The organism is Aquicoccus sp., assembly GCF_041686535.1.
In the GTDB taxonomy this organism is placed as follows: domain Bacteria; phylum Pseudomonadota; class Alphaproteobacteria; order Rhodobacterales; family Rhodobacteraceae; genus Aquicoccus.
In genome coordinates, this window is the sequence record NZ_JAWLDS010000016.1 from 1 (window position 1) to 56458 (window position 56458).

Here is a 56458-nt window from a genome sequence, read left to right on the forward strand (position 1 = left end):
CTCGGATCACTTGCAACGCTCCTCGGCATCTTCGACGGCAGCCGTGAACCCCGAAAGCGAAAACGTATCCTTTGTGGTGGTGCCACGCGACGACTCGCCCCTCAGGATTGCCGACTTTCCACGCTTCATCGCCTTGAGGATCTCTTCATCGTCGGAAGGCGAGGCGGGCCAGGCCCATTCACCCTCGGTGAAGAGTTCGAATTCATCGCCGTCAATATCAAGATTGACCGTCGATCCGGACGCAAAGGGATAGCCACCGGTAAAAGTGATCTGTCCGGCCACATCCGCATCTGGCCGGTAGAACGCCATCAGCAGGATCGAGCCCCGCCGGACCGCGACCACGCGGCCATCCTTGGTGTTGACGGTCTCCTTGGGCGAGGTGACCGCCCAGCATTCGCGCGGGTTGTCCTCTTCGAAAACCGACCAGTCGGTCTCTGCCGCGACCTGGTTCGTGCTTGTTTCCTGCGCGGCAACGTCAGAAACCGTCAGTGCCATGATGGCCCCGGCAACGCCTAGCGCAAAACGTGATACCATGTGTCCAGCCTCCAGCTGTCCTTTTGCCTCAATTCCAGCCACTGTCGCCGGCCCTTTGCGGGTCATTGTCGCAAACAGGGGCATTTTCCTACTCGACATTCGTACATTAGCCTGAAACCTGCCATGTGCGAAAGGGAAATTGGCGAAAAATTGCCATAGCGAAGACCGCGTTACGCGGCACGTCACGCAAAGGAAAAAAACAGATGACCGCAGCGGTGGAAATGGCGCAGCTCTGGCGCGGGCCGGTCCGCGAATCCGTGCATCTGGGGCACGCGGTTGTGTGCGGCCCGGATGGTGACATCGTCGAAAGCTGGGGCGATCGCGGGTTGGTCGTCCTGCCAAGATCGTCCGCCAAGATGATCCAGGCCCTGCCCATGGTGGAGAGCGGCGCGGCCGCGGCGGCCGGGCTTGGCCCCGAGCAACTGGCGCTGGCCTGTGCGTCGCATAACGGGGCGGCGATCCACGTCGATCGGGTGCGCGCGTGGCTGGCTGATCTGGGGCTTGGCGACGACGATCTGCGCTGTGGCTGGCACATGCCGCGCGACGAGGACGAGGCACGGCGCCTCACCTGCACCGATTGCCCCCATGAGCAGGTCTATAACAACTGTTCCGGCAAACATGCCGGGTTCCTGACCCTAGCGCGGCGCATGGGGGCGGGGCCGGACTATGTCGCGGTCGATCACCCGGTACAACAGGCCGTGAAAACGGCATGGGAAGAGGTTACGGGGGAGGCCACGCAAGGCCACGGGATCGACGGCTGTTCCGCTCCGAATTTCGCGGGCACCCTGCATGGCATGGCGCGCGCCATGGCGTTCTTTGCCGCGGCTTCGGAGGATGGCGATGCCCGGTCGCGCGCGGCCGTGGCGCTCAGGCAGGCAATGGTGACATGGCCCGAACTGGTCGCGGGCGAGGGGCGCGCCTGCACCGAGTTGATGCGCGCGATGGATGGGCGTGTGGCGCTCAAGACCGGGGCAGAGGCGTTTTTCATCGCCATCATCCCCGAGCGCAAGCTGGGCGTGGCGCTCAAGATCATCGATGGTGGCACGCGCGGTGCGGAAAGTGCCATTGCATCGATCCTCGTGCGGCTTGGCGTGCTCGACCCCGAGCATCCTGCCGCCCGGCAGTTCCGCACCCCCGTCCTTCGCAATTGCCGCGGTATCGAGGCGGCACATATCCGCCCCGGCACCGCGTTTTCCTGAGCTTCATCGGCCTGCCGTGGTGCCGGCTTATCGCCCCGGCAGGTCGTCGCGGCACGGGTCCGGATCCCAGTTCTCGATGACGTGAACCGCCTCTTCGGCGGTTTCGACATAGCGAAAGAGCTCGAGATCCTCTTCCGAGATCGTGCCGGCATCGGCCAGCGCCTCCCAGTTTATGATCCTTTCCCAGAACGCCTGGCCAAAGAGCAGGAAAGGCACACGCTCCATGCGCCCGGTCTGGATCAGGGTGAGGCTTTCGAACATCTCGTCCATCGTGCCGAAGCCACCGGGAAAGATGCAGATCGCGCGTGCCCGCATCAGGAAATGCATCTTGCGGATCGCGAAATAGTGGAAGTTGAAGCACAGGTCGGGCGTTACGTACTCGTTCGGCGCCTGCTCATGCGGCAACACGATGTTGAGTCCCATGGACGCCCCGCCGACATCGGCCGCGCCGCGGTTGCCCGCCTCCATCACGCCCGGCCCCCCGCCGGTGCAGATCACGAACTCGCGCCCGTAGGTTTCAAGCGATTTCACGGTCATCAACCGGGAGAACTCGCGCGCCACGTCATAGAAATGCGACAGCTCGGCCAGGGTCCTGGTGCGCGCCTTGTCCTTCTTCTCGGGCTGGGGAATACGGGCGCCGCCGAACAGGACGATGGTCGAGGTAATGCCGCGCTCTTCGAGGATCAGTTGCGGTTTGAGCAGTTCGAGTTGAAGCCGAACCGGGCGCAACTCGTCGCGCAGCAGGAAATCCTCGTCGTCAAAGGCCAGCCGATAGGCCGGCGCGCGCGTCTGGGGCGTGTCGGGAACGTGCTCGGCGGTGGACCGGTCGGTGCCGGCATCACGAAAGGGGCTGCGACGATCGTCTTTCATGGCGTTTTCCTTGGTTGCGCGTTCATGCAAGCTCTATAAGGTTCGCCGGATCAAGGCCAGCCGGGGAGAGATGGGATGAACTGGAAACACGAAATCAAGGCGGCGTGGGCGCGGATCGAAGACCATGTGCGACAAACGCCGGTGCTGACATGCGATGGCCTCGGCCTCGGCTATCCGGTCGAGTTGAAGCTGGAACAGATGCAGCATACCGGCAGTTTCAAGGCGCGCGGCGCATTCAACACGCTGCTGTCGGGGCCGGTGCCACAGGCCGGTCTGGTCGCGGCCAGCGGGGGCAATCACGGTGCGGCGGTGGCCTTTGCCGCGCGGGCACTGGGCCATGCCGCGCACATCTTCGTGCCGGAAATGGCCGGGCCTTCGAAAATCGCGCTGATCCGCGAGACCGGGGCGCAGTTGAGCGTGGTGAGCGGCGAATATGCCAACGCGCTGGCCGCGGCGCGTGAATTTGAGGATGCCTCGGGCGCGATGCAGATCCATGCCTATGATGCCCCAGCGACCGTGGCCGGGCAAGGCACCTGCATGGCCGAATGGGAAGAACAGGGATTGCAGGCCGACACGGTGCTGATCGCGGTGGGCGGTGGCGGGCTGATCGCCGGTGCGCTGGGCTGGCTTCAGGGTGCGCGCAAGGTCGTCGCGGTCGAGCCTCAAACGTCCTGCGCGCTCAACGCCGCGCTGGCGGCGGGACACCCGGTCGATGTGGAGGTGTCGGGCGTGGCCGCCAATGCGTTGGGCGCGCGGCGAATCGGGGAAATTTGCCATGACCTGGCAGTCGAACATGGCGCGCAAAGCGTGCTGGTCAGCGATGACGCGATCCTTGCTGCGCAAAAGGCGCTTTGGCGCGGGCTGCGGCAACTGGTGGAGCCCGCGGGCGCGACCGCGCTGGCCGCGCTTCTGGGTGGGGCCTATACCCCCGAACCTGATGAGCGTGTCGCGGTGCTGGTCTGCGGGGCAAACCTGGCGCCCGACCCGCTTGGCTGAGCCGTTCATCGCTGCGCTGCATTGATTGGCGCTTTCCTTGCCGCTATAGCCGCATGAACGCCAGAATCCGACAGGGGAGACACGACATGTCGAACGCGCAACTCGAAGCGGCCATCGAGGCCGCATGGGACAACCGCGACCAGATCACACCGGCCACCAAGGGCGAGACCCGCGAGGCCATCGAGGCGACACTCGATGCGCTCGACAGTGGCAAGTTGCGCGTGGCCGAACGCGGCGATGACCGCACATGGCATGTGAACCAATGGGCCAAGAAGGCGGTCCTCCTGGGCTTCCGTCTCAAGGACATGGAACATCAATCGGGCGGGCCGCAGGGTGGCGGCTGGTGGGACAAGGTGGACAGCAAGTTCGCGGGTTGGACCGATGCCGACTGGAAGGCCGGCGGCTTTCGCGCGGTGCCCAACTGCATCGTGCGGCGCTCGGCCTATATCGCGCCGGGCGTTGTGCTGATGCCCTCCTTCGTCAACCTCGGCGCCCATGTCGACGAGGGCACGATGGTCGACACATGGGCCACGGTCGGCTCTTGCGCGCAAATCGGCAAGGGGGTGCACCTGTCGGGTGGCGTCGGCATCGGCGGCGTTCTGGAGCCGATGCAGGCGGGCCCCACGATCATCGAGGACAATTGCTTCATCGGTGCGCGCTCCGAGGTGGTCGAAGGCGTGATCGTGCGCGAGGGATCGGTCCTCGGGATGGGCGTCTATATCGGCCAATCGACCAAGATCGTCGACCGCGAAACCGGTGAGGTCATGTATGGCGAAGTGCCGACGGGATCGGTCGTGGTATCAGGCTCGATGCCGTCGAAGAACGGGGTCAACCTCTATTGCGCCGTGATCGTGAAACGGGTCGACGAGAAAACCCGCGCAAAGACCTCGATCAACGAACTCCTGCGGGACTGAATGCTCCCTCTCAGGCCAGCATCAGCCTTGCCTCGAAGCTCTTCAGCGTCATCCGCGCGGTCGGGCCATACCCGATCGCCGGGGGCCTGCAAAGCTCGGGGAACAACCGGCGTATTTCTTCGCCGGTTTCCGCGTCGAAACTGTGCGCGGTCTCGCGCCCGGGATGATAGCTTTCACTCCAGAGCCCGTTGCCGCAGATCAGTTCATGACGGTCGAACAGCAGGTGAATGTATGTAACGGGTTGCCCGTCCCGGCGCCGCCGGATCGTCTCGTCATTGACGAGTTCCCTGGCCTTGACCAGAACCTCATGCGCCCCGAACAGCAATTCAGCCAAGGCCGAGCGTATGAGGATCCGGTGATTGGGCGACAGTTCCAATGCCTCATGCGTCCCCAGGGCGCCCGCCTCGAATGTGACTGGCGCGTCGCGATCCTCGGCGCGCCGCCTTGTCTGTCCGATCCACCGCACCGGCTGTGACCCGTGATCCAGCGTGAGCACCAGGTCGCCCGGTTCAAGCGTCTCGATCCTCACCGGCCCGACCGGCGTCTCGATCAGCGTTCCTGTCGTGAAACAGGGGACAGTGGTCAGGTTGACGAAGGCGACATCCGAATTTCCGGACTCATCCTCGACCGTATAGGAAAAGGTGCGTTCCTCCATGTCATTGTCTGCCGTTGCCAGGTTCAAACCGCCTGATGTCAGAGTGATCGCTTCGCCCGTGGTCAACATCACCGTATCGCCCACCGAGACCGGCTGGCCGTTGATCTCGGTGATCGTCAGGGTGCTGCCGGTGCTGCTCGTGTCATTGGCCAGAACGTCGAACTCGTCGCTATCGCCCGTGCGCAGTTCGACGTTGTCATCCCGGGCCACGAGGGCGGTCTGGATCGAATCTGCGGCAATCAGGAGATTGCTGTCGAAGGCCCCGTCACCGCCATCGGCAATCCCGATCTTGATCGCGTTCACTTCATTCGGATTCACCGGTGCCTTGAGGGTCAATGTCACCGTGAACCCGTCCATTTCGGTGTTGTAGGTCTCTCCGCTGGCGGGGTTGTCGATGTAGAGGTTCTCATTGCTCTGGTTGTTGATGTTGTTGATCGTGATATCGCCCGACCCGACGGCGAGAGCGGCCTGTTCTCCATTGACCCACACACCCACCGCATCATTGAAGCCGGAGTTGACGTATTCGAGGTATTCTTCCGACGAGAACACGACCTGCATGGTCAGTTCGCTGCCCTGTGGGATGAAATCGGCTTCGAAAATGGCCGCGTCATATGTTGTCTGTCCTGAAACGCTGCTCAGATCGCTGTCACCGGACTGCATATGATCGGTGCTGGTGCCGCTGCTGGTATTCGCATCACCGTCGCTGTTGGTGATGTCCGCTGCCTTGCCGGTCGACAGGATCACACCCGTGTCCGACGGTGTCACGCCGGGCGCAACGCTGTCGCCGGCGGTATAGACTCCCGAGGCCGACGCGGCCCCCGTGTAGGTGGCCGAAACCACGTTGATGCCATTGCCGAACATCTCGTCGGCCATGTCCAGGGCGGTCACCGATGTGTCAACCGGAAGTTCCGATGCCAATGCCATGCAATTTCTCCGACCGTTGCTTTGGTCAGTGAGTGTCCGGGAAGCGCCTTGAGATCCGGTTGATTGCCACCCTTGCAAGCGGTCGAAAAACCGAGATCTTGAGACAAATCCATGCCATCCTGTCCGGCCTGGATTGACGCTCGGGTTGCGAGCGGATAGTGCGATGCGCCATGGCAGCGCGCGAAAATCCATCCCGTCAACAGGTCTATACGCTCGTGGTCGAGATCGGCCGCAAGCTCGGAGACGGCTTGCCCGACGGCGCCACCGGCGCGGCGCTCATGGTCTTTGCGAGCGGCGTGGACGAGGCCGAGGCGGTGCGCGAAACGGTGGCGATACTCAAGCAGGCCGATACCGCGCCGCTCGATGTCACTGGATATGGCACGCTCGATGAACGGTTGGCCGAAGGGCATGAGATTTCAAAGGAAGAACATGCGCTGATGCAGCGGGCGCTGGACGAGAACGCGGTGATTGTGGCGCAGGTTACGCCGTTCTTTGAAGATGAAGGAGGAGTGGCGTGATGCCATCCGGCACGTGATGACGAAGATCGCGATCAATGGTTTCGGGCGGATCGGTCGGTCGATCCTGCGGATGTTGCTGACCAGCCGGGCGGACGAGGGGTTCGACCTGATCGCGATCAACGATATCGCACCCCTCGAGAGCTGTGCCTATCTGTTTGCCTATGACAGCGTTTTCGGCCCCTACCCGGGCGATGTGCACCACGACGCCGGCGCGATCATCGTGGACGGGCGGCGCATCCCGTTCCATTCGGTCGCGGATATTCGCGAGATTGACCTCGCCGGCGTCGATGTTCTTCTGGAATGCACCGGCGCCGGGGGCGGCCGAGCCGAGGTGGAACGTGGGCTTGAGGCCGGGGCAGGATCGGTGCTGATCTCGGGGCCGTCGGACGTTGCCGACGCAACCGTGGTGCTGGGCGCGAACGAGGGCGACCTGGGCGCGCATCGGATCGTGTCGAACGCCAGTTGCACGACCAACGCGCTGGCCCCGCTGCTCGCACTACTGGAGGCGCATTGGGGCGTGGAAAGCGGGCATATGACCACGGTGCATTGTTACACCGGCAGCCAGCCAACCGTCGACAAGCCCAAGGCCAACCTTGTGCGGTCACGTGCGGCGGCCCTGTCGATGGTGCCCACGACGACCAGTGCGGCGCGCCTCATCGGGGCGGTTCTGCCGAGGCTGGACGGGCGGATAGAAGCGCGGGCAGTGCGTGTTCCCACGGCGAGCGTCTCCTGCATCGACCTGACGGTTCAGACCCGCAAGCCGGTAAGCGTTGACGCGGTCAACACGGTTCTGGAACAGGCAGCGACCGACAATCCGGTGTTCGGCTGGATCACGCTGCCGCTGGTTTCGACCGACCTGCGCATGCGTCCCGAATCCATCGTGATGAGCGGGCGCGAGACAAGCGTGTCGGTGGGCGGCTTGCTGCGGGTCTTTGGCTGGTATGACAATGAATGGGGCTTTTCGAACCGGATGCTCGATGTGGCGGGCTTGATGGTTGCGCGCTGAACTTGCACGGCCGCGCGCGTGGCGACCTGAGATTTGAGTATTTTCACCAAGAGAGAACCCGATTTTCGAAACTGTTTTGAAAGTGATCCTTGGCAACACGCGCTTGGATTTGAACGCGCATGTCGGCATTCTGTGACAGAATCGGAGGAATGAATGGACGGGTTTCTGACAACGCATGTCCTTGATACCGCGCGGGGCTGTCCGGCGGCGGGGTTGAAGATCGCGCTTTACCGGATCGAGGGCGATGCGCGCGCGCAGGTGCGCACGCTGATCACGAACGAGGACGGGCGCACCGATTCGCCCATCCTGCCTTCCGAGGAATTCGAGCCCGGAGTTTACGAGCTTGTTTTTCACGCAGGGGATTACCTGCGCGCGAGTGGGCAGGCGGGCGATGGGCCGCTGTTTCTCGATCTGGTGCCGATCCGGTTCGGCATGAACGACGACTCGCATTACCACGTGCCACTCTTGCTGTCGCCTTTCGGGTATTCGACCTATCGTGGCAGTTGAAGCGCGGCAGCCATCCGCGTGGCCATGAAATCGAGAAAAAGCCGCATCTTGGGGTCCTGCCGGCGGCGGTGGGGGTAGAGTGCACCCAGCGTAACCGGCAGCGGCGGCGTCTGTTCGAGCACGGGGCAGAGCGCGCCGCTGGCGAGATGCTCTGCGACCTCGAACAGCGGCTTGAGGATGATCCCCTGCCCTTCGAGCGCCCAGTTGGTCAACACGTCGCCGTCATCGGATTCGAACGGGCCGGTGACGGCGAAGCGTTTGACCCCGTCGGGTGTTTCCAGCGGCCATTGAAATTCGGGCGCACCGGGATAGCGCAGGTTCAGGCAGTCATGCGCACCGGTAACAAGATCCTGCGGATTCAGGGGCGCGCCGCGCCGGTCGAGATAGGCGGGCGCGGCGCAGAGCAGGCGCGGGCAATCGGCGATCTTGCGAATCCTGAGGCTGCTGTCTTCGGGCTGGCCCAGGAAGAACACGATGTCGAGCCCTTCGGCGGTGAGGTCGAGCTTGCGATCCGACAGGCGCAGGCGGATGTTGATGAGCGGGTAGTCGCGTTTGAACGCGGGCACGAGCGGGGCGATCAGGCGGCGCCCGATCCCGAGCGGCGCGGCAACATGGATGGTGCCGCGCGGGTCGGCGGTGATCGAGGTGACGGCGGCTTCGGCCTCGGAGACGGCATCGAGAATCCGATGCGCGCCATCATAGAAGATTCGGCCCTGCTCGGTCGGGTTGAGCATGCGTGTCGTGCGCTGGAAAAGCCGCACGTTCAGATGTTCTTCGAGCGAGGAGATGCGGGCCGAGGCGACGGCAGGGGAAATGCGCTGATCCCGCGCCGCGGCGGACATCGAGCCAAGTTCATAGACCCGCACGAAGGTTCGGATATTGTCGAGATAGGACATGAGGCGCAAGTTTTTCCGGTTTTTTTGAAAGTGCTGGGATTATTTGGGTTGTTCAAGGGAAAAGCGGCATCCGCTAGGCTGCGCCGTGCAACGAGACAGGAGGACAGGCGATGTTCGAGATGGCGATCCTTTGGGATTGGGCGGGGTTTGCCGTTCGCTGGCTGCATGTGATCACGGCGATCGCATGGATCGGGTCATCTTTTTACTTCATCGCGCTCGATCTGGGATTGCGGCGCGAGGGGGATTTGCACGGCGCGGATGGCGAGGAATGGCAGGTGCATGGCGGCGGGTTCTATCACATCCGCAAGTACCTCGTCGCGCCCGAGGCGATGCCTGAGCACCTGACATGGTTCAAATGGGAGAGTTATTCGACCTGGCTTTCGGGCGCGGCACTTCTGATGATCGTCTATTGGGCGGGGGGCGAGCTTTACCTCATAGACCAGCACAAGGCGGACCTGACGCTCTGGCAGGGGATCGCGATCTCGGCGGCGTCGCTGGGGATCGGCTGGCTGGTCTATGACCTGCTGTGCAAGAGCGGGCTGGGCAACCGTCCCACGCTTCTCATGCTGCTGTTGTTCGCGCTGCTGGTCGCGATGGGCTGGGGGTTGAACCAGGTGTTCACCGGGCGCGCGATGATGCTGCACCTCGGGGCCTTTACCGCCACGATCATGACCGCCAACGTGTTCCTGATCATCATTCCCAACCAGCGGGTCGTGGTGGCCGATCTCAAGGCCGGGCGCAAGCCGGACCCGAAATACGGCAAGATCGCCAAGCTGCGTTCGACCCACAACAATTACCTGACCCTGCCGGTCATCTTCCTGATGCTGAGCAACCATTACCCGCTGGCATTCGCCGCCGAATACAACTGGGTGATCGCGGCGCTGGTCTTCCTGATGGGGGTGACGATCCGGCACTTCTTCAACTCGATGCATGCGCGCAAGGGGCTGCCGTGGTGGACATGGGCGGCGACCGTGGCGCTTTTCCTCGCGATTGTCTGGCTCTCGACGCTGGGCCAGGACGAGTTTGGCGTGGTGGAAGAGGCCGAAGCGCGTGAAATGACGGCAACGGAAGAACGCTTTGCCAGTGCCGAGGGGTTCGAGGATGTCACCTACATCGTGATGGGGCGCTGTTCGATGTGCCATGCGCGCGAAACGGCCTATGACGGGGTGCCACACGCGCCAAAGGGCGTTTTGCTGGAAACCCCGCAGGAGATCGCGGCGCAGGCGCGCGAGATTTACCTTCACTCCGGGCGGAGCACGGCGATGCCGCCGGCGAATGTCACCTGGATGGAAGACGAGGAGCGGGCGGCGATCGTGCGGTGGTATCGCGCCGCCGTCGGGGACCGGATTGCCCTAGCCGGGGAATAGCTCACGTGCCCGTTCGACGACGAAGTCGATGAACAGCCTGACCTTGGGATCCTGCAACTTGCGGTGGGGATAGAGGCAGGCAAATGTCGAGGGCATGGGCGGGGTATCTGGCAGAACCTCGCAGAGCGCGCCGGTCGCGAGATGGGTTTCGACATCGAAACGCGGCTTGTTGGCAATGCCGTGACCGGCCAGCGCCCAATCCGTCAGCACGTCGCCGTCATCGGCATCAAAACGCCCGGAGACGTCGAGTTTCAATGGCCCTTGTGGCGTTTGCAGGGTCCAGAAATATTCCGGGCTGCGCGGAAAGCGCAGCAACAGGCAATTGTGGTTGTCCAGCAGATCCTGCGGGTCCCGTGGTGTGCCGCGCCTGTCGAGATAGCCGGGCGAGGCGACGAGCGCACGCGGGCATGATGCGATCTTGCGCAGTTTCAGGGTGCTGTCCTGCAATTCGCCAAGGAAAAACGCAAGATCGAGCCGGTCTTCGAGCATGTCGATCTTGCGATCCGACAGGCGTAGCTGCACCTGAACGTCGGGAAAGGTGGTATTGAACTCGGGCACCATCGGCGCGATGACGCGCCGCCCGATACCAAGCGGGGCCGAGACCCGTACTGCGCCGCGGGGTGTTCCGGCAAAGCCCGCGACAACGGCCTCGGCCTCGTCGAGCGCCTCGATCACCCGGCGGGCATGGTCGTAAAACAGCCGCCCGGCTTCGGTCGGGCCGAGCTTGCGGGTCGTGCGATTGAAAAGCCGCACGCCTAGCCGTTTCTCCAACTCCTTGATGCGGTTCGAGGCCACCGCCGGGGTGAGGCGGAGGTCGCGCCCGCCTGCCGTGATCGACCCGAGTTCAACCACGCGCACGAAAACCTTGATACTCTCGACATAAGGCATGGCGCGCCCTCCTGACAGGATGGTAGCATCGACTGACCCTTTCGATTTTATACGTTTTCTTGAAAGTGTCCAAGGAAAGGCGTGGTTTAGAAGCGCAAGTCGGCGGCGTAGAGTCCGGGGCGGTTTGCACGCAAAACGCTAGATGAAGGATTGGACATGGCAATGGTGCGGCAAGAGATCCGGTTTCTTCTGAACGATGACGAGATGCATCTGGGCGGAGTGGGCGCGGGCGATACGCTTCTGGATTTCCTCAGGATCAGGCAAAGGCTGACGGGAACCAAGGAAGGCTGTGCCGAGGGCGATTGCGGCGCCTGCACGGTGCTGGTGGGCCGGCTGACCGGTGGCGGCTTGCGCTATGAGCCGGTGAATGCCTGTATCCGGCTTCTGGCCAGCCTGGACGGCTGTCACGTCGTGACGGTCGAGCATCTGCGCGGCGCGGATGGGGGCCTGCATCCGGTGCAACGCGCGATGGTGGAGCATCACGGCAGCCAATGCGGGTTCTGCACGCCGGGCATCGTGATGGCACTCTATGCGCTGTGGATGGAGACGCCGCGACCGAGCGAGACCGAAGTGGAAATCGCCCTTCAGGGCAACCTGTGCCGCTGCACCGGCTATGCGCCCATTGTCCGCGCGGCGCTGGCGGCGGCGGATCATGGCGGGCCGGATGGTGATATCCTCGTGACCGAGCGTGAGAGGGTCACGGCGGCTTTGACGGGCCTGCGCGATGGTGCACGGGTCGAGGTCGTGCGCGACGGGCAACGCGCGATCCTGCCCGCAGATGTCAATGATTTTGCCACAGCTTACGCGGCCGAGCCCGAGGCGACGGTGGTGGCGGGGGCCACGGATGTGGGGCTTTGGGTCACGAAATTCCTGCGCGACATCGGGCCGGCGATCCTGATCGGGCATTTGGACGGGCTGCAGCAGATCGAAGAATGCGAGGATGCGCTGACCATCGGCGCCGGGGTGAGCTACTCGCAAGCCGAGAAAGTGCTGCTCGACACCTTCCCGCATCTGCGCGAATACTGGCACCGGATCGCGGGCTGGCAGGTGCGCAACATGGGCACGATCGGCGGCAATATCGCCAACGGATCGCCCATAGGCGACCTGCCCCCCGTGCTGATCGCGCTGGGCGCACGGCTGGTGCTGCGGCATGGCGCGGCACGGCGCGACTTGCCGCTCGAGGCGTTCTTTCTCGACTATGGCAAGCAGGATTGCGCGCCGGGCGAGTTCGTCGAAAGCGTGGTGGTGCCGCGCCCGCAGCATGGCGTGTTGCATGGGGCATGGAAAATCTCGAAACGTCGTGACGAGGATATTTCCTCGGTCGCGGCGGGCTTTGCCGTGACGGTGGCGCAGGGCAGGATCACCGATGCGCGCATCGCCTTTGGAGGGATGGCGGGCGTTCCGAAACGCGCCAAGGCGGCCGAGGCGATGCTGATCGGCGCGCCGTTCGAAGGCGAGAGTTTCGTTCGGGCGGCGCAGACCCTGTCACAGGATTTCGCGCCGCTGAGCGATTGGCGGGCCAGCGCGGATTACCGGATGCGCGTGGCGCAGAACCTGTTCCAACGGTTCTGGGCGGTGCATGGTGACAATGGGCAAGCCGAATTGCAGAGGGTCGAAGCATGAGTATCAAGGGCGCAACCCATCAGGATCTGGCCCATGACAGTGCGGCCAAGCATGTCACCGGGCGGGCGGAATATACCGATGACATTCCCGAACCCGGTGGCACGCTCCATGCCTATCTGGGCCTGTCCGAGGTGGCGCATGGGCGGATCGTGGAAATGGACCTCTCCGAGGTTCTGGCCGCGCCGGGAGTGGTGGGGGTTCTGACCGCGGACGACATTCCCGGCGCCAATGACATCAGCCCGACGGGATTGGGCGACGACCCGGTTTTCCCGGAAGACTCGGTCGAGTTCCACGGCCAGCCGCTTTTCGCCGTGGTGGCCGAGAGCCGGGAGGCGGCACGCCGCGCGGCGACGCTGGCGCAGGTCGAGATCGCGCCGCTGGCCCACGTTCTCGACCCGGTTGGCGCCATCGAAGCGGGATACCCGGATGTCACCGCCCCGCTCAAGTTGGAGCGGGGGGATGTGGCGGGTGGGCTGGCGGGCTCGGCGCACCGGATCAAGGGGCGCATGGCGATCGGCGGGCAGGATCACATGTATCTCGAAGGGCATATCGCCTTTGCCATGCCCGGCGAGGACGACGATGTCGTGGTCTATTCCTCGACCCAGCATCCGAGCGAGGCGCAGCACATGGTGGCGCATGTCCTGGGCGTGCCATCGCATTCGGTGGTGGTCAACGTGCGGCGCATGGGCGGAGGTTTCGGCGGCAAGGAAACCCAGATGAACCTCTTTGCCGCGGTGGCGGCGCTTGCTGCGAAGAAGTGGAACCGACCGGTCAAGATCCGCCCCGACCGCGATCAGGACATGATCGCCACCGGCAAGCGGCACGATTTCGTGGCCGATTACGAGGTCGGGTTCGACGGTGAGGGGCGGATCGAAGCGGTCGAGGGTCTTTTCGCCGCGCGCTGCGGGTTTTCCGCCGACCTGTCGGGGCCGGTCACCGACCGGGCGCTGTTCCATGCCGACAACGCCTATTTCTATCCGCATGTGCGGCTCCGCTCGCGACCGATGAAGACCAACACCGTTTCCAATACCGCCTTCCGCGGCTTTGGTGGGCCGCAAGGCGTGATCGTGGCCGAGCGGATGATCGAGGAAATCGCCTATGCGCTGGGGCGCGACCCGCTCGAGATTCGCAAGGCGAATTTCTATCGCCCGGGTGGCGACGTGACGCCCTATCACCAGCAGGTCGAGGACAACATTCTTGAGCGTATCGTCGGTGAGCTGGAGGAGTCATCGCAGTATCAGGCACGGCGGCAGGCGATACGCGACGACAATGCCCGCAATGGCATCATCCGGCGGGGCATCGCCCTTACCCCGGTGAAGTTCGGCATCTCCTTTACCGCGACATGGTACAATCAGGCCGGTGCCCTTGTGCATGTCTACAGTGACGGGTCGATCATGCTCAACCACGGCGGTACCGAAATGGGGCAGGGCCTGAACATCAAGGTAGCGCAGGTGGTGGCCGAGGCGTTTCAGGTCGATATCGAGCGGGTCAAGATCACCCGCACCACGACCGAGAAAGTGCCCAACACGTCCGCCACCGCGGCCTCGTCGGGGTCCGACCTCAACGGCATGGCGGCGCTGGATGCATGCGAACAGATCAAGGCCCGGCTGGTGGATTTCGCCTGTGAGAGCCGGGACATCGTGGCGGATGAGGTGGCATTTCTGCCCGGGCGCGTGAAAATCGGGGCCGAGGAAATCGGCTTCGACGATTTCATCCGGCAGGCCTACATGGCGCGGGTGCAGCTTTCGGCGGCGGGGTTCTACAAGACGCCGAAAATTCACTGGGACCGCGCCAAGGGGCAGGGGCGTCCGTTCTATTACTTCGCCTATGGCGCGGCCTGTTCGGAGGTGTCGGTGGATACGCTCACCGGGGAATACCGGGTCGATCGGGTGGACATCCTGCATGATGTCGGGCGCTCGCTCAATCCGGCGGTCGACCGCGGCCAAGTCGAGGGCGGATTCATCCAGGGGATGGGCTGGCTCACCAGCGAGGAACTGTGGTGGGACGACGATGGCCGCCTGCGCACCCATGCGCCCTCGACCTACAAGATCCCGCTCGCCTCGGACCGGCCGCGCATCTTCAACGTGGCCCTGGCCGAATGGTCGCAGAATGCCGAGCGCACGATCAAACGGTCCAAGGCCGTGGGTGAGCCGCCCTTCATGCTGGGCATCTCGGTATTCGAGGCGATCTCGATGGCGGTGGCCAGCGTCGCGGGGTATCGCGAATGTCCCAGGCTCGAAGCGCCGGCAACGCCGGAGCGGGTGTTGATGGCAATCGAGAGGCTGAAACGGGAAAGATGAGCGATCTGGAAAGGTTTCTGGTAGGCCCTGAAGATGTCGTGCATGTCAAGGTGGCCCGGCTCCAAGGGTCGGGTCCGCGCGAGGCGGGGGCAGGCATGTTCGTGTCGCGCAAGGCGCAGCACGGCACGATTGGTGGCGGTCAACTGGAATACATGGCCATCGACCATGCCCGCCGGATGCTGGCCGACGGACAGGACAAAACCGAGATGCAGGTGACCCTTGGCCCCGAGAGCGGGCAATGCTGCGGCGGGCGGGTGTGGCTGGCGCTTGAGCGGCTCGACCGGGCAAGCCGGGTGCGCGTCATCGAAGCCGATGCGAGAGACCGGCAGGCCGACCCGCAGGTGATGATCTTTGGTGCCGGGCATGTCGGGCGCGCACTGGTGCATGTGCTCGCGGCGCTGCCGGTGCAAACCGTGCTGGTGGACACGCGCCCAGACGAGCTTTCGCGGGTCGATACCGCCTGTGACAAGCGGTTGGTGGCCTTGCCCGAAGCCGAGATCGACGGCTTGCGCCCCGGGGCGGCGGCAGTGATCGTCACGCATGATCATGCGTTGGATTTCCTGATCGCGGCCGAGGCTCTGAAAAGGCCTGGCTTGGCGTATGTCGGCATGATCGGCTCAAAAACGAAACGCGCGTCCTTTTCCGGCTGGCAGCGACGCAATGGGATCAGGGTAGATGAGCAGCGGTTGACCTGCCCGATGGCGGCGGAGCAGAAGGGCGACAAGCGCCCCGAGGTGATCGCGGTGCAGATCGCGGCAGAGGTCATGTCGAGATTGGGTCAATACCAAAGCATACGCGAAAGCATGGAGAGGCAAGAGTGAGCGAGCGGATCCTGCGCGGGCGCATCCTGAGCTTTCACCGCGAACCGGTGGGAGCCGGGGATGAGGATGCATTCACCTATCACGAGGATGGCGGGGTGTGGCTCCGCGACGGCATGATCGTCGGCTGCGGCACCTTCGACGCCGTATCAAAACGCGCCGGAACGCTCGACGTGATCGACCACCGGCCACACCTCATCCTGCCCGGCTTTATCGACCCGCATATCCATTTCCCGCAGGTGCAGGTGGTGGCAAGCTGGGGCGAACAGCTTCTCGACTGGCTGCGCGATTACACCTTTCCCGAAGAGATGCGCTTTGCCGATGCGGGTCACGCGGCACGGATGGCCGGGGCGTTCTTCGACCTGCTCACCGCGCATGGCACCACGACCGCCGTCGCCTATTGTGCGGCGCATCCGAATTCGGCCGAAGCATTCCTTGCCGAGGCGCATCGGCGCAACATGCGCATGGCGGGCGGCAAGGTCATGATGGACCGCAATGCGCCTGATGGCCTGATCGACACGGCGCAATCAGGCTATGACGACAGCAAGGCACTGATCGAGAAATGGCATGGGCGGGGGCGTCTGCACTATGCGATCACGCCGCGTTTCGCGATCACCTCGACACCCTCGCAACTGGCCGCCGCCGGGGCATTGCTGGCCGAACACCCCGATTGCTACATGCAGACCCACCTGTCGGAAAACCACGACGAGATCGCAGAAACCCTGCGCCTCTACCCCGATGCGCGCGATTACCTTGATGTATACGATAGACATGGCCTGCTGGGCGAGAAGGCCCTCCTGGGCCATTGCATCCACCTTGAAGAGCGCGAGATCGCACGGCTGGCCGAGACCGGATCACGCCCGGTGTTCTGCCCGACCTCGAACCTGTTCCTGGGCAGCGGCCTCTTTGACGACGCGGGGCTGCGCGCACGCGGCATCGTGAACGCGATCGCAACCGACATTGGCGGCGGCACCAGTTTCTCGATGTTGCAGACCCTGAACGAAGGCTACAAGGTGCTGCAATTGCAGCGTCAACAGACCCATCCCTACCGTGCCTTTCACTGGATCACGCGCGGCAACGCCGTCGCTCTTGGGCTCGACGACCGGATCGGCACGCTGGACGAGGGCACCGAGGCGGATATGGTGGTGCTCGACGCCCGGGCGACGCCGGAAATGAAACTGCGACACGAGACGGTCGAAACGCTGGCCGAGGAGCTTTTCCTGTTGATGATCCTTGGCGATGACAGGGCGGTGGCGCAGACCTATGTGGCGGGCGAGCCGATGAAAGTGCCCGCCTGACGCCGGGCAAGGAGGACGGATGGACAAGCCGGATCTTGAAACGCTGATCGCCACGGCGCGGGGCGAGTTGCCCGCCGACATGGTGTTTCGGGGCGGTCGGGTGCTTGACGTCGTCACCGGCGAGATGATCGAGGGCGACGTGGCGATTGCCGGGTCGGTGATCGTCGGCGTGGGCGAGAGTTACGAGGCGCAGGAGGTCGTTGACGTGGCAGGGCTGACACTGGTGCCTGGGTTCATCGACACGCATCTGCATATCGAAAGCTCGCTGGTCACGCCCTATGAGTTCGACCGCTGCGTCGGCCCGCGCGGCGTCACCACGGCGATTTGCGACCCGCACGAGATTGCCAATGTGATCGGAATGCCGGGGATCGAGTATTTCCTCGAAGCGTCGCGCCACACCCTGATGGATATTCGCGTCAACCTGAGTTCCTGCGTGCCCTCGACCGAGATGGAGACGGCAGGCGCGCGCATCGGGGCCGGGGAATTGGCTGCGTTCAAGGATCATCCGCGGGTGATCGGACTGGCCGAGTTCATGAATTTCCCGGGCGTGATCCACCGCGACGCGCAAGCGATGGCCAAGCTGCACGCCTTCGAGGGGCGGCATATCGACGGGCATGCGCCGCGCCTGTCTGGACGCGATCTCAGTGCCTATGCCGCCGCGGGCATCCGTACCGAACACGAGGCGACCAGCGCCGAGGAAGCCCGCGAGAAACTGCGCAAGGGCTTGCGCGTCCTGATCCGCGAGGGATCGGTCAGCAAGGACATGCACGCGTTGGCGCCGATCCTCAATGACCTGACATCGGCCTATTGCTGCCTGTGCACCGATGATCGCAACCCGCTCGACATCGCCGAGCATGGGCATCTCGACTACATGATCCGAAGCCTGATCGGCTTGGGCATCTCGCCGCAGGCCGTCTATCGCGCGGCAAGCCTCTCGGCGGCCGAGGCGTTCGGCCTCAAGGATCGCGGCCAGATCGCGCCCGGCAAGCGCGCCGATATCGTGGCCGTCGAAAGCCTTGAGGAGTGCCGGGCCACGCTTGTCGTGTCCGGCGGCGTGATCCTCAGTGACGCGGCCTATTCCGCCCGCGAGGTGATCGCCCCTGTCGGGCGGCGCACGGTTCAGGCCCCGAAGGTCGGCGCCGTCGATTTCCGCACGACCGGCAACCGCGAAGAAACCGACGTGATCGGTATTCTCGAAGGCAAGATCATCACCGAACACCTGCACGAGAACATTGCAATCTTCGATGGTGACAAGCGCCCTGATCCCGTGCGCGATCTTGTCAAGATCGCCGTGATCGAACGCCATGGCCGCAACGGCAACATCGCCACGGGCTTCGTGAAGGGCTTTGGCCTCAAGGCCGGGGCAATTGCCTCGACCGTCTGCCACGATCACCACAATATCGCGGTGGTAGGCGCCGATTACGATGACATGGCGCTGGCCGCGAACCGCCTGGGCGAGATCGAGGGCGGGTTCGTCGTGGTGCGTGACGGGGCGATACTGGCCGAACTGGCCCTGCCGGTGGCCGGGCTGATGAGCCTTGAGCCCTTCGAGGTGGTGCGCGATACCCTGATCCCGCTGCGCGCGGCGGCGGCGGGCCTCGGCGTGGAATTGCAGGAACCCTTCCTGCAACTGGCTTTCCTTGCCCTGCCGGTGATCCCTGCTCTCAAGATCACGGACCGCGGCCTTGTCGATGTCGAACGGTTCGAGATCATTTCCTGACCTCTGGCCTCACCGTAAAAAGAAACGCCCCGGACATGATCCGGGGCGTTGCTCGCTGTCATCGGAATGGTGCGGGACCTATCAGTCCGCGGCTTCCTCTTTCGTGACCTCTTCACCGGTCTCCTGGTCGACGACTTTCATCGACAGGCGCACCTTGCCGCGGTCATCAAAGCCCAGCAGCTTGACCCAGACTTCCTGACCTTCCTTGAGAACATCCGACGGATGGTTCAGGCGGCGGTTCTCGATCTGGCTGACATGGACCAGCCCGTCACGCTTGCCAAAGAAGTTCACGAAGGCGCCGAAATCGACGATCTTTACCACCGTGCCCTTGTAGATGCCGCCCTCTTCGGGCTCGGCCACGATCGAATGGATCATGTCATAGGCTTTCTTGATGGCATCGCCGTTGGGCGACGCGATCTTGATGATGCCTTCGTCATTGATATCGACCTTGGCACCCGAGACCTCGACGATCTCGCGGATCACCTTGCCGCCCGAACCGATCACTTCGCGGATCTTGTCGGTCGGAATCTGCATGGTTTCGATGCGTGGTGCGTGGATGCTGAACTCGCCGACATCCGAAAGCGCCTTGTTCATCTCGCCCAGGATGTGCAACCGCCCATCCTTGGCCTGTGCCAGCGCCTTTTCCATGATCTCGGGCGTGATACCTGCGACCTTGATGTCCATCTGGAGGCTGGTGATGCCGTCTTCGGTCCCGGCCACCTTGAAATCCATGTCGCCGAGGTGATCCTCGTCGCCAAGAATATCGGTCAGGATGGCATAGGAGCCGTCCTCTTCCAGAACCAGACCCATCGCCACACCGGCCACCGGCGCCTTGAGCGGCACACCGGCATCCATCATCGACAGCGACCCGCCACAGACGGTGGCCATCGAGCTTGAGCCGTTCGACTCGGTGATCTCGGACACGAGGCGCAGGGTATAGGGAAAGTCCGTCGGCGCCGGCAGAACAGCCTGAAGCGCACGCCATGCCAGTTTTCCGTGACCGATCTCGCGACGGCCCGGAGGGCCAACGCGCCCCGCTTCACCCACCGAATAGGGCGGGAAGTTGTAATGCAGCAGGAAATTCGAGCGGAAATTCCCGGTCAGCGCATCAATGAACTGCTCGTCATCGCCGGTGCCCAGCGTGGTGACGACCAACCCTTGGGTTTCACCCCGGGTAAAGAGCGCCGAGCCGTGCGTCCGCGGCAGGAAGCCGGTTTCACAGACGATCGGGCGCACCTGGTCCAGCGGGCGGCCGTCGATCCGCTTGCCGTCCTTCACGACATTGCCGCGCAGGACAACGGATTCGAGCTTCTTGAGCGCCGCGCCAAGGTTCGGATCTTCAAGCTGCTCTTCGCTCAGAGCCGCCTTGATCGCTTCCTTGGCGGCCGAAACTGCGGCGGTGCGCTCCTGCTTGTCGAGGATCGCATAGGCGTCGCGCATCTGCGTCTCGCCCGCGGCCTTCACCACCTCGTAAAGCTCCGAGTAATCCGGCGGCTGGAAGTCGAACGGCTCTTTCGCGGCATCCTCGGCCAGGTCGATGATCAAGTCGATCACCGGCTGGATCTGCTCATGCGCGAAATTCACCGCGCCCAACATTTCGGATTCGCTCAGCTCATAGGCTTCGGACTCGACCATCATGACCGCGTCCTTGGTTCCTGCGACCACGAGGTCAAGCCGCTGCTCGGGCTTGTTTCGCAGATCGTGCATGTCCTCGACATCGGGGTTCAACACGTAGTCGCCATCGACATAGCCGACGCGGCAGGCCGCGATCGGGCCCATGAAGGGCACGCCCGAAATGGTCAATGCGGCAGAGGTCGCGATCATCGCCACCATGTCGGGATCGTTGACCAGATCGTGGCTCAGCACGGTGCACATGACCAGCGTTTCATGCTTGAAACCCGGCACGAAGAGCGGCCGGATCGGCCTGTCGATCAGCCGCGCGGTCAGGGTCTCTTTCTCGCTGGGGCGTGCCTCGCGCTTGAAGAACCCGCCCGGCACCTTGCCCGCGGCATAGTATTTTTCCTGGTAGTGAACCGTCAGCGGAAAGAAATCCAATCCGGGTTTGGGCTCCTTGGCAAAGGTCACGTTGGCCATGACGCTGGTTTCGCCCAGCGTTGCAATCACCGAACCATCTGCCTGACGGGCAACCTTGCCCGTTTCCAGTGTAAGCGTCTCATCGCCCCACTGCATGCTTTTCGTCGTAATATTGAACATCATCGTTTCCTGTCTGGAGGCACTCCCGGGCGTATCCCGGGTCCTCCGTTTTCAATGGCGGCCCCATTGCCGCCGACCTCTTCATCATCCCATGCGCCGAGGCCAGAGCGTCACGTCTCAGATGGGGCGCACTTACAGGATCATGGTCGATTTGAAAAGGCGGATGTTGGCACGTTCCCAACTTGCCGCCACAGGTGCGAACGCCGGTGCCTGTCACATTCGGCTTCCGGATGGCGCAATGGCCAAAGGTTAACCTGCACGAAAGCCGCCATCGCAAACGCCGTGTTAACCTGCCGAGATTCCGAGATCCCGGCAGCCGGATGTCAGCCGGGAGTCATACGCGGATCACCCCCCCGATTCGGGCCGCGTTAACCATCGGCGGAATGCCGCGCGTGGTGGCGTCTCAACCGCGCAAGACGCCGCCCGTGGACTTGGAAACCTTTTCGATGATTTTCGCGCCGACCGCCTCGATTTCCTTCTCGGTCAGGGTCTTGGCCTGCGGTTGAATCCGCACGGTGATGGCCAGGGACTTCTTGCCCTCGCCAAGGCTCCCACCGATGAACTCGTCAAAGACGCGCACGTTCTCGATCAGAGCCTTGTCGGCCCCCATCGCCGCGTTGACCAGCGCCTGCGCCTCGACTTCGGTGCCGACGACAAAGGCAAAATCACGCTCGACCGCTTGCAGATCGCTGGCCTCCAATGCGGGGCGCGTGGCATTCCGTTTGCGTGGTGCGGGCACCTCGTCGGGCCAGATGGTAAAGCCCACGGCCGGGCCTCTGACATCCAATTCTTTCAGTACTTTGGGATGAATTTCACCAAATATTCCAAGCACTTTCTTGGGGCCGAGACAGATTTTCCCGTGCCGTCCGGGGTGCCACCATGCCGGGCCGTCGCGCAGGATCTGCACCTTTGCGGGCGCGCCGATCGCGGCCAGCACCGCCTCGGCATCGGCCTTGGCGTCGTAGAGATCGACCATCCGCGACGCGCCATGCACGTCCTTGGGGCCGGTCCGTCCGACCAACAGGCCAGACACCTGCAAACGTTGCTCTTCAGGCTCGCCGCCGTGGAAGGCCGGGCCGACCTCGAAGAGGGCCAGATCATGAAACCCCCGCGCCTGGTTGCGGGCCGCGGCCTGCAACAGGGCGGGCAGCAGGTCGGGCCGCATATGGCTCATTTCCGACGAGATCGGATTGTCGAGCATGGTTGCATCCGTGCCCCCGCCGAACAGCGCCGCAGACGCCCGATCGATGAAGGAATAGGTCACGCATTCGTTGTAGCCTAGCGATGCACAGACCCGCCGCGCCGCCTGTTCGCGCCGCTGATGCAGCGACAATACCGGTTTCGGCACACCGACCTGCGTTCGGCGCATTGGGATTCCCTTAAGCTTCGTTAACGAAGCAATGCGTGCGACCTCCTCCACGAGGTCCGGCTCGCCCATCACGTCGGGCCGCCAACTCGGCACATGCGCCATGTTGCCCTCGAGCCGGAAGCCCAGCTTGGTCAGGGTCTGGCGCTGCTCGCTCTCGGGAATGTCCATGCCCACAAGGCTGATCACCCGCGCCGGGTCGAGCCTGTAAGCCCGGCTCACATCCGGCACCTCGCCCGCGACGACCACCTCCGACGGCGTGCCGCCGCACAGCTCGATGATCATCTGCGTGGCCAGCTCGATCGCGGGCATGTTGAACGCCGGGTCGATACCGCGCTCGTTACGATAGCGCGCATCGGAGTTGATCTTGAGTGCCCGGCCCGTATAGGCCACCTGCACATGATCCCACACCGCTGCTTCAAGGAAAACATCGGTGGTTTCCATGGTGCAGCCCGTTTCCAGTCCGCCCATGATTCCGGCAATGGATTCAACGCCTTGATCGTCGGCGATCACGATTTGCCCGTCGGAAAGCGTGTATTCTTTCTCATCCAGCGCCACCAGCTTTTCACCGTCCTTCGCCCGCCGGATACGCAGGTCGCCCGTCACCTTGGCGGCGTCGAACACATGCAGCGGGCGGTTCTGATCGAAGGTGAAAAAGTTGGTCACATCCACCAGTTTCGAGATCGGCCTGAGCCCGATCGCGCGCAGCCGGTCCTGCAACCATTGCGGGCTCGGCCCGTTCTCGACCCCCCGGATCAGGCGCCCGGCGAAGACGTGACAGCCATCGCGCGTGTCCTCGTCGATGGTCACGTTGATCGGGCTGGAGAATTCCCCCGCGATTTCAATCTCTTTCGCGGGTTTCAGCGTGCCCAGCCCCCGCGCCGCGAGGTCGCGCGCGATCCCCCGCACGCCCAGCGCGTCGGGCCGGTTCGGCGTGATCGCGATCTCGATGACCGGGTCGACCTTGGCCGGGTCATTCGCCGCCAGCCAGTCGATGAAGCGCTCGCCCACCTCGCCGCTGGGCAGTTCGATGATGCCGTCATGCTCTTCGGAAAGCTCCATCTCGCGCTCGGAGCACATCATCCCGTGGCTTTCCACGCCCCGGATCTTGCCCACGCTCAGCGTGGTGTCGATGCCGGGCACGTAATCGCCCGGCTTGGCGATCACCGCAATGATCCCTTCGCGCGCATTGGGGGCACCGCACACGATTTGCTTTACGCCCTCGTCGGTCTCCACCTGGCACAGGCGCAGCCGGTCCGCATCGGGGTGCTGCTCGGCCGATATGACCTTGCCCAGCGTGAAATTCCCGAGCTTGTCCAGCGGGTTGCTGATCTCTTCGACCTCAAGCCCGAGATCGGTCAGCGCCTCGGCGATTTCTTCGACCGACGCGGTGGTGTCGAGATGGTCCTTGAGCCAGGAGAGAGTGAATTTCATGTCCGGGTCTCCTCGAGGAGAGAAAGTTCAACGGTCGTGTAATGCGCAAGCATTGCGCCCGGCCCGAGGGTGTGGGCGATGGCGAACATCATGTCTGACATCACCTGCTCAACCCTCCGTGCAGGGTCGGCACGTCGAGGCTTGCAAAGCCGTAATGGCGCAGCCAGCGCAGGTCGGAATCAAAGAACGCCCGCAGGTCGGGGATGCCGTATTTCAGCATCGCGATCCGGTCGATCCCCATACCGAAGGCAAAGCCCTGATGCACCTCCGGGTCGATACCCCCGGCCCTGAGCACGTTGGGATGCACCATGCCGGAGCCAAGGATTTCCAGCCAGTCATCGCCTTCGCCGACCTTGAGTTGCCCACCTTCCCACGAACAGCGGATATCGACCTCGGCCGACGGCTCGGTGAACGGGAAATGCGAGGCGCGAAAGCGCAGTTCCACGTCATCGACCTCGAAAAAGGCTTTCACGAATTCTTCCAATGTCCACTTGAGGTTGGCCATGGAAATATCGGTGTCCAGCGCCAACCCCTCGACCTGGTGGAACATCGGCGTGTGGGTCTGGTCATAGTCGGCGCGATAGACGCGCCCCGGACAGATCACCCGGATCGGCGCGCCCTGCAATTCCATCGAGCGGATCTGAACCGGGCTGGTATGGGTGCGCAGCACATGCGGCGGGCGCTCGTCGCCCTCCGCGCGGTGCATGTAGAACGTGTCCATCTCGGCCCGTGCCGGGTGGTGGCCGGGAATGTTGAGCGCGTCGAAATTGTGCCAATCGCTTTCCACCTGCGGCCCCTCGGCCACGGCGAACCCCATGTCGGCAAAGATCGCCGTGACCTCTTCGGTCACTTGGCTGATCGGGTGGATCGTGCCCGCCCGGCGGGTTCGCCCGGGTAGGGTCACGTCAAGCCACTCACCGCGCAGACGCTCATCCAGTGCAGCATCTGCCAGCGCCTCGCGCTTGGCGGCAAGCGCCGAGTTGATCTCGTTTTTCAGTGCGTTGAGCTTTGGCCCCATCACCTGCCGCTCGTCCGGGGTCATCTTGCCCAACTCGCGCATTTTCAGGCTGATTTCTCCCTTCTTGCCCACCGCCTGCACCCGCAGATCCTCAAGCGTGGACTCGTCGTCCGCTTCGGCGATCAGCTTGATATACTTGTCTCTCAGATCGTCCATCCGACCCTCCGAATTCCGGTTGGCCCCTGCTAGCGAGTGCGCCACCCGAATGCAAGCGCGCGCCCCTTGTGTGCAAAGCGATTGATGCGCATCAGAGACCATGAGACAACGACGATGTATTGAAGAGGACGGGCCAAGTGCATAGGACAGCTCCCGCGATGACGGATAATCCCGCGAAGCCTTGGCTGGTTCTCGCGGGGCTCGCCCTTGGTGTCACTGTAACGAACGGGTTTGCGCGCTTTGCCTATGGCCTTCTTTTGCCTGCGATGAAATCCGAGCTTGACTGGAGCTATGCACAGGCAGGCTGGCTCAACACTGCAAATGCGCTGGGTTACGTGGTGGGGGCGATCCTGACCATGATCCTGATCCGGCAGGTGCGGCCCACGCATCTCTTTGCCTTCGGTCTTGTCACGACCACGTTGGCACTTCTGGTGACCGGGCTTGTCACAGCACTCTGGTGGCAGACACTGTGGCGCGTGCTGGCCGGTGTCTTTGGCGCGATGTCCTTCTCGACCGCGGGTACACTTGCTGCACAGCTTTTTCAGCGTGACCCAAGGCGTAACGCGCTGGCGATCGCGATCCTCTTCGGGTCAGGCGGCGGGCTCGGTATCGTTCTGTCCGGGGCGGCCCTGCCGATCCTTCTGGGCCAGCAGGGCTATGGTGCGTGGCCATGGGGTTGGGTGCTGATTGGCGGGACAAGCCTTCTTTTCCTGCCGCTGGGCCTCTGGTCGGCCACGCGCCTTCATGCACCGCGCAAGAGCGAGATCATAGCGATCCCCTTGCCTTTCCGGCGCATGCTGGGGGAGCTGGTCGGCTATGCCGCCTTCGGCATGGGCTATATCGTCTATCTCACCTTCCTGTCGGCCTGGCTGACCGAGCAGGAGGCGACGCCCCTGTTCATCGCAACGATCTGGGTCATCTTGGGCGGCTGCATCTTCGTTTCACCCATCCTCTGGCGGCCGGTTCTCGCGCGCTACGCCTCGGGGCGCCCGCTGGCCATGATCCTAGCCGGCATCGCACTTGGCTCGGCCCTGCCGGTGATCATGCCCGGGCCCGCGGCGCCTGTGATCTCGGCCATCATTTTCGGGCTGTGCGTTTTCATGCCCCCAGGTGCGGTGACGAGTTTCGCGCGCCAGAACCTGCCGCCCGAAAGCTGGGGAGCGGCGATCGGTTTCTTCACAGTGGTCTTTGCCATCGCACAGACCATCGGCCCCTATGCGGCGGGGGTGATCGGCGATCTTGCGGGTGATATCGGGTTCAGCCTATTGGTTGCCGCGGGCATTCTCATGTCGGGCGCGCTGCTGGCGCTCACGCAACGCCCGTTGGGTCACGACTGACCGTCGCCACTGTCAATCCGCCGCTTGAGTTCCAGCAGCCCGATCAACCCCGCATCACGCCGCGCCACCGGATCGACATCGCCCAACCCGGCAACAAGATCGTTCACACCCTCGATCAGCGTGTTGATCGTTTCGGGGTCGAGTTCCGGCTCACCCAAATCGGCCCAGCGCGCGGCCTGGGTCGGACCCAGATGCTCCATGTAGTGCCGGAAGCCGCCTGCGCCGCCGCCAAGGTGGTAGGTCAAATAGGGGCCCATCAAGGCCCAGCGCAGCCCCGGCCCGTTCATCAGTGCGCGGTCCACATCCTCGGCGCTGGCAATGCCTTCAGCGACGATATGAACCGCCTCGCGGAAGAGTGCAGAGGACAGCCGGTTCGCCACGTGCCCCACCACGTCGCGCTTCAATTCAACCACTTCGCGCCCGATGCTTTCATAGAACGCCCGCGCCGCACCCATTGCCTCCGCCTCGGTCTGCCGCCCCGGCACCAGTTCGACCAGCGGCACCAGATGCGGCGGGTTGAAGGGATGCGCCACCAAGATCCGTTCGGGGTTGTGCGCGCCTTGCTGAATATCGCTGGCCAGAAGCGATGAAGTGGATGAGGCGATCACCGTATCCGCCCGCGCGCCAGCCTCGATGCGCGATATGATCTCGCGTTTGACCTCAAGCCGGTCCGGTCCGCATTCCTGAATGAAATCCGCGTCTTTGCAGGCCCGGGCCGTATCGGAGGCAAAGCACAACCGGTCAAGCGGCAGATCGACACGCGCCGCGCCCAGCGCCACGAGATCGGGCCAGGCCCGCCCGACCTCATCCGTCAGCCGCGCCTCGAAACCCTCGGCCACGTCCTGCACCGTCACCTGAACGCCATGGGCCAGGAACAGCGCAGCCCAGCTTGCCCCGATCAGCCCACCACCGACAATCGTGATCGCCTCGATTTGCATTGCGTCCTCCTGACATGAAAAAACCCCGCGCTCGGAAACCGAACCGGGGTTTTCCTGAACTCTTGCGACCAGCCTTACGCCAGTGCAGCCTTCGCCTGATTGACGATGGCACCAAATGCGTCGGGCTCATGCACGGCAAGATCGGCCAGAACCTTGCGGTCGACCTCGATACCCGACTTGGTCAGGCCGTTGATGAAGCGCGAATAGGTGAGGCTTTCGTCATGCAGGCGCACCGCGGCATTGATCCGCTGAATCCAGAGGGCGCGGAAATTGCGCTTGCGGTTCTTGCGGTCGCGGGTCGCATACTGGTTGGCCTTGTCGACGGCCTGACGCGCCACCTTGAAGGTGTTCTTGCGGCGACCATAGTAACCCTTGGCCGCCTTGACGACCTTCTTGTGACGGGCGTGGGTGGTGGTTCCGCCCTTGACTCTCGACATCTCTCAAACCCTCCTTAACGATCGTACGGCATCATGCCCTTGACGATCTTTTCGTCGGGGGCGCTGAGCGTAGTTGTGCCGCGGGCGTTGCGGATGAATTTGTTGGTGCGCTTGATCATGCCGTGGCGTTTGCCAGCCTGGGCTGTCAGAACTCTGCCGGTGGCAGTGACCTTGAACCGCTTCTTGCAGCTCGACTTGGTCTTCATCTTGGGCATTTCCGTCTCCCTTTTCGGTCCGGTATTCACGCGACTCGGCATGCCACTCGGGCCGGCCACGCAGGTTGGAGAGGCGCCGTATACGTTGGCACACCCCGTTTGGCAAGGGGGGTATTGTCCGGATTCAATCTAGAAGACGTGCGATGACCTTGACAATGACATCGGGAATCTCGTCTACCCGGTAGCCTCCGGGTTTCTGCGTCACCGCATAGGCAACAAGCCCGCCCGCCACGACCATGACGATGGCGGCAATCCTGGGGGCTCTGCGGTCGGACAGTGCGGACACCATGGCCGGAACGGAAAACACCCCGATAATCAGACCGATGGTCAATGCCAGATCGTAATCCATGCCGAGAATCCTTATGATGATCTGCCCGGTCGGATGAGCCTATTCCGGATCGGAGGCAAAAATCAAACTTTCGTCGCATGGGGCAACGCGAAGGATATTCGTCGTTCCGGGAACATTGAAGGGCACCCCCGCGGTCACAACGATCTGGTCCTCGGTTCCGGCATAGCCATTTATCCGCGCTGCCCGCGCGGCATTTACCACCGCCTGTTTGAAGCGATGAAGTTCGCCCGTCATGATGCAGTTCGTGCCCCATGTCAGCGCCAGCCGCCGCGCTGTGCCGCGCAGGCTCGTCATTGCAATGATCGGGACACGCGGACGTTCCCGCGCGGTCAATAGCGCGGTCGTGCCCGACTCCGTGTAGCAGCAGATCACCTTGATATCCGTGGTTTCGGCAATCTCGCGTGCGGCAGCGACGATACCATCGGCGATGGTGTGACGTTCGGCTCGACGCGATGCTTCGATGACTTCGCGATAGGTGGGGTCGCTCTCGACCTCGACGGCGACGTTATTCATCGTCGTAACCGCCTCTACCGGATAGTGCCCGGCCGCCGATTCTGCCGACAGCATGATCGCATCCGCGCCCTCGTAAATAGCGGTGGCCACGTCCGACACCTCGGCCCGGGTCGGCATCGGGCTCTCTATCATCGATTCGAGCATCTGCGTTGCGACGATCACCGGTTTGGCCACTGCCCGGCAGCGGCGCACAAGGCGCTTTTGAATTGGTGGAACGTTCTGCACCGGCAATTCAACCCCGAGATCGCCGCGCGCGACCATGATCCCGTCGGACACCGCGAGGATCTCATCGAAACATTTCACCGCCGAGGGCTTTTCGATCTTCGACAATACTGCTGCGCGCCCATCGACCAACTTGCGTGCCTCGATTACGTCCTCTGGACGCTGCACGAAACTCAGCGCCAGCCAGTCGACCCCCAGATCGCAGACAAACTCCAGATCGTCATGATCCTTGTCGGACAGGGCGGCCAGTGGCAGCACTACGTCTGGCACGTTCACCCCCTTGCGGTTTGAAATCGTGCCACCCGTGATCACACTGCAGGCGGCGAAATCAGGACTGCAATCCTCAACCCGCAACCGTATCTTGCCGTCGTTGATCAAAAGATCGGACCCTGGTTCCAGGGCGGCAAAAATCTCGGGATGGGGCAGGCAGACGCGGGCCGAATCTCCCTCGCTCTCATCCAGATCAAGGCGAAACGCGGCCCCCTCCTTCAGCTCTTCTGACCCACGCAGGAAAGTTCCGACCCGCAGCTTGGGCCCCTGAAGATCGGCAAGGATGCCGATCGTGCTGTCCAGATCGCGCTCGATCTCGCGAATGATGCGGTATCTCTCGCGGATTTCGTCATGTGTGCCGTGACTCATGTTGAGACGGAATACATCCGCTCCAGCCTCATGAAGCGCTCGGATCATGTCATAGTCGTTCGATACCGGACCGAGTGTCGCCACGATCTTCACGTTTCTCAAACGTCTCATGCCTGCCTGCCCTTGAACCCTTCGCTCATGACCATAGCGGTTATCCCCGACTGCCGTCACCAGATCAAATTGCACTCTTCGCCATCCTGCCGTATCTGCCTTAAATCATGCGACAAGTAAAAGACATGGCGATGACATATCTACCGTTCGAAATCATTGGCGCGGACCGCCCCTCCCGATGGCTTGTGACCTGCGATCACGCCTCGAACTGCGTGCCGCCCTTCGTCAACGGTGGATCGCTGGGCCTGGCGCAAGGCGACATGGAACGCCACATCGCTTATGACGTAGGGGCTGCTGGTGTGGCCCGGGCTCTGGCCAAACAATTGGATGCGCCGGCGATCCTATCCAATTTCTCGCGCCTCGTGATCGACCCAAACCGAGGCGAGGATGACCCCACGCTGCTGATGCAACTTTATGACGGCACGGTCATTCCGGGCAATCGCAACACCGATGCCGCCGAGCGTGAACAGCGCCTCGATGCCTGTTATCGGCCCTATCACGACGGGATTGACCGGCTGGCCTCGCGGCGCGACGATACCGTGATCCTGTCGATCCATTCCTATACACCGCAACTGGCCGGGCGTCCGCCCCGCCCATGGCATATCGGTATCCTGCACGCCACCGATGATCGTCTGGCCCGTCCGCTCATGCGGCGCTTGCGCAACGAACCCGACCTGTGCATCGGTGAGAACCAACCTTATGGCGGCCACCTGCCCGGTGATGCGATCGACATGCATGCCATTGCGCATGGGCGGCTCAATGTGCTGGTCGAGTTCCGCAACGACCTTATTGATGACGAGGCCCATCAACACCTCTGGGCCAACCGGATTGCGCCCATCCTTCAAGCGGCGCTGTCAGATGCGGATCAACCGGTGCTGACCTGAGCGTCGTCACTTGGCGCTTGCCCCCAATGCGCCTGATATGATCGAATTCATCCGATAGGCCACAGCGCACCTTCGACGAATGTGGAGGAAGGAGACATACATGGACGACCAGACCCGCACCGAGATCGAGGCCGCCGCGTTCCGCCGCCTGCGTCAGCACCTGATGCAGGATCGACCCGACGTGCAGAACATCGACTTGATGAACCTTGCCGGGTTCTGCCGGAACTGCCTCAGCCGCTGGTATCAGGAGGCCGCCGCAGAACGCGGAATCGAAATGTCGAAAGACGAGGCCCGCGAAGTATATTACGGGATGTCATACGACACCTGGAAGGCACAGAACCAGTCCAAGGCAAGCCCCGAGAAACAGGCCGAATTCGAGACGGCATTCAAGGAAAACGTCCTCAAAGACAAGGGCTGACGCCATCTTCCTATGCGCCCGCCTTGCTTCAGACCGTTATTCGACCCTCAGATCGCAGATTTGAGGCTCTCGTCCAAATAGATCTCGCGCAGGCGCCGCGCCACTGGGCCCGGTTTGCCATCTCCCAGTGTTGTGCCGTCGATCTCGACTACCGGCAGCACAAACGCCGAGGCCGAGGTGACAAACCCTTCGTCGGCTTCTTTTGCTTCATCGAGGGTAAAAGACCGCTCCTCGACCTCCATCTGTGCCTCTCGGGCGAAACGCAACACGGCTGCGCGGGTGATGCCATGCAGGATGTCATTGGAAAGATGGCGCGTGATGATCTTGCCGTTCTTCACGATATAGGCATTGTTGCTGGTGCCTTCGGTCACGAACCCGTCCTTGACCATCCACGCATCGTCACATCCTGCCTTCTTGGCCATCATCTTGCCCATGGATGGATAAAGAAGCTGCACCGTCTTGATATCGCGGCGGCCCCAGCGGATATCTTCGATCGAAATAATCTTGATGCCGGTTTTTGCCGCCGGACTGTCGGCCAGCCCCGGCTTCGACTGGGTAAAGAGAACCAGTGTCGGCTTGACCTCCTCGGGATCGGGAAACACGAAATCGCGATCCCCGGCCGAACCGCGCGAAACCTGGAGATAGATCATCCCGTCGACGAGATCGTTGCGGCGCACCAGTTCACGGTGAATGTCCAGAAGATCGTCAAAAGCTTCGGGCTTTTGCATGTCCAACTCGGCCAGCGACCGTTCGAGCCGTGCAAGGTGGCCGTCAAAGTCGATGAGCTTGCCTTCCAGAACACTCGTTACCTCATAGACGCCATCTGCCATCAGGAACGACCGGTCGAAGATCGATACTTTCGCCTCATCTTCCGGCAGGTAGTCTCCGTTTACATATACGGTGCGGCTCATTTCACGTCTCCTCAGCCCCAAAGCTCGGCCATGGGCGGGTGCACCCCGGCGTCATCGAATGTCAATGCGTGGTCGCGGTCTTCCGCAAGAAGCAACGGCCCGTCAAGGTCGGTCACCATCGCGCCCTGTGCAACCAGCGTCGCGGGCGCCATGGCCAGACTCGACCCGACCATGCAGCCGACCATCACCTTGTAGCCCTCGGCCAGCGCCGCCTGTTTGAGCGCCAGCGCCTCGGTCAGCCCGCCGGTCTTGTCGAGCTTGATGTTCACCACGTCATACTTGCCCTTAAGCATGGGTAGCGATGCCCGGTCATGGGCGCTTTCATCGGCGCAGACCGGCACCGGGCGTTCCATGCCGGCCAGCGCCTCGTCCTCGCCCGCGGGCAAGGGTTGTTCGACCAGCGCCACGCCAAGCCGTACCAGATGCGGGGCGAGATCGGCATAAACCGCGGCTGACCAGCCTTCGTTGGCATCGACGATGATAGTCGATTTCTGCGCACCCGCCCGCACGGCCTCAAGCCGGGGCATGTCGTCGGAGGTGCCGAGCTTGATCTTCAATAGTGGGCGGAACGCGTTCTTTTCTGCCTGTTCACGCATCTTGTCGGGTGTATCAAGCGACAGGGTATAGGCCGTGATTTCGGGCCCCGGTGTGGGAAGCCCGGCCAGTTCCCAGACCCGTTTGCCCGCCTTCTTGGCCTCCAGATCCCACAAGGCGCAATCCACTGCATTTCGCGCTGCACCTGCGGGCAGGAGATCGGCCAGAGCGTCGCGCGTCACCGGACCCGACAGGGCTTCGATCTGCGCGGTCACGCTTTCCAGCGTTTCGCCGTAGCGCGCATATGGCACACATTCCCCCCGGCCCGAGATGAAGCCGTCCGATATCCGCACGGTCAGCACATTGGCCTCGATCCGCGATCCGCGCGAGATGGTGAAAGCCTGCGCGAGCTTGAAGCTCTCAGGGGTTACGGTGATCTGCACGGGAAAACCCTTTCATCTTGCTTAGGATACTCCCGCCGGGGGTGGCTCCTGGCGGGTGCAAATACCGATGGTTCAGATCTCGGCCAAGGCATCCACCAGCCGCCCGGCACCATGTCGGAAGGGATCAACTGCCGGAAGTCCCATGCGCGCCTCGACTTCGGCGAGATAGGCGGTGGCTTCGTCATTGCTCAGGTGCTGGGTGTTGACGGAAATTCCCACCACCTTGCATCCCGGGTTGGCCACCTGCGCCAGCGGCAGCGCCGTGTCGCGCAACGCTTCGAGCGTGGGCAATTGGTAATCGGGCAGGCCACGCATGTGGTCGCGGGTCGGCTCGTGGCACAGGATCAGTGCGTCAGGCTGCCCACCATGGATGAGCGCCAACGTGACGCCGGAGTAGCTCACATGAAAGAGCGAACCCTGTCCCTCGATCAGATCCCAGTGATCCGCATCATTGTCGGGTGTCAGCCATTCGATCGACCCGGCCATGAAATCCGCAATCACTGCATCGAGAGGCACGCCGTCACCGGTAATCAGGATGCCGGTCTGCCCGGTGGCGCGAAAGGTGGATTTCATCCCGCGATGCTTCATGTCGGCATCCATGGCCATCGCGGTATACATCTTGCCGACCGAGCAATCCGTGCCAACGGCAAGGCACCGTTTGCCGCTGCGTTTCACGCCACTGGCGATGGGATACTTTACTTCGGGCACCCGCACGTCATGCAGGGCACGACCACAGGCCTTGGCCACGGCGACCAGATCGGGCTCGTCGCGCAGCAGGTTGTGCAGGCCCGAAGCGAGGTCGAACCCTTCCTCCAGCGCCATGATCAGCACCTTTTTCCATGCCTGGCTGATCACGCCACCGCGGTTGGCGACGCCGATCACCAGCGTTTTCGCACCGGCGGCTTTCGCGTCAGCAAGGTCCATGTCGGGCAGGCCCATATCGGCCTTGCATCCTTCCATCCGGTATTGGCCAACCGCATTTTCGGGGCGCCAATCCTTGATGCCCTGGGCCACTTTGGCGGCGAGTTGGTCAGGCGCGTCGCCCAGAAACAACAGATATGGTGTCTTGATCATGCCCATGGCCCTCCAGTTCATGCCAGTATCCAATCGCAAAACAGTTGGGCAGAATCAATGAAATACATTTGCAACATGAACCTTCACCGCCCCGATATTCGAAGATTATTGCGCAATTTGTGAACAATTCGGTGAATTATTCGAAGTGATGCAAAAACAAGCAGGTTTGAAACCCTTCGGCATCATGGACGGTCAACGGATCCGGTTCGAATGACATCGGGGCTGGATGTCTTGAGATTCTGCAAGTGCAAAATGATCCTTGCAGCGCTGCTCGCAATTTTATATCGCTTTTCACGACCATGACGCAACATCCTTACAGACCGAAAGGCGCACCCCATGAGCTTTCGCATTCAACCAGCCGCACCGGCCCGTCCCAACCGCTGTCAACTCTTTGGCCCCGGCTCGAATGACAAGCTCTTCGAGAAGATGGCAGCGTCAGAAGCCGATGTCATAAACCTCGATCTTGAAGATTCCGTTGCCCCCTCGGACAAGAACGCCGCCCGGGCCAATGTGATCAGGGCGATCAACGGCGTCGATTGGGGCAAGAAGACGCTTTCGGTTCGGATCAACGGGCTCGACACGCCTTATTGGTACCGCGACGTTGTGGACCTGATGGAACAAGCCGGGCCACGGCTTGACCAGATCATGGTTCCAAAGGTGGGCTGCGCCGAGGATGTCTATGCGGTCGACGCGCTCGTGACCGGGATCGAGCGTGCAATGGGCCGCGAAAAGCCGGTCAGCTTCGAGGTGATCATCGAGAGTGCCGCGGGCATCGCCCATGTCGAAGCCATCGCCGCGTCCAGCCCCCGATTGCAGGCTATGTCATTGGGAGCGGCCGATTTTGCGGCCTCGATGGGGATGCAGACGACGGGGATCGGGGGGACGCAGGAGAATTATTACATGCTGCGCGAGGGACAGAAACACTGGCCCGATCCGTGGCACTGGGCGCAGGCGGCGATCGTTGCGGCCTGCCGCACGCATGGCGTCTTGCCGGTCGATGGGCCGTTCGGAGATTTCAGCGATGACGAGGGCTATATCGCGCAGGCACGGCGGTCGGCGACGCTGGGCATGGTCGGGAAATGGGCCATCCATCCCAAGCAGATTGCGCTTGCAAATCAGGTCTTTACGCCCTCGGAAGAGGCCGTGGCCGAGGCTCGTGAGATCCTTGCCGCGATGGAAGAAGCCAAGCGCACCGGCGCGGGCGCAACCGTCTACAAGGGCCGCCTGGTCGATATCGCCAGCATCAAGCAGGCCGAGGTGGTCGTGAAACAGGCCGAGCTGATCGCCAAGGGTTAACAGGGTTTTCGGCGAAAAATCGGGGGGTGACTCCCGGCTGCCACCCGGCTGACATCCGGCTGCCGGGTGGTTCGCATCAAGGGTTAACGCGCATTAAGTTAATGCAGCGTGCGTCGATCGAGAATTTCTCGGCAAGGTGAAGAGCAGGATCACGCCGGGCGCAGCCCGGTTTCGACCAGAAGCCCCTTGCGTTTGGCCTCGTAATAGTAGCCGCGGGCATACCACATCACCGCTGCGTCCTGATCGCCCTCGGCCACGAGGTAGGCGCCACGCAGGTATTTGACCGCGTATTTCAGGTTCGTGTCGGCATCGAGAAGGTCCGACGGCTTGCCCCGGAAACCCATGGTGCGGGCTGTCTGGGGCAGGATCTGCATCAGGCCGTAGTATGGCCCGTTACGCGCCCCGGGGCGGTGGGTGCTTTCGCGGATGATCTGGCGATGCACCAGTTTGCGGGGCACCTCGTAGTGATCGGCCCATTTGTTGATCAGGGCGCGTAGTTGGGGCGTCTCGTTGGGGTGAAGAGGCGGGTTGTAGCCGGCAGGGCCACGCCTGGTGGACACCGTCTCGCGCCGACCGCATGCGACAAGTGCCAACGGGGCGACGAGGAACAATCGGCGGGTGACGGGCATGTCGGCCTCATGGGTGAAAGCGTGTGCTTCATAGCGCAGTAAAGGCGCATCGGAAACCAGCCGACCCCGTTCTGGGCGGTTTGTCGCCGCTGGTCGCGCAATCCGATCTGTCGGCTCAGGCCCGCTCGTCCTTGGGCGAGCCGATTACCACATAGGTGGTCAGTGACTGAACCTGCGGCAACGTGCCAAGTACCTCGGTATGGAATGCCTTGTAGGCCGCAAGGTCCGCCGCCTCGACCCTGAGCAGGTATTCCACGGCGCCGGTCACGTTGTGACATTCACGAACTTCGGGGGCCCGTTCCATGGCCCGTTCAAACGCCTCTTGCGCGGGTTTGGTGTGCTGGCTGAGGCCAACGGTGATGTATGCCACGATGCCCACACCCATCTGGCCGGGATCGAGGATGGCGCGATACCCACGGATCACGCCCGCCTTTTCCAGCGCGACCACCCGGCGCAGGCATGCCGACGGCGAAAGGCCCACGCGTTCGGCCAGGTCAAGATTGCTGATCCGGCCATCTTGCGACAGGATGTGCAATATATGGTCGCTTATCGGGTCAGTTCGCATCAGAGATTGCAAAAATATTTCATATAATACGCAGTTTGCATCCTATGAGCTCTCAAGAGTCAATAATATTGTGTTCATGAGTCAAACCATGCTGTCCGCCTTCGTCCTTTTTGCGCTTGTCTCGTCGATCACGCCGGGGCCGAACAATCTCATGCTCATGGCGTCGGGCGCGAATTTCGGCTTTCGCCGGTCGATCCCGCACATGCTGGGAATCGGGATCGGGTTCGTCGTGATGGTTTTCCTTGTGGGGGCCGGGTTGATCCAGGTGTTCGACGCCTTTCCGCTCAGCTACACGCTGCTCAGGATCGGCAGTGTCGGCTATCTCTTGTGGCTGGCGTGGCGGATCGCCAACGCCGCCCCGCCCGAGGACGGCGCGGAACCCGGCGCGCATCCGCTGAGCTTTCTGCAGGCGGCGTTGTTCCAATGGGTGAATCCCAAAGCCTGGACCATGGCGCTCACCGCGGTGACGCTCTATGCGCCGGACCGGTCGATGGCCGCGATCGCGCTCGTCGCGCTGATCTTTGGTGCGGTCAACCTGCCATCGGTCAGCACATGGACGATACTGGGCCAGCAGATGCGCCGCATCCTGACCAACCCGGCGCGCCTGAGAGCGTTCAACCGGGCGATGGCGTTGTTGTTGGTGGCGACGCTTTACCCGGTGCTTCTTACCGCTGCGTGATGCGCCCGGCCGCGCGCACAAGAGTTGCATCGCGGCGCAGACGGGGCCATATAGCGCGGCAGTCACGCGTGGGAGTGTCCGGATGACCAATTACCTCGATTTCGAAAAACCCCTGGCCGAGATCGAAGGCAAGGCCGAAGAGCTGCGCGCCATGGCGCGGGCCAACGAGGAAATGGATGTCGAGGCAGAGGCCTCGGCGCTCGACAAGAAGGCACGCGAGCTTCTCGAGGATCTCTACACCAAGCTGACCCCGTGGCGGAAAGCGCAGGTCGCACGCCATCCGGACCGGCCGCATTGTCGGGACTACATCAAGGCACTGTTCACGGAATACACGCCGCTGGCCGGCGACCGGAATTTTGCCGATGACCATGCGGTTCTGGGTGGGCTGGCCCGGTTCGGCGATCAGCCGGTGATGGTGATCGGCCATGAGAAGGGCCATGACACCAGGTCCCGCATCCAGCACAATTTCGGCATGGCGCGGCCCGAAGGCTATCGCAAGGCGGTACGCCTGATGGATCTGGCGGACCGGTTCGGCCTTCCGGTGATCACGCTGGTGGATACGGCGGGTGCCTATCCCGGCAAGGGCGCGGAGGAGCGCGGCCAGTCCGAGGCGATTGCCCGCTCGACCGAGAAATGCCTTCAGATCGGTGTGCCGCTGGTCAGTGTCATCATCGGCGAGGGCGGATCGGGCGGCGCCGTGGCCTTTGCCACCGCCGACCGTGTGGCGATGCTCGAACATTCGATCTATTCTGTGATCTCGCCCGAGGGCTGCGCTTCGATCCTGTGGAAAGATTCCGAGAAGATGCGCGAGGCGGCCGAGGCGCTGCGCCTGACCGCGCAGGATCTCGAAAAGCTGGGTGTCACCGACCGGGTGATCCGCGAGCCCCTCGGCGGTGCGCATCGCGACCGCGATGCCACGATCACGGCCGTTGGAAAGACGATCGCCTCGATGCTGTCCGAGCTTGACGGGCGGACGGGCAAGAAGCTGGTCAAGGAGCGCCGGCGGCGCTACCTCGACCTGGGATCAAAGGGGCTTGCGGCCTGACGCATCCGCTGTGTTCCCTGCGTTGATGCGGCGCACCGCCAGCGTGGTCATCACCGGGCCGATCAGTTCGAACGCGACCGTGGCGCCGATGGTCAGCGTCAGGATCAGTTCGCCATAGTCGGGAAAACTTTGCGTGGCGATCAGCGCCATGCCCACCGCGACGCCCGCCTGCGGCAGGAGCGCGGCCCCCATCCAGCGGCATTCGCGCGGCGATACCCCGGCGAGCCGCCCGCCGATCCAGCCGCCCAGAACGCGGGTGAACCCGCGCAGGGCGATGAAAAGCAGGCCGATTCCGCCGATCCCGACAAACAGGGACAGATCGAGCTTGGCCCCCGCGAGGAGGAAGAACAGCATCATGAAGGGCCATTCCAGATGCTCGATCTCGTCAAAGGCGCGGTCATGGTGGCGCGCGAGGTTGGAAATGAGGGCCCCGGCCACCATACCCGCGACCAGGAAGGAAATACCCAGCCAGATCGCCAGACCGGCCGTCAGGCAGACGATTCCGAAGGCTTCGCTTTCAAGGGCTTCACCCGGTTTGAGCCGTCCGGTGAGATAGGCGGCGGGCAGGCCGACGAGCGTGCCCAGCGCGATTGCGCCACCCACCTCCCATGCGGCATGCCAAAGATGGGCCGCATCGCCCGCACCGTTGAGCGCGGCCGCCCCCGCCATCGCGAGGGAAAACGCCAGCAGCCCCCAGGCATCGTTGATCGCGACGATCCCGAGGATCACGTCGACGAAGGGCCCATCCGCGCCGGACTGGCGGATTGCGTCATGGGTCGCTTCCGGGGCGGTGGCAGTTGCGATCGCTCCCAGCACCAGCGCGACCGGAGTCGGCAGACCGGCAAGCCACAGTCCCACGCTCACCCCGGTAAAGGTGAGCACGACGATGACGAGCGACACCACGAGGATCTTGGCCCCGTGCCGGGCCAGGGTTTCGCGCCTGAGCGAATTGCCGAGCAGGAAGGCCACCATGGTCAGCGCCATGACCGACAGGAAATCGTAGAAAACCTGCATTTCGGCCGGGATGAGATCGAATCCCGATCCGCCCACGGCAATCCCGCACAGCAAGAGCAGCGTCACCCGGGGCAGCCGCGTGTGCCGGCCGAGCGAATCCGCGGCCAGTCCGATCAGGAAAAGCGCCCCCAGCGTGACCAGAACCGGCCCCAGATCCATCGCTTTACCCCTGAAGCATCTTCAAACCTTGCGTGACGTCCGAGCGCACCGCCAGCCGCAGCCCCGGCTCGTCCCCGGCCTTGAGCGCCGAGATCATCATACGGTGAAACTGTGGCACCTCCTTGCGCCTGAGCCGCCCGTAAAGCATCCGCATGGTTGGTCCGAGCTGGAGCCAGACGGTCTCGGCCATGGCCAGCATCGCGGGCGCCTGCGCACGCAGGTAGAGCGTGCGGTGAAACTCCAGGTTGGCGCGGATGTAGCCCACCGGGTCTTGCCGCGCGATGGCCTCGGCCAGTCCGGCATTGATGGTCTGCAACCGCTCGATCAGCGCCATATGCGCGCGCGGCAGGGCGCGGCTGGCCAGTTCGACCTCGATCAGGGCGCGCAGCGCGGCCAGTTCCTCGATTCGCTCGTTGCTGAGTTCGGGTGTCGAGACCCGCCCCGAGGCCGACATGGTCAGCGCCCCCTCGGCCACCAGCCGCCTGAGCGATTCGCGCGCCGGGGTCATCGACACGCCGAATTCGCGACCGATGCCGCGCAAGGTCAGCGCCTGACCCGGTGCCATGTCGCCATGCATGATGCGCGTGCGCAGCCCGCGATAGACGCGGTCATGGGCCGAAGGTGACGGGTCTGGACGGCTCTGGGTCAGCATGGCTTGCTTGTGATCACATTTTTCCAGAGCGTCAATCATTCTTGCATATCCGTTTGTCGCGCGTCTTGCGCGAACGCCGCCTCGGGTGCCATGCCGAGGCCGTTCGACCGACCGTGCATCGCAGGGAGAATGACCCCTCCGCTCAACCGGCGCACCGGGATTCGCGATCGGGTGTTCGGGACGCATGATTTTGCGTGCGGTGCTGGATTCAAGGCCCATGCGGGCGTATATGCCGGGTATGGAGATACGGTCGCAGGATATACCTTTCATGAAGATGCACGGCCTCGGCAACGATTTCGTCGTCGTGGATGAGCGCGGGTGCGCGCCGATGGTCGATGCGGATATCGCCGTGCGGATGGGGGACAGGCACCGTGGCATCGGCTTCGACCAGCTGGCGATCATGCGCGAAAGCACCACGGCCGATCTGCATCTGACATTCTTCAATGCCGATGGGTCACGCGCCGCGGCCTGCGGCAATGCCACGCGCTGTGTGGCGCGTTACGTGATGGATGAAACCGGGCAGGACGCCATGACGATTGCGACCGATCATGCCTTGTTGCATGTGCGCAGTGCGGATGACGGGCAGACCTCGGTCAACATGGGGCATGCCGACATTCGTTGGGACGAGATCCCCTTGGCGCGCGAGGTGGACACGTTGCAGCTTCCGATCGAGGGTGCGCCCGTGGCCACGTCGATGGGCAACCCGCATTGCACCTTTTTCGTCGAGGATTGCGAGGCCGTCGATCTGGAGTCGCGTGGCCCCGTGATGGAACACCACCCGCTGTTCCCCGAGCGCACGAATGTTCAATTCGCCCATGTCGAGGGCAGGAACCGGGTCCGGATGCGGGTGTGGGAGCGCGGGGCCGGTGTCACGCTTGCCTCGGGGTCGTCATCCTGTGCCACGGCACATGCGGCCTATCGGCTTGGGCTGGTGGAGCGAGAGGTGCGCGTGGAGCTTGATGGTGGATGTCTGGATATCCGGCTGGCCGATGACGGCATCTGGATGACCGGCCCGACGGCGCATGTCTTTGACGGGGTCTGGAGAGGCTGAGATGTCGGTATCGCCCAAGTTCCCCTTGCCGAAATTCACCACGCTCGGCTGTCGGCTCAACGCCTATGAAACCGAGGCGATGAAGGAGCTGGCCGCGCAGGCGGGGCTGGGCGATGCGGTGGTGGTCAACACCTGCGCCGTGACCGCCGAGGCCGTGCGCAAGGCACGGCAGGAGATTCGCCGCCTGCGCCGCGAGAACCCCGATGCGCGGGTGATCGTCACAGGCTGTGCCGCACAGATCGATCCCGCGAGCTTTGCCGCGATGGACGAGGTCGATGCCGTGATCGGCAACAGCGAGAAGATGCAGCCCGAGACATGGACCCGGCTCGCCCCCGATTTCACCGGCGAAACCGAACAGGTGGTCGTCGATGACATCATGAGCGTCACAGAAACCGCCGGTCACCTGATCGACGGGTTCGGCACCCGCTCGCGCGCCTATGTCCAGGTCCAGAACGGATGCGACCACCGCTGCACCTTCTGCATCATTCCCTATGGCCGTGGAAATTCGCGCTCCGTCCCGGCGGGCTTGGTGGTGGACCAGATCAAGCGGCTGGTGGACCGGGGCTATAACGAGGTGGTCCTGACCGGGGTAGATCTGACGTCATGGGGGGCCGACCTGCCTGCCGCGCCGCGGCTGGGTGACCTGGTGATGCGTATCCTCAATCTGGTGCCGGATCTTGCGCGTCTGCGGATCAGTTCGATCGATTCGATCGAGGTGGATGACAACCTGATGAACGCAATCGCGACCGAGCCGCGCCTGATGCCGCATCTGCATCTTTCGCTGCAACACGGGGATGACCTGATCCTCAAGCGGATGAAACGCCGGCATTTGCGCGATGATGCGATCCGATTTGCCGAAGAGGCCCGGCGCCTGCGCCCGGATATGACTTTCGGCGCCGATATCATCGCAGGCTTTCCGACCGAGAGTGAGACGCATTTTGCGAATTCGCTGAAGCTGGTCGAGGAGTGTTACCTGACCTGGTTGCACGTCTTTCCCTACAGCCCCCGCCCCGGTACCCCGGCGGCGCGGATGCCGCAGGTTCATGGGGCGGTGATCCGCGAACGCGCCGCGCGGCTGCGTGCCATGGGCGAGGCGGCGGTGGCCCGGCACCTCGACGAACAACAGGGCCGAACCCATCGCATCCTGATGGAAAATCCGCATATGGGGCGGACCGAGCAGTTCGCGGAAGTGGCGTTCCATGATCCTCAGCCAGAAGGCGAGATCGTGACCGCCGTGATCCGGGGTCAATCGGGGAACAGGTTGATGGCCTGAGGGCGGGCAGGTGCCGGGATTTTCATTCACTCCCACACAAGACGCACGGCAAGCGCCCCGAAGACAAGCGCGGTGATCCGGTTCAGCGTTCCCGAGGCCCGGCTGAGGATCGTGCGGAGAAACCCCGCCGTGGCGCCGTAGCTGGAGGTGATGACGAACCCTGTTGCAGCGAAGATGGCGCCGAGGATCAGGATCTGATGCCAGATCGGGCCTGCGGCGGGCGTGGTGAATTGTGGCAGTAGGGCGAGGATGAAAATCGCGACCTTCGGGTTGAGCATGTTGGTCAGGAAACCGCGTCTGAAGGCGGTGTAGAGACTGTTTTCACCGGTTCCATGCCCATTGTCCGGCGTTGCGCACCATGTCTTGACGGCAAGGAACAGAAGGTAGGCCGCCCCGAGCCAGCGGATCGCGTCATAGGCGACGGGGCTTGCGGCGATGAGCGCGGCAAGACCGAAAGCGGCCAGCACGGTATGGGCAAGCCCCCCGAGCGAGATGCCTGCGGCCGCGGCGATGCCCGCGCGTGGGCCCCCGGAGAGGCCCGATGCGGAGGCGAACATCACGTCTGACCCCGGCGTGAGATTGAGCAGGACGCCCGCGCCTGCAAAAGCGGCAATCGTGGCCGGGTCCATCGCGAGCAACGTATCCAGCAGAACGTGTCCCCCTTGAATGCGCCGCTGCCCGAAATGCGGTTGTCCGGGTCAGATCCGCTCGATGGCAATGGCGGTGCCTTCGCCGCCACCGATGCAGATCGCCGCGACGCCGCGTTTGAGGCTGCGCTTTTCCAGTGCGTTGAGAAGTGTGACCATGATGCGGGCCCCGGAGGCCCCGATCGGGTGGCCCAGCGCGCAGGCACCGCCATTGACGTTGACGATATCGCGCGGCAGACCGAGTTCACGCATGAACGCCATCGGGACGACCGCGAAGGCTTCGTTCACCTCCCACAGGTCGACATCGTTCTTGTCCCAGCCGATACGTTCGAGAAGTTTTCTTGCCGCGGGGATCGGTGCGGTGGGAAATTGTGAAGGGGCCTGTGCGTGGCTGGCATGGCCAAGGATACGGGCGCGGATGTTCATGCCCTGCGCTTCGGCATGGCCACGGTCGGCCAGCAAGAGCGCCGCGGCGCCGTCCGATATGGACGAGGAATTGGCCGCCGTTACGGTGCCATCCTTGCGGAACGCGGGTTTTAGCATCGGGATCTTCTCGGGCCGGGCCTTGCCGGGCTGCTCGTCGCGGGTGATGATTTCCTCGCCTGTGCGGGCATGGATGGTTACGGGCGTGATCTCGTCGTCGAAGGCGCCCGAGCGTTCGGCTTCGAGCGCATTGTCAAGCGAGCCGATGGCGTATTGATCCTGCGAGTCGCGCGTGAACTGGAACGCCTCGGCGCAGTCTTCGGCGAAGGTGCCCATCAGGCGGCCCTTGTCATAGGCGTCTTCGAGGCCGTCGAGGAACATGTGGTCCTTGACTTCCTGGTGGCCGATACGCGCACCGCTGCGCATCTTGGGGAGCAGGTAGGGGGCGTTCGACATCGACTCCATGCCCCCGGTGATCATCGTGGCGTTGTGACCGAGCGCGATCTGGTCAAAGCCCATCATCGCGGCCCGCATCCCCGAGCCGCACATCTTGTTGAGGGTGGTGGCGGGCACCTCTTCGCCAAGACCGGCATGAAACCCGGCCTGACGTGCCGGCGCCTGCCCCTGTCCGGCGGGCAGGACGCAGCCCATCAGCACTTCGTCGACGGAGTTCACGCCTGCGTCGGTCAACGCCGTGCGAATCGCGGCACCGCCAAGATCTGCGGCGGGAACGTCGTCGAATACGCCCTGGAATCCGCCCATGGGTGTGCGGGATGCACCTGTTATAACGACCTCTTTCATGATCTGCCTCCGATATCTTCGTGACATGCATACCGAATGGTAAGGATTGCGGTCTAGCCTGTTCTCGACATTTCGTAGTTCTACGCATCGGAGAAGCCATGAACATTGAGAGCAGCGGAAGCGGCGATCTTCAGATCGTGACAGTCAAAGAGGAACGGATCGACGCCGCGGTGGCCATCCGCTTCAAGGATCGCATGCGGGAATTGACGGCGAACGGGGCGCCGCATGTCGTTCTTGATCTGGGCGAGGTCGATTTCATGGATTCAAGTGGCCTCGGCGCAATCGTGGCGGCAATGAAGCAGTTGGGCGCGACGCGGCGCCTCGATCTCGCGGCGCTGCGGCCCAATGTCGAAAAGGTCTTTCGCCTGACCCGGATGGACAGCGTGTTTACCATTCACGACGATGTCGCGCGGGCGCAGGCGATCTATGCCGCTGGATGAGACCTGCCGGGCGGGACAGGTATGAGCCCCAAGGATATCCGGATGCCCGAGCCGTTTCGCCTTGCTTTTGCCAGCACCGAGCTTGCCGTTCGGGCCGCTCTGAACGAGCTGACGACGGCACTGTTCGTCGAGGGACATGATGATTCCGTGCGTAGCACGGTCGAAATCGTTCTGGGCGAGGTTCTCAACAACATCGTCGAACATGCGTATGGTACGGATCGGCAGGGCGAGATCGAGCTGTGTTGCGAGAGCGGACAGAACGCGCTCTGGGTCACGGTCTGTGATCGTGGCGCGCCGATGCCGGGGCTGCGCCTGCCCTCGGGGCGGCCTGTCGAACTCGACGGGGTGCGGGAAGATCTTCCCGAAGGGGGTTTCGGCTGGTTCCTGGTGCACAGTCTTGCCGAAAATCTGGACTATTGTCGCGCGGCCGGGCGGAACCGTTTGAGTTTTGCAGTGCCTTACGGGCATGGCCCCGATCCCGACAGGCGTGATCCTGTCCAAGATTAGTCTGAATCAAATCTCGAATTCGCCTCACTCGTCTCTCATTGCCGCCAGATTCCGGAGCGATAAGGAAAGGGTAGCTGCATATAGCTTCCCTCGGCGCCGGGCGTTAACAGCCCCCACCCAGTGTCCGGCGTCGAGGTTTCTCTTTCCTTCCTGCTGGATCAGCATGAACGCAACGGCCCGATTGGCATTCCTGCAATCGGGCCTTACTGTTGTCCGAACGCAGGACGAGGAGACAAGATATGCGCGATTTTCATTTCCCGGGGCGGTCGGCGGTTCTTGCCGAGAACGGAGTTTGCGCCACATCGCATCCGCTGGCTGCAAAGGTGGCAGTGGATATCCTTGAACGGGGTGGAAATGCGATGGACGCCGCAATTGCGGGCGCGGTTCTGCTGGGAATTTGCGAGCCGCAGATGACGGGAATCGGCGGCGATTGTTTCGTTCTGTTCAAGCCCGCGGGACGGGAAGAGGTTCACGCCATCAACGGATCGGGCCGGGCGCCCGCGGCGGCCAGCGCGGCGGCGTTGCGCGACAAGGGCCATGCGACCGTGCCACTTTATGCACCCGAGGCGGTGACGATTCCGACGGCGATAGATGCGTTTTGCCGCTTGAGCGCGGATTGGGGCAAGATCGGGCTCGATGCGATACTCGCCCCGGCGATTCACTATGCCGAGAGAGGCGTTCCGATTGCTCCGCGCGTGGCCTTTGACATGCCGACCGCGGCCAAGGTGTTGCAGGGGCATGGGAAGACACATTTCCTGATCAACGGGGAGGTTCCCAAGGCCGGGCAGATCTTTGCCTCGCCCGCGCAGGCCGAGGTTCTGCGCCGGATCGCGAAGGGCGGGCGCGATGCCTTCTACACCGGCGAGGTGGCCGAGGACATGGTTGCCGCGCTGCGCGACCTGGGAGGGGTGCACACGCTGGAGGATTTCGCGGGTGCCGAGAGCTTCTACACTGAGGCTGTGAGCGGTGATTACAAGGGGACCGATCTTGTCGAGCATCCGCCGAACGGGCAGGGGGCCACGGCGATATTGATGCTCAATATCCTGGCGCAGTTCGATCTGGCCGGCATGGCGCCGTTCGGCGCGGCGCGCGCGCATGTCGAGGCGGAGGCGGCGAAGCTCGCCTATGATGCGCGCAACCGGTTCATTGCCGACCCGGACGGGACGGCGCGGCTGGACCATATGCTGAGCATGGAAACGGCGAAGAAGCTGGCCGCGCTGATCGACCCCAAGAAGGCAATGCAGGCCGCGGCGCCGGTGAGCGAGGTGGTTCACAGGGATACGGTCTATATCACCGTGGTCGACAAGGACCGGATGGCGGTCTCGTTCATCTATTCGATTTTCCATGGCTTCGGCTCGGGGATCGCAAGCGAGAAATTCGGCATCCTGATGCAGAACAGGGGCGCGGGCTTCACGCTGGAAGAAGGGCATCCCAACGAGCTGGCAGGCGGCAAGCGACCGATGCATACGATCATCCCGGGCATGCTGCGCCGGAACGGAAAGGTGATCATGCCCTTCGGCGTGATGGGTGGCGCCTATCAGCCCAACGGACATGCCCGCGTCGTCACCAGCATGGTTGATCACGGCATGGAATTGCAGGACGCGCTGGATGCGCCGCGCAGTTTTGCCGACCAGGGCGTGCTCAACGTCGAGAAGGGCTATTCGGACTCGGTGCGCGCCGAGCTGGCCGAATTGGGGCATGAGGTCGTTGTGCCCGAGGGACCGCTGGGTGGGGCGCAGGCGATCCTGATCCGCGACGACGGGATACTGGAAGGCGCGTCCGACCCGCGCAAGGACGGCATTGCACTGGGGTATTGAGAGATGGGCATCACACCGGTCAAGGACATGGTCGCCGAGGCCAAGAGAACGATCACTTCGCTCAGCACCGAGGAGGCCGCGCGGATGGTCGAGGCGGGCGAGGCGCTTTTGGTGGATATCCGCGATCCGCGAGAGTTGAGCCGTGACGGGCGTATCCCCGGCGCCTTTCATGCGCCGCGCGGGATGCTGGAATTCTGGATCGATCCGGAAAGCCCCTATCACAAGGAGGGACTGGCCACCGACAAGACGCTGGTTCTGTTCTGTGCCAGCGCGTGGCGGTCTGCGTTGTCTGCACAGACATTGCAGAACATGGGGGTCGAGAACGTCGCCGAGATGGAGGGTGGTTTCGCAGCCTGGAAGAAAGACGAACGCCCGATCGACCAGTAGGTCGGGCGTCATCCCGCACCCGTCTTCAATTCAGCTGGAAATGCAGCGGGTAATGCCCGTCCTCGAACGGCCCGAACAGGTCGGGGATGTCCGGGTGATCGACCGGCTCGCCGGAGTAATCTGCGACGAGGTTCTGTTCGCTGACATAGGCCACGTAGTAGCTCTGATCGTTTTCGGCGAGCAGGTGATAGAAGGGTTGTTCCTTGGCGGGGCGGCTGTCCTCGGGAATGGATTCATACCATTCCTCGCTGTTGTTGAACTCCGGGTCCACATCAAAGACAACCCCGCGAAACGGGTGTTTCTTGTGGCGGACAACCTGCCCGAGGTGATATTTCGCTCGTGTTCTTAACATCATGTTGCAGCCCCTACCGCCCGATCATAGGGCGTTCAAGGGGGTGTTGTCCATTTCGGGGCCGAGAAATCACCGGAAACAGTTTGTGAACCTCGATTTGACAGTGATCTCTAGCGTTTCGGCGATTCAAGACACCTGTCCCTGCGGCCCGGGGCGCGAAATCAGTTTATCCCGCACGAGAATTCCGTTAAAAGGACCGCAAAACACGATAAAAACATAGCGAGAGGCAGATGAGCAGACTTCTTCGCGGCTTGGTGATTCTGATCCTGCTAGGCAGTTGTGCCCCGCGGGACCGTTCGGCGCCGACATCTCTGGATAACGCATGCAACATCCTTGAGCAAAGGCCGCATTTCGTGCGTGCCTTTCGCGCGTCCGAGCGCAAATGGGGTGTTCCGGCGCATGTCCAGATGGCGACGCTCTATCAGGAAAGCAAATTCATCGGTGATGCGCGCACACCGTTTCGCTATGCGCTGGGGGTCATCCCGATGGGCCGGCAATCGAGCGCTTATGGTTATGCGCAGGCGCTTGACGGGACATGGAATGAATACAAGTCAGAGACCCGCAGCGCGCGCGCACGGCGTGACAAAATCAGGGATGCCGCCGATTTCATGGGCTGGTACATGGCCAAGACACGCGAGCGCAACGGTGTGGCCCTTTCGGATGCCCGAAACCAGTATCTGGCCTATCACGAAGGCCATACGGGTTTTGCCCGGGGCAGCTACAACCAAAAGGCCTGGCTGCTTCGGATCGCGGGTGAAGTGGATGCAAGAGCCAACATGTATCGTTCGCAGTTGGACACATGCCGGAAGTGGCGGTGATCAAGGCGGACCGCAGCGCATCAGGACAGAGGGCCGCTTCAGCGATCGGAGCGCCGGGTGTTCCGTTCGATGTCGAACAAGCGGAAGGGCAGGTCGCCGCCGGTCTCCAATTCGCGTAGAACGACGGTGGTGGACGAGCCGGAATCGTCATTGACGATCCATTGGCGCAACTCGACCGGGTCACCCGTGAACCTGAGCTGAATATTGCCATACTCGGGATGCTCGGGGTCTTGTGCGGTCACGGTGGTCGCGGTGCCGTCATAGGAATGGTCAACCACCATGTTGGCGCGGTCCAGATCGACCTTCTCCGCGAGGATTATCTTGAGTGGCGTCCGGTTCAGCGGATAGCTTTCCGGCCCCTGATTCGACTTTGGGTCGAAGATCGCGACCGCGCCGGCCGAGGCGAGCACGAGGGTCTTGTCGGGCGGGTCGTATTCGAAACGGATCTTGCCCGGGCGCGAGATATAGATCGTGCCGGTTGAAATCGTCTCGTCATCGTTGATCTGGGTGAACGCGCCCTGTGCGGTCTGCAATCCGTTGAGATACTCGGAGATCGCGGCCAGCGAAAGCTTCTCTGCCCAGGCCGGCGTCGCAAAGGCGATGGCCGTGGCGGAAGCGAGAACAAGCTGTTTCATGGTCATTTGCGGATACCTTTGATGCTGTACCGATGTCGTCTCTGCCGAGATAGTCACAGACTGCCGCAAACCCAACTGTTAGGCGATAACATGCTGGCAAGAGTGGGGGGATTGCGCCCACCCTACTGCTCGGGGACAAGGATTTCCCGTTTGCCGACATGGTTAGCCGAGGACACGACGCCCTCTTCTTCCATCTGCTCGACAAGCCGGGCAGCCTTGTTGTAGCCGATGGCCAGCTTGCGCTGAATGTAGGAGGTCGAGCATTTGCGATCCTTGATCGCGATCGCCACCGCCTGATCATAGAGCGCGTCCTCGCCGTCGGTATTGCCGCCGAGACCCAGCACCGCGTCGATGCCGTCCACCTTCTCGTCATCCGGGCCTTCGACCACGCCACCGACATAATCGGGTGGGCCGAAACCCTTGAGGTGGTTGACGATCTCCTCGACCTCCTCGTCGCTGACGAAGGGACCGTGGCAGCGGGTGATCTTGGCCCCGCCGGCCATGTAGAGCATGTCGCCCATGCCCAGGAGCTGCTCGGCGCCCATTTCGCCAAGGATGGTGCGGCTGTCGATCTTGGATGTCACCTGAAAGCTGATGCGGGTCGGGAAGTTGGCCTTGATCGTGCCGGTGATCACATCAACCGAGGGCCGCTGCGTCGCCATGATGATGTGTATGCCGGAGGCGCGCGCCATCTGCGCCAGCCGCTGGATGCAGGCTTCGATTTCCTTGCCGGCGACCATCATGAGGTCGGCCATCTCGTCGACTATGACGACGATATAGGGCATCTTTTCGGGGGCAAATTCCTCGGTCTCGAAGACGGGTTCGCCGGTCTCGTCGTCAAAACCGGTTTGCACGGTGCGCGAAAACATCTCGCCCTTGGCGAGCGCATCGGCGACACGGCTGTTATAGCCGTCGATGTTGCGCACGCCCATCTTGGACATCTTGCGATAGCGCTCTTCCATCTCGCCCACGACCCATTTGAGCGCGACCACCGCCTTCTTGGGGTCGGTCACGACGGGCGAGAGAAGATGGGGAATGCCGTCATAAACGCTGAGTTCCAGCATCTTGGGGTCGATCATGATCATCCGGCATTCTTCGGGCGTAAGCTTGTAGAGCAGCGACAGGATCATGGTGTTGATTGCCACCGACTTGCCTGACCCGGTGGTCCCCGCGATCAGCAGGTGGGGCATCTTGGCAAGGTTGGCGACGATCGGATCGCCGCCGATATCCTTGCCCAGGGCGAGCGGCAGCTTGTGGTTGCCGTCGCCATAATCGCGCGAGGACAGGATCTCGCGGAAATTGACCATTTCGCGGTTGTCGTTGGGCAGTTCGATCCCGATCACGCTGCGGCCCGGCACGGTCGAGACCCGGGCCGAGAGGGCCGACATCGAACGCGCGATGTCGTCGGCAAGACCGATCACGCGGCTGGCCTTGAGACCGGGTGCGGGTTCGAGTTCATACATTGTGACAACGGGTCCGGGACGGACACTCACGATCTCGCCCTTCACGCCGTAATCGTCGAGTACCGTTTCAAGCATCCGCGCGTTTTCCTCGAGCGCCTCGTCGGAAAGGTGATGGCGCTGGACTTGCTCGGGGCTTGTCAGGAGTGACAGTGGCGGAAGCTCATAGGATGGTTGCGGGTCGTCGAATTGCAAGGCGGGCTGTGCCTCGGCCCGGGCCCGCGTCGAGGGCTGGATCGGTTTGCGCTGCGGTTGCTGAACGACCTTGCGCGGCTGGGTGTTCGGAACGGACGCGCCGGCGAGGCCGGCATGATATGCAGGGGCGCTGGCCCCGGCAAGCGCCTCGTCGGCCTGGTCGAATCGGCTGGGTTCGGGCGAGGTCGCAACCGATGGTTCGGGTCTGTGGTTCGCGGTGGACAAGGGCGGCTCGGGCGGCAGGTCCACGGCGGGGCCGGACGTGAGGATGAGTGGATCGGGGCCGCGGCCACGCCCCTTGGTCAACGGTGCATGGGTTTCGGACTGGAATGCGGGATTCTGGCGGACCCGTGTCTTGATCACATCGGCGATGCGGGCGCGGATGCGGTCGTCACCGGGCGCCTCGGGGGCGGTTTCGAAATGCGGTTCGGATTCGACAAGCTCGGGCTCGGGCAACGTGGTGACGTCGGGCTCGGGCCGGCGAATGAGCCTTGATGCCTGAGACAGGAAGCCGGGTTTCCGGATCTCTTGCGCGGTGTTGAAGGATGGCTCGGCGTCGCGATCCATTGCCGGAAGGTTGGGCTGGTAGCTTGCCGAAGGGCGGTTTTGCGTCTCTTGCATGGCGGTCCAATCGGCGGCCTGCGCGGCTTTCTGCGCGCGGCGCTCGCGGCGCGCGCTGTTCCTGGCCTGGAGGTTTCGGGCTGTGGCGATGGCGCCGCGGGCGGTCTTGCCGAGCAGGGCCATCAGCCCTGCATAAAGCATGATCATGCCGATCAGCAGGAAGCGCAGGAAGTGACGCAATTCGGACCTGGTAAAGCCCAGCACGAAAGCTGCACCAAGCATGATCGCGATACCCAGAACGATCGACAAGAGCTTGAGCCCGAAGGTGGCCGATATGGGCAGAAGGGTCAGCAGGCTGCCTGCTGCGGTTTTGCCGAAGAGGCCGCCAAGCCCGAAAGAATGGGTCCATTCGGGGCCGGGAACAAGCGTTGCGGCGTAGATCGACAGGGTCGCGACCCAGATCGGGGCAAAGATTAGCCGACCCAGGGCCCGGTCGCTGCCGCGGTGCAGGGCCAGACGCAGACCCCAGGCGACCAACACGGCGGCGAGGCCCCAACTGCCGTGGCCCACGATCATGAACATCGGTGCGGCGACCGAGGCGCCAAAGCGGCCCATCCAGTTCTCGATCGGTGCGTCCGTGGCAGACATCCACCACGGATCGGAAGGCGCGTAGGACCAGAACATCGCGCCCGCGGCCAACCCGATGAGAATGAGCACGATACCAAGCAATTCCTTGCCGCGCTTCTCGATCGCTTCGGCCATGTTGCTGTCCAGCAGCGGGTCGCGTCCTCGTGCCTGATATGCCATATTTCCCTCGTTCTCAGCTGTAGATGCAGTCACGCAACCGGATGAGTGCGTGCTCCATTTCATCTTTTGGGGCCACCATTGCGGCCCGGACATAGCCTTTGCCCGGGTTGTGACCGTTCACATCACGTGCAAGATATGCGCCGGGCAAGACCCGGACGCCGGTTTCCTTCCACGCCTTGAGCGCGGCCGTCTCACCATCGTCGACCGGCAACCAGAGAAAGAACCCGGCCCCGGGGGCCTGGTAGCCCTGAATTCCCGACATTACCCTGTCGGCGATGATGTATTTTTCCTGATAGAGGCGGCGGTTCTCGGTCACATGCTCCTCATCGGCCCAGACACGCTCGGATACGATCTGGAGCGGCAGGGGAACCGGCGCGCCGGCATAGGCGCGCAATTGCTTGAGCCGGGCAACGGATTGCGGCCCGCCCGCGACAAAGCCCGAGCGCAGGCCGGGCAGGTTCGAGCGTTTGGAAAGCGAGTGAAACACCACGACCCGTTCCGGATCGGCCCCCATTTCGGCGGCGACTTCCATCGCGCTGGGCGGCGGTGTGTCACGGTAGATCTCGGAATAGCATTCGTCGGCGAAAATCTGGAAGTCGAACTGTTCGGCCAGCCCGATCAACTCGCGCAGATAGGCGCGGTCGGCGATGGCACCCTGTGGGTTCGAGGGTGAGCAGATATAGGCCGCGGCCACCCGGTTGAGCATATCGGTGGGCAACCCCGAATAATCGGGCAGGTATCCGGTGGTGCGGGTCGCCGGCACCATAACGGGCTGGGCATCCACCGAAATCGCGCCGATCATGTAGACTTGGTAGAACGGGTTGGGCAGCAGGATCAGCGGCTGATCGCCCCGCACCTTCTCGGGGACAAGCGCCATGCAGGCGTTATAGAGCCCTTCGCGGGTGCCGTTCAGAACCATGACCTGGGTCTCGGAGTCGGTCTTTACGCCGAACCGGCGTTTCAACCAGCCCGAGATTGCGCCGCGCAAACCCGGCGTGCCGTCATTGGGCGGATAGGAATTGAAGCCGGCGGCATTGTCGAAAATGACGCCCGGCACCCAGTCGGGAAAGGGATGTTTCGGCTCTCCGATGGTCATATGCGCCACATCGCCGCCCGGCTGGTGATGATCCAGCAAGGCGCGCAGGCGCGGGAATGCATATTCCGGCAGGTTCGAGAACCGATCGGGAAACATGGGTGTACTGCTTTTTCTGCCTCAGGGCCGGGGTCATGATCGCCCCGTTTGAGAGCATGTTACCCAAGCGGCACGGCTACGTCCAGAAATTCGCACGTCGGCAGAGGTGGTTGTGGCATTTAGGCCAATACCTTCTCGGCACCTGCTGCCACGCGCAAAAGGGCTTCTTCGCCAAAGGCTTTGCCCATGAGGGTGACCCCGCAGGAAGGCGTGCCGGTGGGCAGGGTGACGGCCGAAACACCCAGCATGTTGCCGATCCGCGTATTACGCAGTGTCAGGAGGTTTTCGGTCACGTAATAGCCGTGATCGCGCATCAGGCGATCGACCTTGGGGGGCAGGTTGGGCGCCGAGGGAATGATGACCGCATCATACCCCGCAACCCGGGCAGCCCATTCTGCGCGAGCGGCGTCAATGACGTGCCAGGCCCGGACATAATCGGCCGCTGCATGATCACGCCCCGAGCGGAAGCGTTCGAGAATCTGCGGGAACATCTTGTCCGGTGCGGTTTCGATCAGATCACCCCATGTACCCCAGGCTTCGGATGTGAAGGTGACAGCCGATTGATCCATGGCGCGGGCGACCTCGGGTGCCTCGAACCGTTCCACCACCGCACCGGCATCGCTCAGCCGGTCCATGGCCTCTTTGTAGGCCGCCATCGGCCTGTCCCGCACATCGTCGAGAGCCACGGTCTGCAACACCCCGATCCGCGCGCCGCGAATCGTCGTCCCGGCAAGGTCGGCGGCCTTTCCGCCTTCCAGCGCACCCAGCATCAATGCGCAATCCTCGACCGACCGGGCCAGCGGCCCGATGGTGTCAAACTTGGCGCAGAGGGGCACCACACCCGCGATCGAAAGCCGTCCGGCCGTCGTCTTGAGCCCCACAAGGTCGTTCCAGGCGCTGGGGACGCGCACCGACCCGCCCGTGTCTGATCCGATCCCGCACGGCGCGAGGCCGAATGCGACAGACGCGGCGGCGCCCGAGGATGATCCACCCGGCACTGCGCCGGGGTCGTTCACGTTCGGCGGGGTGGCGGTGACCGGGTTCAGACCCAGGCCCGAGAAAGCCAGTTCCGACATGTGCGTCTTGCCCAGGCAGACCGTTCCGGCCAGCGTCGCGTTTTGCAGGACCCAGGCATCGGTTTCCGGCACCCGCCCTTCAAGCAACGCTGATCCGGCCTCGGTCACGACGCCGGCCGTGTCGAACAGGTCTTTCCAACTGACTGGCACGCCGTCGAGAGGGCCCCGGCGTTGCCCGGCCCGGGCGCGCTTGGACGCGGCCTCGGCCTCGGCCATGGCGCGGCTTTCGGTCAGGCGGGCATAGATGCGGTCACGATGTGCATGGTTCTTTATGGCCGAAAGATAGGTTTCGGTGAGGGTGATGGGGTCAATCTCGCCCGCTGCGATTCCACGCCCCAGATCGCCCATGCTCATCCACAACCAGTCTTTCATCGCGCCTGCCCTTCATCTTGCCCTGAAATACTCCCGCCGGAGGCATCCGCACTCGCGGCATGTGCTCACGCTAGCGGCGATCTGTGCCATGGACAATCCCGGACGAATGACCACATTTAGGGGCATGGAAGAGACACGAGACATCCTGATCGTCGGTGGCGGGCTCAATGGTCCGGCTCTGGCTTTGGCGCTGGCCCGCAAGGGGTTTTCCGTGACCGTGGTGGATGCGCTGCCCGAGATGGTGCGCAAGAACGCGGCGTTCGATGGGCGGGCCTATGCGTTGGCGTTGGCCTCGCAGCGGCTTCTGACGCGAATCGGCATATGGGAGCGGGTTGTCGAGAACAGCCAGCCGATGCACGAGATCAAGGCCAGTGACGGGCGCGCCGGAGAAGGGCCTGCGCCGTTCTTCCTTCATTTCCAATCGGCCGAGATCGAGGAAGGGCCGATGGGTCACATGCTGGAGGATCGCTATCTCAGGCGGGCCTTTCTCGATGCGATGCGCGAAGAGCCCGGCATTCGCCAGGTCGAGGACCGCGTGATCGCGCAGGAGGTGGATGCAAGTGGCGTGAGCCTGCGGCTGGAAAGCGGGCAGACGTTGCGCGGGCGGTTGCTGATTGGGTGCGATGGGCGCGAGTCGGGCACGGCGCGGCGCGCGGGCATTCGTCGAACCGGGTGGGATTACGGGCAGACCGCGCTGGTTTGTGCGATTGAGCATGAAAAGCCGCATCACGGGATCGCGCATCAGTTCTTCATGCCGCCCGGGCCTTTGGCGATCCTGCCGTTGCCGGGCAACGTGTCGTCCATCGTCTGGTCCGAGACCAATGACAGCGCAGCCGCGATCAATGCCCTGTCGGACAAGGATTACCTTGACATCTTGCGCCCGCGTTTCGGCGATTTCCTTGGTCGGATCAGCCTCGAGGGCAAGCGCTTTGCCTATCCGCTGAAGTTGACCATCGCCAACCGGTTCGTGGGTGAACGCCTGACGCTCATCGGCGATGCGGCGCACGGGCTGCACCCGATTGCGGGGCAGGGCCTTAACGCCGGGCTGCGTGACGTTGGGGCACTGGTGGATGTTCTGGGACATGCCGCGCGACGGGGTGAGGATTTCGCCTCGCCGCTCGTGCTGGACCGCTATCAGGAATGGCGCCGGTTCGACGTAGCCACGCTGGCGATGGCGACAGATGTAACGAACAAGCTGTTTTCCAACGACAATCCGGTTCTGCGCGTGGCGCGTGACCTGGGCATGGGAGTGGTGGATGCCATGCCCGGACTTCGCCGTGGTTTCCTGCGCGAAGCGGCCGGCCTGACCGGAGAATTGCCTGAATTGATGCGTTGAGTTCCAGGTCGTTGCGCCCTAAG

At 62.9% G+C, this 56458-nt stretch carries 53 protein-coding genes; 26 read left to right on the forward strand and 27 right to left on the reverse strand.

Annotated features, from left to right (window positions below):
* Positions 1–6 precede the first annotated feature (6 nt).
* Positions 7–495, reverse strand: coding sequence for an invasion associated locus B family protein (locus tag ACESL9_RS05825; RefSeq protein WP_372612013.1), 489 nt, complete (start codon positions 493–495; stop codon positions 7–9).
* A 242-nt stretch (positions 496–737) separates the two neighbouring features.
* Between ACESL9_RS05825 and ACESL9_RS05830 the strand changes: the two genes are divergently transcribed.
* Positions 738–1733: an asparaginase gene (locus ACESL9_RS05830; protein WP_372611903.1), complete on the forward strand. Its 996-nt coding sequence runs from the start codon at positions 738–740 to the stop codon at positions 1731–1733.
* A 27-nt stretch (positions 1734–1760) separates the two neighbouring features.
* Here the strand turns inward: ACESL9_RS05830 and ACESL9_RS05835 are convergent, their stop codons facing one another.
* Positions 1761–2603, reverse strand: coding sequence for an LOG family protein (locus ACESL9_RS05835; RefSeq protein WP_372611905.1), 843 nt, complete (start codon positions 2601–2603; stop codon positions 1761–1763).
* Between the two features lie 75 nt (positions 2604–2678).
* Here ACESL9_RS05835 and ACESL9_RS05840 point away from each other — a divergent pair, with 75 nt between their 5' ends.
* The gene (locus ACESL9_RS05840; RefSeq protein WP_372674596.1) at positions 2679–3599 is read left to right on the forward strand and encodes a threonine/serine dehydratase; all 921 of its coding nucleotides are present in this window, start codon (positions 2679–2681) and stop codon (positions 3597–3599) included.
* 86 nt (positions 3600–3685) lie between these two features.
* Positions 3686–4513 (forward strand): 2,3,4,5-tetrahydropyridine-2,6-dicarboxylate N-succinyltransferase, encoded by an 828-nt coding sequence (dapD, locus tag ACESL9_RS05845; protein WP_372674597.1) that lies wholly within the window; start codon positions 3686–3688, stop codon positions 4511–4513.
* Between the two features lie 10 nt (positions 4514–4523).
* Here the strand turns inward: dapD and ACESL9_RS05850 are convergent, their stop codons facing one another.
* Positions 4524–6092: a choice-of-anchor L domain-containing protein gene (locus tag ACESL9_RS05850; RefSeq protein ID WP_372611911.1), complete on the reverse strand. Its 1569-nt coding sequence runs from the start codon at positions 6090–6092 to the stop codon at positions 4524–4526.
* A gap of 170 nt (positions 6093–6262) precedes the next feature.
* Here ACESL9_RS05850 and ACESL9_RS05855 point away from each other — a divergent pair, with 170 nt between their 5' ends.
* The 3 genes from ACESL9_RS05855 to uraH all read left to right on the forward strand — a co-directional run bounded on the left by ACESL9_RS05855 (position 6263) and on the right by uraH (position 8123).
* The gene (locus tag ACESL9_RS05855; RefSeq protein WP_372611913.1) at positions 6263–6610 is read left to right on the forward strand and encodes a hypothetical protein; all 348 of its coding nucleotides are present in this window, start codon (positions 6263–6265) and stop codon (positions 6608–6610) included.
* Between the two features lie 16 nt (positions 6611–6626).
* On the forward strand, positions 6627–7616 hold the full coding sequence (locus tag ACESL9_RS05860) for a type I glyceraldehyde-3-phosphate dehydrogenase (RefSeq protein WP_372611915.1): 990 nt from the start codon (positions 6627–6629) through the stop codon (positions 7614–7616).
* A 153-nt stretch (positions 7617–7769) separates the two neighbouring features.
* On the forward strand, positions 7770–8123 hold the full coding sequence (gene uraH / locus ACESL9_RS05865) for a hydroxyisourate hydrolase (protein ID WP_372611917.1): 354 nt from the start codon (positions 7770–7772) through the stop codon (positions 8121–8123).
* On the opposite strand, the gene ACESL9_RS05870 is transcribed toward uraH, so the two are convergent.
* Entirely contained in the window at positions 8108–9019 is a 912-nt protein-coding gene (locus ACESL9_RS05870; RefSeq protein WP_372611919.1) for a LysR family transcriptional regulator, read from the reverse strand. The genes uraH and ACESL9_RS05870 overlap by 16 nt on opposite strands.
* A 110-nt stretch (positions 9020–9129) precedes the next feature.
* On the opposite strand from ACESL9_RS05870, the gene ACESL9_RS05875 reads away from it, so the two are divergent.
* Positions 9130–10386, forward strand: coding sequence for a urate hydroxylase PuuD (locus tag ACESL9_RS05875; protein ID WP_372611921.1), 1257 nt, complete (start codon positions 9130–9132; stop codon positions 10384–10386).
* On the opposite strand, the gene ACESL9_RS05880 is transcribed toward ACESL9_RS05875, so the two are convergent.
* Positions 10372–11274, reverse strand: a complete 903-nt coding sequence (locus ACESL9_RS05880; protein WP_372611923.1) for a LysR family transcriptional regulator — start codon at positions 11272–11274, stop codon at positions 10372–10374. The two genes, ACESL9_RS05875 and ACESL9_RS05880, sit on opposite strands and share 15 nt — an antisense overlap.
* Before the next feature lie 156 nt (positions 11275–11430).
* Between ACESL9_RS05880 and xdhA the strand changes: the two genes are divergently transcribed.
* Genes xdhA through ade form a run of 5 tightly spaced genes read left to right on the forward strand, consistent with a single transcriptional unit; the run spans position 11431 to position 19033 of the window.
* Complete coding sequence (gene xdhA, locus ACESL9_RS05885) at positions 11431–12897, forward strand: xanthine dehydrogenase small subunit (RefSeq protein ID WP_372611925.1); 1467 nt, start codon at positions 11431–11433, stop codon at positions 12895–12897.
* Entirely contained in the window at positions 12894–15197 is a 2304-nt protein-coding gene (gene xdhB / locus ACESL9_RS05890) for a xanthine dehydrogenase molybdopterin binding subunit (protein ID WP_372611927.1), read from the forward strand. The genes xdhA and xdhB overlap by 4 nt, the downstream gene beginning before the upstream one ends.
* Positions 15194–16018: a xanthine dehydrogenase accessory protein XdhC gene (gene xdhC / locus ACESL9_RS05895; protein WP_372611929.1), complete on the forward strand. Its 825-nt coding sequence runs from the start codon at positions 15194–15196 to the stop codon at positions 16016–16018. The genes xdhB and xdhC overlap by 4 nt, the downstream gene beginning before the upstream one ends.
* Positions 16015–17313, forward strand: a complete 1299-nt coding sequence (gene guaD / locus ACESL9_RS05900; protein ID WP_372611931.1) for a guanine deaminase — start codon at positions 16015–16017, stop codon at positions 17311–17313. Before xdhC ends, guaD begins: the two co-directional genes overlap by 4 nt.
* A gap of 19 nt (positions 17314–17332) precedes the next feature.
* On the forward strand, positions 17333–19033 hold the full coding sequence (gene ade, locus ACESL9_RS05905; protein ID WP_372674598.1) for an adenine deaminase: 1701 nt from the start codon (positions 17333–17335) through the stop codon (positions 19031–19033).
* Between the two features lie 81 nt (positions 19034–19114).
* On the opposite strand, the gene pnp is transcribed toward ade, so the two are convergent.
* The 3 genes from pnp to pheS all read right to left on the reverse strand — a co-directional run bounded on the left by pnp (position 19115) and on the right by pheS (position 25221).
* Positions 19115–21247, reverse strand: coding sequence for a polyribonucleotide nucleotidyltransferase (gene pnp / locus ACESL9_RS05910; protein ID WP_372611935.1), 2133 nt, complete (start codon positions 21245–21247; stop codon positions 19115–19117).
* A 403-nt stretch (positions 21248–21650) separates the two neighbouring features.
* The gene (gene pheT, locus ACESL9_RS05915; RefSeq protein ID WP_372611937.1) at positions 21651–24047 is read right to left on the reverse strand and encodes a phenylalanine--tRNA ligase subunit beta; all 2397 of its coding nucleotides are present in this window, start codon (positions 24045–24047) and stop codon (positions 21651–21653) included.
* A gap of 100 nt (positions 24048–24147) precedes the next feature.
* Positions 24148–25221: a phenylalanine--tRNA ligase subunit alpha gene (pheS, locus tag ACESL9_RS05920; RefSeq protein ID WP_372611939.1), complete on the reverse strand. Its 1074-nt coding sequence runs from the start codon at positions 25219–25221 to the stop codon at positions 24148–24150.
* A gap of 158 nt (positions 25222–25379) precedes the next feature.
* On the opposite strand from pheS, the gene ACESL9_RS05925 reads away from it, so the two are divergent.
* Positions 25380–26558 (forward strand): YbfB/YjiJ family MFS transporter, encoded by a 1179-nt coding sequence (locus ACESL9_RS05925; RefSeq protein ID WP_372674599.1) that lies wholly within the window; start codon positions 25380–25382, stop codon positions 26556–26558.
* Here the strand turns inward: ACESL9_RS05925 and ACESL9_RS05930 are convergent.
* The 5 genes from ACESL9_RS05930 to pyk form a co-directional block, all read right to left on the reverse strand.
* Positions 26549–27496, reverse strand: a complete 948-nt coding sequence (locus ACESL9_RS05930) for a 3-hydroxyacyl-CoA dehydrogenase NAD-binding domain-containing protein (protein ID WP_372611943.1) — start codon at positions 27494–27496, stop codon at positions 26549–26551. The two genes, ACESL9_RS05925 and ACESL9_RS05930, sit on opposite strands and share 10 nt — an antisense overlap.
* A gap of 74 nt (positions 27497–27570) precedes the next feature.
* Entirely contained in the window at positions 27571–27933 is a 363-nt protein-coding gene (gene rplT / locus ACESL9_RS05935; protein WP_372611945.1) for a 50S ribosomal protein L20, read from the reverse strand.
* 14 nt (positions 27934–27947) lie between these two features.
* Positions 27948–28148, reverse strand: a complete 201-nt coding sequence (gene rpmI, locus ACESL9_RS05940) for a 50S ribosomal protein L35 (protein WP_372611947.1) — start codon at positions 28146–28148, stop codon at positions 27948–27950.
* 124 nt (positions 28149–28272) lie between these two features.
* A complete protein-coding gene (locus ACESL9_RS05945) occupies positions 28273–28497 on the reverse strand; it encodes a hypothetical protein (protein ID WP_372611949.1) in 225 nt (74 codons plus the stop codon).
* A gap of 39 nt (positions 28498–28536) precedes the next feature.
* Entirely contained in the window at positions 28537–29982 is a 1446-nt protein-coding gene (gene pyk, locus ACESL9_RS05950) for a pyruvate kinase (RefSeq protein ID WP_372611951.1), read from the reverse strand.
* Positions 29983–30113: 131 nt separating this feature from the next.
* On the opposite strand from pyk, the gene ACESL9_RS05955 reads away from it, so the two are divergent.
* The gene (locus ACESL9_RS05955; RefSeq protein WP_372612015.1) at positions 30114–30866 is read left to right on the forward strand and encodes an N-formylglutamate amidohydrolase; all 753 of its coding nucleotides are present in this window, start codon (positions 30114–30116) and stop codon (positions 30864–30866) included.
* A 100-nt stretch (positions 30867–30966) separates the two neighbouring features.
* The gene (locus tag ACESL9_RS05960; protein ID WP_372611953.1) at positions 30967–31284 is read left to right on the forward strand and encodes a DUF1244 domain-containing protein; all 318 of its coding nucleotides are present in this window, start codon (positions 30967–30969) and stop codon (positions 31282–31284) included.
* A gap of 47 nt (positions 31285–31331) precedes the next feature.
* Here the strand turns inward: ACESL9_RS05960 and ACESL9_RS05965 are convergent, their stop codons facing one another.
* The 3 genes from ACESL9_RS05965 to dgcN form a co-directional block, all read right to left on the reverse strand.
* Positions 31332–32195 carry a D-amino-acid transaminase gene (locus ACESL9_RS05965; protein ID WP_372611955.1) on the reverse strand — a complete coding sequence of 288 codons (864 nt, stop codon included), beginning with the start codon at positions 32193–32195 and terminating at the stop codon, positions 31332–31334.
* 11 nt (positions 32196–32206) lie between these two features.
* Positions 32207–33172, reverse strand: coding sequence for an N-acetyl-D-Glu racemase DgcA (dgcA, locus tag ACESL9_RS05970; protein ID WP_372611957.1), 966 nt, complete (start codon positions 33170–33172; stop codon positions 32207–32209).
* Between the two features lie 72 nt (positions 33173–33244).
* Positions 33245–34246, reverse strand: a complete 1002-nt coding sequence (gene dgcN, locus ACESL9_RS05975) for an N-acetyltransferase DgcN (RefSeq protein WP_372612017.1) — start codon at positions 34244–34246, stop codon at positions 33245–33247.
* A 336-nt stretch (positions 34247–34582) separates the two neighbouring features.
* On the opposite strand from dgcN, the gene ACESL9_RS05980 reads away from it, so the two are divergent.
* On the forward strand, positions 34583–35542 hold the full coding sequence (locus tag ACESL9_RS05980; protein ID WP_372611959.1) for an L-malyl-CoA/beta-methylmalyl-CoA lyase: 960 nt from the start codon (positions 34583–34585) through the stop codon (positions 35540–35542).
* A 149-nt stretch (positions 35543–35691) separates the two neighbouring features.
* Here the strand turns inward: ACESL9_RS05980 and ACESL9_RS05985 are convergent, their stop codons facing one another.
* Together ACESL9_RS05985 and ACESL9_RS05990 are read right to left on the reverse strand one after the other, a co-directional pair.
* Positions 35692–36171 carry a transglycosylase SLT domain-containing protein gene (locus ACESL9_RS05985; protein ID WP_372611961.1) on the reverse strand — a complete coding sequence of 160 codons (480 nt, stop codon included), beginning with the start codon at positions 36169–36171 and terminating at the stop codon, positions 35692–35694.
* A 115-nt stretch (positions 36172–36286) separates the two neighbouring features.
* Positions 36287–36736, reverse strand: a complete 450-nt coding sequence (locus ACESL9_RS05990; protein WP_372611963.1) for an Lrp/AsnC family transcriptional regulator — start codon at positions 36734–36736, stop codon at positions 36287–36289.
* 88 nt (positions 36737–36824) lie between these two features.
* On the opposite strand from ACESL9_RS05990, the gene ACESL9_RS05995 reads away from it, so the two are divergent.
* A complete protein-coding gene (locus ACESL9_RS05995; protein ID WP_372674600.1) occupies positions 36825–37415 on the forward strand; it encodes a LysE family translocator in 591 nt (196 codons plus the stop codon).
* An 82-nt stretch (positions 37416–37497) separates the two neighbouring features.
* Complete coding sequence (locus ACESL9_RS06000; protein ID WP_372611967.1) at positions 37498–38460, forward strand: acetyl-CoA carboxylase carboxyltransferase subunit alpha; 963 nt, start codon at positions 37498–37500, stop codon at positions 38458–38460.
* Here ACESL9_RS06000 and ACESL9_RS06005 read toward each other — a convergent pair.
* Both ACESL9_RS06005 and ACESL9_RS06010 read right to left on the reverse strand, forming a co-directional pair.
* Positions 38440–39633, reverse strand: a complete 1194-nt coding sequence (locus ACESL9_RS06005; RefSeq protein WP_372611969.1) for a cation:proton antiporter — start codon at positions 39631–39633, stop codon at positions 38440–38442. The two genes, ACESL9_RS06000 and ACESL9_RS06005, sit on opposite strands and share 21 nt — an antisense overlap.
* A 4-nt stretch (positions 39634–39637) precedes the next feature.
* A complete protein-coding gene (locus ACESL9_RS06010; protein ID WP_372612019.1) occupies positions 39638–40285 on the reverse strand; it encodes a GntR family transcriptional regulator in 648 nt (215 codons plus the stop codon).
* Between the two features lie 268 nt (positions 40286–40553).
* Here ACESL9_RS06010 and dapF point away from each other — a divergent pair, with 268 nt between their 5' ends.
* Together dapF and mtaB are read left to right on the forward strand one after the other, a co-directional pair.
* Positions 40554–41336 carry a diaminopimelate epimerase gene (gene dapF / locus ACESL9_RS06015; RefSeq protein ID WP_372611971.1) on the forward strand — a complete coding sequence of 261 codons (783 nt, stop codon included), beginning with the start codon at positions 40554–40556 and terminating at the stop codon, positions 41334–41336.
* Between the two features lies 1 nt (position 41337).
* Positions 41338–42609 carry a tRNA (N(6)-L-threonylcarbamoyladenosine(37)-C(2))-methylthiotransferase MtaB gene (mtaB, locus tag ACESL9_RS06020; protein ID WP_372674601.1) on the forward strand — a complete coding sequence of 424 codons (1272 nt, stop codon included), beginning with the start codon at positions 41338–41340 and terminating at the stop codon, positions 42607–42609.
* Between the two features lie 26 nt (positions 42610–42635).
* Here the strand turns inward: mtaB and ACESL9_RS06025 are convergent, their stop codons facing one another.
* Positions 42636–43238 carry a LysE family translocator gene (locus ACESL9_RS06025; protein ID WP_372611975.1) on the reverse strand — a complete coding sequence of 201 codons (603 nt, stop codon included), beginning with the start codon at positions 43236–43238 and terminating at the stop codon, positions 42636–42638.
* Between the two features lie 69 nt (positions 43239–43307).
* Positions 43308–44480, reverse strand: coding sequence for a thiolase family protein (locus ACESL9_RS06030; protein ID WP_372611977.1), 1173 nt, complete (start codon positions 44478–44480; stop codon positions 43308–43310).
* 98 nt (positions 44481–44578) lie between these two features.
* Between ACESL9_RS06030 and ACESL9_RS06035 the strand changes: the two genes are divergently transcribed.
* From ACESL9_RS06035 to ACESL9_RS06050, 4 genes are all read left to right on the forward strand, one after another.
* Positions 44579–44920 (forward strand): STAS domain-containing protein, encoded by a 342-nt coding sequence (locus tag ACESL9_RS06035; RefSeq protein WP_372611979.1) that lies wholly within the window; start codon positions 44579–44581, stop codon positions 44918–44920.
* Between the two features lie 42 nt (positions 44921–44962).
* On the forward strand, positions 44963–45427 hold the full coding sequence (locus ACESL9_RS06040; protein ID WP_372611981.1) for an ATP-binding protein: 465 nt from the start codon (positions 44963–44965) through the stop codon (positions 45425–45427).
* 239 nt (positions 45428–45666) lie between these two features.
* Positions 45667–47244, forward strand: coding sequence for a gamma-glutamyltransferase family protein (locus ACESL9_RS06045; protein WP_372611983.1), 1578 nt, complete (start codon positions 45667–45669; stop codon positions 47242–47244).
* A 3-nt stretch (positions 47245–47247) separates the two neighbouring features.
* On the forward strand, positions 47248–47631 hold the full coding sequence (locus ACESL9_RS06050) for a rhodanese-like domain-containing protein (protein ID WP_372611985.1): 384 nt from the start codon (positions 47248–47250) through the stop codon (positions 47629–47631).
* 25 nt (positions 47632–47656) lie between these two features.
* Here ACESL9_RS06050 and hspQ read toward each other — a convergent pair whose 3' ends face one another.
* On the reverse strand, positions 47657–47983 hold the full coding sequence (gene hspQ / locus ACESL9_RS06055; protein WP_372612021.1) for a heat shock protein HspQ: 327 nt from the start codon (positions 47981–47983) through the stop codon (positions 47657–47659).
* A 230-nt stretch (positions 47984–48213) separates the two neighbouring features.
* Between hspQ and ACESL9_RS06060 the strand changes: the two genes are divergently transcribed.
* A complete protein-coding gene (locus ACESL9_RS06060) occupies positions 48214–48801 on the forward strand; it encodes a lytic transglycosylase (RefSeq protein ID WP_372611987.1) in 588 nt (195 codons plus the stop codon).
* Positions 48802–48839: 38 nt separating this feature from the next.
* On the opposite strand, the gene ACESL9_RS06065 is transcribed toward ACESL9_RS06060, so the two are convergent.
* From ACESL9_RS06065 to ACESL9_RS06080, 4 genes are all read right to left on the reverse strand, one after another.
* Positions 48840–49436: a LolA family protein gene (locus ACESL9_RS06065; RefSeq protein WP_372611989.1), complete on the reverse strand. Its 597-nt coding sequence runs from the start codon at positions 49434–49436 to the stop codon at positions 48840–48842.
* A 122-nt stretch (positions 49437–49558) separates the two neighbouring features.
* Entirely contained in the window at positions 49559–52459 is a 2901-nt protein-coding gene (locus ACESL9_RS06070) for a DNA translocase FtsK (RefSeq protein WP_372611991.1), read from the reverse strand.
* A gap of 13 nt (positions 52460–52472) precedes the next feature.
* Positions 52473–53651 (reverse strand): aminotransferase class I/II-fold pyridoxal phosphate-dependent enzyme, encoded by a 1179-nt coding sequence (locus ACESL9_RS06075; RefSeq protein ID WP_372674602.1) that lies wholly within the window; start codon positions 53649–53651, stop codon positions 52473–52475.
* Positions 53652–53770: 119 nt separating this feature from the next.
* On the reverse strand, positions 53771–55099 hold the full coding sequence (locus ACESL9_RS06080) for an amidase (protein WP_372674603.1): 1329 nt from the start codon (positions 55097–55099) through the stop codon (positions 53771–53773).
* Between the two features lie 88 nt (positions 55100–55187).
* On the opposite strand from ACESL9_RS06080, the gene ACESL9_RS06085 reads away from it, so the two are divergent.
* On the forward strand, positions 55188–56435 hold the full coding sequence (locus ACESL9_RS06085) for a UbiH/UbiF/VisC/COQ6 family ubiquinone biosynthesis hydroxylase (protein ID WP_372611997.1): 1248 nt from the start codon (positions 55188–55190) through the stop codon (positions 56433–56435).
* Positions 56436–56458 lie beyond the last annotated feature (23 nt).

Bases quoted from the DNA above. Each gene is read 5' to 3' on its own strand.
- rpmI (WP_372611947.1), bottom strand. From the start codon at position 28,148: ATGCCCAAGATGAAGACCAAGTCGAGCTGCAAGAAGCGGTTCAAGGTC.
- ACESL9_RS06050 (WP_372611985.1), top strand. From the start codon at position 47,248: ATGGGCATCACACCGGTCAAGGACATGGTCGCCGAGGCCAAGAGAACG.
- uraH (WP_372611917.1), top strand. From the start codon at position 7,770: ATGGACGGGTTTCTGACAACGCATGTCCTTGATACCGCGCGGGGCTGT.
- ACESL9_RS05880 (WP_372611923.1), bottom strand. From the start codon at position 11,274: ATGCCTTATGTCGAGAGTATCAAGGTTTTCGTGCGCGTGGTTGAACTC.
- ACESL9_RS05840 (WP_372674596.1), top strand. From the start codon at position 2,679: ATGAACTGGAAACACGAAATCAAGGCGGCGTGGGCGCGGATCGAAGAC.
- ACESL9_RS06065 (WP_372611989.1), bottom strand. From the start codon at position 49,436: ATGAAACAGCTTGTTCTCGCTTCCGCCACGGCCATCGCCTTTGCGACG.
- ACESL9_RS05875 (WP_372611921.1), top strand. From the start codon at position 9,130: ATGTTCGAGATGGCGATCCTTTGGGATTGGGCGGGGTTTGCCGTTCGC.
- pyk (WP_372611951.1), bottom strand. From the start codon at position 29,982: ATGAGACGTTTGAGAAACGTGAAGATCGTGGCGACACTCGGTCCGGTA.
- ACESL9_RS05995 (WP_372674600.1), top strand. From the start codon at position 36,825: ATGCTGTCCGCCTTCGTCCTTTTTGCGCTTGTCTCGTCGATCACGCCG.
- pheS (WP_372611939.1), bottom strand. From the start codon at position 25,221: ATGGACGATCTGAGAGACAAGTATATCAAGCTGATCGCCGAAGCGGAC.
- dapD (WP_372674597.1), top strand. From the start codon at position 3,686: ATGTCGAACGCGCAACTCGAAGCGGCCATCGAGGCCGCATGGGACAAC.
- ACESL9_RS06025 (WP_372611975.1), bottom strand. From the start codon at position 43,238: ATGGACCCGGCCACGATTGCCGCTTTTGCAGGCGCGGGCGTCCTGCTC.
- dgcN (WP_372612017.1), bottom strand. From the start codon at position 34,246: ATGATCAAGACACCATATCTGTTGTTTCTGGGCGACGCGCCTGACCAA.
- ACESL9_RS05870 (WP_372611919.1), bottom strand. From the start codon at position 9,019: ATGTCCTATCTCGACAATATCCGAACCTTCGTGCGGGTCTATGAACTT.
- hspQ (WP_372612021.1), bottom strand. From the start codon at position 47,983: ATGTTAAGAACACGAGCGAAATATCACCTCGGGCAGGTTGTCCGCCAC.
- ACESL9_RS05955 (WP_372612015.1), top strand. From the start codon at position 30,114: ATGACATATCTACCGTTCGAAATCATTGGCGCGGACCGCCCCTCCCGA.
- ACESL9_RS06040 (WP_372611981.1), top strand. From the start codon at position 44,963: ATGCCCGAGCCGTTTCGCCTTGCTTTTGCCAGCACCGAGCTTGCCGTT.
- pheT (WP_372611937.1), bottom strand. From the start codon at position 24,047: ATGAAATTCACTCTCTCCTGGCTCAAGGACCATCTCGACACCACCGCG.
- ACESL9_RS06030 (WP_372611977.1), bottom strand. From the start codon at position 44,480: ATGAAAGAGGTCGTTATAACAGGTGCATCCCGCACACCCATGGGCGGA.
- ade (WP_372674598.1), top strand. From the start codon at position 17,333: ATGGACAAGCCGGATCTTGAAACGCTGATCGCCACGGCGCGGGGCGAG.
- ACESL9_RS06070 (WP_372611991.1), bottom strand. From the start codon at position 52,459: ATGGCATATCAGGCACGAGGACGCGACCCGCTGCTGGACAGCAACATG.
- xdhA (WP_372611925.1), top strand. From the start codon at position 11,431: ATGGCAATGGTGCGGCAAGAGATCCGGTTTCTTCTGAACGATGACGAG.
- ACESL9_RS06080 (WP_372674603.1), bottom strand. From the start codon at position 55,099: ATGAAAGACTGGTTGTGGATGAGCATGGGCGATCTGGGGCGTGGAATC.
- ACESL9_RS05930 (WP_372611943.1), bottom strand. From the start codon at position 27,496: ATGCAAATCGAGGCGATCACGATTGTCGGTGGTGGGCTGATCGGGGCA.
- ACESL9_RS06075 (WP_372674602.1), bottom strand. From the start codon at position 53,651: ATGTTTCCCGATCGGTTCTCGAACCTGCCGGAATATGCATTCCCGCGC.
- ACESL9_RS05980 (WP_372611959.1), top strand. From the start codon at position 34,583: ATGAGCTTTCGCATTCAACCAGCCGCACCGGCCCGTCCCAACCGCTGT.
- ACESL9_RS05990 (WP_372611963.1), bottom strand. From the start codon at position 36,736: ATGCGAACTGACCCGATAAGCGACCATATATTGCACATCCTGTCGCAA.
- ACESL9_RS05825 (WP_372612013.1), bottom strand. From the start codon at position 495: ATGGCACTGACGGTTTCTGACGTTGCCGCGCAGGAAACAAGCACGAAC.
- ACESL9_RS05860 (WP_372611915.1), top strand. From the start codon at position 6,627: ATGACGAAGATCGCGATCAATGGTTTCGGGCGGATCGGTCGGTCGATC.
- dapF (WP_372611971.1), top strand. From the start codon at position 40,554: ATGAAGATGCACGGCCTCGGCAACGATTTCGTCGTCGTGGATGAGCGC.
- ACESL9_RS05830 (WP_372611903.1), top strand. From the start codon at position 738: ATGACCGCAGCGGTGGAAATGGCGCAGCTCTGGCGCGGGCCGGTCCGC.
- ACESL9_RS05965 (WP_372611955.1), bottom strand. From the start codon at position 32,195: ATGAGCCGCACCGTATATGTAAACGGAGACTACCTGCCGGAAGATGAG.
- ACESL9_RS06035 (WP_372611979.1), top strand. From the start codon at position 44,579: ATGAACATTGAGAGCAGCGGAAGCGGCGATCTTCAGATCGTGACAGTC.
- pnp (WP_372611935.1), bottom strand. From the start codon at position 21,247: ATGTTCAATATTACGACGAAAAGCATGCAGTGGGGCGATGAGACGCTT.
- ACESL9_RS06010 (WP_372612019.1), bottom strand. From the start codon at position 40,285: ATGCTGACCCAGAGCCGTCCAGACCCGTCACCTTCGGCCCATGACCGC.
- ACESL9_RS05960 (WP_372611953.1), top strand. From the start codon at position 30,967: ATGGACGACCAGACCCGCACCGAGATCGAGGCCGCCGCGTTCCGCCGC.
- ACESL9_RS06060 (WP_372611987.1), top strand. From the start codon at position 48,214: ATGAGCAGACTTCTTCGCGGCTTGGTGATTCTGATCCTGCTAGGCAGT.
- ACESL9_RS06005 (WP_372611969.1), bottom strand. From the start codon at position 39,633: ATGGATCTGGGGCCGGTTCTGGTCACGCTGGGGGCGCTTTTCCTGATC.
- ACESL9_RS05850 (WP_372611911.1), bottom strand. From the start codon at position 6,092: ATGGCATTGGCATCGGAACTTCCGGTTGACACATCGGTGACCGCCCTG.
- ACESL9_RS05835 (WP_372611905.1), bottom strand. From the start codon at position 2,603: ATGAAAGACGATCGTCGCAGCCCCTTTCGTGATGCCGGCACCGACCGG.
- ACESL9_RS05985 (WP_372611961.1), bottom strand. From the start codon at position 36,171: ATGCCCGTCACCCGCCGATTGTTCCTCGTCGCCCCGTTGGCACTTGTC.
- mtaB (WP_372674601.1), top strand. From the start codon at position 41,338: ATGTCGGTATCGCCCAAGTTCCCCTTGCCGAAATTCACCACGCTCGGC.
- xdhB (WP_372611927.1), top strand. From the start codon at position 12,894: ATGAGTATCAAGGGCGCAACCCATCAGGATCTGGCCCATGACAGTGCG.
- ACESL9_RS06085 (WP_372611997.1), top strand. From the start codon at position 55,188: ATGGACAATCCCGGACGAATGACCACATTTAGGGGCATGGAAGAGACA.
- ACESL9_RS05925 (WP_372674599.1), top strand. From the start codon at position 25,380: ATGACGGATAATCCCGCGAAGCCTTGGCTGGTTCTCGCGGGGCTCGCC.
- ACESL9_RS05945 (WP_372611949.1), bottom strand. From the start codon at position 28,497: ATGGATTACGATCTGGCATTGACCATCGGTCTGATTATCGGGGTGTTT.
- xdhC (WP_372611929.1), top strand. From the start codon at position 15,194: ATGAGCGATCTGGAAAGGTTTCTGGTAGGCCCTGAAGATGTCGTGCAT.
- ACESL9_RS06045 (WP_372611983.1), top strand. From the start codon at position 45,667: ATGCGCGATTTTCATTTCCCGGGGCGGTCGGCGGTTCTTGCCGAGAAC.
- ACESL9_RS06000 (WP_372611967.1), top strand. From the start codon at position 37,498: ATGACCAATTACCTCGATTTCGAAAAACCCCTGGCCGAGATCGAAGGC.
- rplT (WP_372611945.1), bottom strand. From the start codon at position 27,933: ATGTCGAGAGTCAAGGGCGGAACCACCACCCACGCCCGTCACAAGAAG.
- ACESL9_RS05855 (WP_372611913.1), top strand. From the start codon at position 6,263: ATGGCAGCGCGCGAAAATCCATCCCGTCAACAGGTCTATACGCTCGTG.